General features: G+C 55.0%; 53 protein-coding genes and 1 pseudogene (1 of these 54 only partly in view). 18 read left to right on the top strand and 36 right to left on the bottom strand.

The genetic code is table 11. The features are described 5' to 3' along the window. The 3 genes in view from WFK85_RS17590 to WFK85_RS17580 are tightly spaced (at most 20 nt apart) and all read right to left on the bottom strand, a layout consistent with a single transcriptional unit that may run on beyond the window. A protein-coding gene (locus WFK85_RS17590) for an RNA polymerase sigma factor (protein ID WP_336709433.1) crosses the window boundary here: on the bottom strand, positions 1–37 show its 5' end (the start). It extends 476 nt beyond the left edge of the window; 37 of the gene's 513 nt are visible here — the first part of the coding sequence; it begins with the start codon at positions 35–37; the stop codon falls past the left edge of the window. Positions 38–57: 20 nt separating this feature from the next. Then, a complete protein-coding gene (locus WFK85_RS17585; RefSeq protein WP_336709431.1) occupies positions 58–600 on the bottom strand; it encodes a cytochrome b in 543 nt (180 codons plus the stop codon). Further along, a complete protein-coding gene (locus WFK85_RS17580) occupies positions 597–1,685 on the bottom strand; it encodes a catalase family peroxidase (RefSeq protein ID WP_442892331.1) in 1,089 nt (362 codons plus the stop codon). Before WFK85_RS17580 ends, WFK85_RS17585 begins: the two co-directional genes overlap by 4 nt. Positions 1,686–2,262: 577 nt before the next feature. Between WFK85_RS17580 and WFK85_RS17575 the strand changes: the two genes are divergently transcribed. Continuing rightward, on the top strand, positions 2,263–3,828 hold the full coding sequence (locus WFK85_RS17575) for a methyl-accepting chemotaxis protein (RefSeq protein ID WP_166995616.1): 1,566 nt from the start codon (positions 2,263–2,265) through the stop codon (positions 3,826–3,828). A 37-nt stretch (positions 3,829–3,865) separates the two neighbouring features. On the opposite strand, the gene WFK85_RS17570 is transcribed toward WFK85_RS17575, so the two are convergent. Further along, positions 3,866–4,582 (bottom strand): Type III secretion system effector HopBA1, encoded by a 717-nt coding sequence (locus WFK85_RS17570; protein WP_336709430.1) that lies wholly within the window; start codon positions 4,580–4,582, stop codon positions 3,866–3,868. Between the two features lie 131 nt (positions 4,583–4,713). After that, positions 4,714–5,130 (bottom strand): hypothetical protein, encoded by a 417-nt coding sequence (locus WFK85_RS17565; protein ID WP_336709429.1) that lies wholly within the window; start codon positions 5,128–5,130, stop codon positions 4,714–4,716. 282 nt (positions 5,131–5,412) lie between these two features. Between WFK85_RS17565 and mutS the strand changes: the two genes are divergently transcribed. Next, the gene (mutS, locus tag WFK85_RS17560; RefSeq protein WP_336709428.1) at positions 5,413–7,974 is read left to right on the top strand and encodes a DNA mismatch repair protein MutS; all 2,562 of its coding nucleotides are present in this window, start codon (positions 5,413–5,415) and stop codon (positions 7,972–7,974) included. A gap of 68 nt (positions 7,975–8,042) precedes the next feature. Here mutS and rpoS read toward each other — a convergent pair whose 3' ends face one another. The 12 genes from rpoS to cysD all read right to left on the bottom strand — a co-directional run bounded on the left by rpoS (position 8,043) and on the right by cysD (position 17,811). After that, positions 8,043–9,035, bottom strand: a complete 993-nt coding sequence (gene rpoS, locus WFK85_RS17555) for an RNA polymerase sigma factor RpoS (RefSeq protein WP_008458325.1) — start codon at positions 9,033–9,035, stop codon at positions 8,043–8,045. A 56-nt stretch (positions 9,036–9,091) separates the two neighbouring features. Further along, the gene (gene nlpD, locus WFK85_RS17550; protein WP_336709426.1) at positions 9,092–10,225 is read right to left on the bottom strand and encodes a murein hydrolase activator NlpD; all 1,134 of its coding nucleotides are present in this window, start codon (positions 10,223–10,225) and stop codon (positions 9,092–9,094) included. 130 nt (positions 10,226–10,355) lie between these two features. Then, entirely contained in the window at positions 10,356–10,982 is a 627-nt protein-coding gene (locus WFK85_RS17545; protein ID WP_008458329.1) for a protein-L-isoaspartate(D-aspartate) O-methyltransferase, read from the bottom strand. Next, positions 10,976–11,737: a 5'/3'-nucleotidase SurE gene (gene surE / locus WFK85_RS17540; protein WP_039287134.1), complete on the bottom strand. Its 762-nt coding sequence runs from the start codon at positions 11,735–11,737 to the stop codon at positions 10,976–10,978. Before surE ends, WFK85_RS17545 begins: the two co-directional genes overlap by 7 nt. Then, the gene (gene truD, locus WFK85_RS17535; protein WP_008458331.1) at positions 11,718–12,764 is read right to left on the bottom strand and encodes a tRNA pseudouridine(13) synthase TruD; all 1,047 of its coding nucleotides are present in this window, start codon (positions 12,762–12,764) and stop codon (positions 11,718–11,720) included. Before truD ends, surE begins: the two co-directional genes overlap by 20 nt. Then, the gene (ispF, locus tag WFK85_RS17530) at positions 12,764–13,243 is read right to left on the bottom strand and encodes a 2-C-methyl-D-erythritol 2,4-cyclodiphosphate synthase (RefSeq protein ID WP_008458332.1); all 480 of its coding nucleotides are present in this window, start codon (positions 13,241–13,243) and stop codon (positions 12,764–12,766) included. Before ispF ends, truD begins: the two co-directional genes overlap by 1 nt. Next, the gene (gene ispD, locus WFK85_RS17525) at positions 13,243–13,953 is read right to left on the bottom strand and encodes a 2-C-methyl-D-erythritol 4-phosphate cytidylyltransferase (RefSeq protein WP_336709423.1); all 711 of its coding nucleotides are present in this window, start codon (positions 13,951–13,953) and stop codon (positions 13,243–13,245) included. Before ispD ends, ispF begins: the two co-directional genes overlap by 1 nt. Before the next feature lie 19 nt (positions 13,954–13,972). After that, on the bottom strand, positions 13,973–14,299 hold the full coding sequence (gene ftsB, locus WFK85_RS17520) for a cell division protein FtsB (RefSeq protein ID WP_008458337.1): 327 nt from the start codon (positions 14,297–14,299) through the stop codon (positions 13,973–13,975). A 185-nt stretch (positions 14,300–14,484) separates the two neighbouring features. After that, entirely contained in the window at positions 14,485–14,808 is a 324-nt protein-coding gene (locus WFK85_RS17515) for a DUF3561 family protein (RefSeq protein ID WP_008458338.1), read from the bottom strand. Positions 14,809–14,858: 50 nt separating this feature from the next. Beyond that, a complete protein-coding gene (cysC, locus tag WFK85_RS17510) occupies positions 14,859–15,464 on the bottom strand; it encodes an adenylyl-sulfate kinase (protein ID WP_336709421.1) in 606 nt (201 codons plus the stop codon). After that, on the bottom strand, positions 15,464–16,891 hold the full coding sequence (gene cysN / locus WFK85_RS17505) for a sulfate adenylyltransferase subunit CysN (RefSeq protein WP_166995608.1): 1,428 nt from the start codon (positions 16,889–16,891) through the stop codon (positions 15,464–15,466). The genes cysC and cysN overlap by 1 nt, the downstream gene beginning before the upstream one ends. An 11-nt stretch (positions 16,892–16,902) precedes the next feature. Then, on the bottom strand, positions 16,903–17,811 hold the full coding sequence (cysD, locus tag WFK85_RS17500) for a sulfate adenylyltransferase subunit CysD (protein ID WP_008458345.1): 909 nt from the start codon (positions 17,809–17,811) through the stop codon (positions 16,903–16,905). A gap of 278 nt (positions 17,812–18,089) precedes the next feature. Between cysD and WFK85_RS17495 the strand changes: the two genes are divergently transcribed. After that, the gene (locus tag WFK85_RS17495; protein WP_008458347.1) at positions 18,090–19,130 is read left to right on the top strand and encodes an aminopeptidase; all 1,041 of its coding nucleotides are present in this window, start codon (positions 18,090–18,092) and stop codon (positions 19,128–19,130) included. Between the two features lie 31 nt (positions 19,131–19,161). Here the strand turns inward: WFK85_RS17495 and cysH are convergent, their stop codons facing one another. From cysH to cysJ, 3 genes are all read right to left on the bottom strand, one after another. Then, positions 19,162–19,893, bottom strand: a complete 732-nt coding sequence (gene cysH, locus WFK85_RS17490) for a phosphoadenosine phosphosulfate reductase (RefSeq protein ID WP_166995604.1) — start codon at positions 19,891–19,893, stop codon at positions 19,162–19,164. 134 nt (positions 19,894–20,027) lie between these two features. Continuing rightward, positions 20,028–21,740 (bottom strand): assimilatory sulfite reductase (NADPH) hemoprotein subunit, encoded by a 1,713-nt coding sequence (cysI, locus tag WFK85_RS17485; RefSeq protein WP_008458350.1) that lies wholly within the window; start codon positions 21,738–21,740, stop codon positions 20,028–20,030. Beyond that, the gene (gene cysJ, locus WFK85_RS17480) at positions 21,740–23,545 is read right to left on the bottom strand and encodes an NADPH-dependent assimilatory sulfite reductase flavoprotein subunit (protein WP_336709417.1); all 1,806 of its coding nucleotides are present in this window, start codon (positions 23,543–23,545) and stop codon (positions 21,740–21,742) included. The genes cysI and cysJ overlap by 1 nt, the downstream gene beginning before the upstream one ends. 303 nt (positions 23,546–23,848) lie before the next feature. Here cysJ and queD point away from each other — a divergent pair, with 303 nt between their 5' ends. From queD to WFK85_RS17460, 4 genes are all read left to right on the top strand, one after another. Then, positions 23,849–24,214 (top strand): 6-carboxytetrahydropterin synthase QueD, encoded by a 366-nt coding sequence (gene queD, locus WFK85_RS17475; RefSeq protein ID WP_162473299.1) that lies wholly within the window; start codon positions 23,849–23,851, stop codon positions 24,212–24,214. Positions 24,215–24,325: 111 nt separating this feature from the next. Then, positions 24,326–25,600 carry an FAD-dependent oxidoreductase gene (locus WFK85_RS17470; RefSeq protein WP_336709414.1) on the top strand — a complete coding sequence of 425 codons (1,275 nt, stop codon included), beginning with the start codon at positions 24,326–24,328 and terminating at the stop codon, positions 25,598–25,600. After that, positions 25,597–25,869 carry a 4Fe-4S dicluster domain-containing protein gene (locus WFK85_RS17465; protein WP_166868277.1) on the top strand — a complete coding sequence of 91 codons (273 nt, stop codon included), beginning with the start codon at positions 25,597–25,599 and terminating at the stop codon, positions 25,867–25,869. The genes WFK85_RS17470 and WFK85_RS17465 overlap by 4 nt, the downstream gene beginning before the upstream one ends. A 13-nt stretch (positions 25,870–25,882) precedes the next feature. After that, positions 25,883–26,458: a glycerol-3-phosphate responsive antiterminator gene (locus WFK85_RS17460; RefSeq protein WP_008458359.1), complete on the top strand. Its 576-nt coding sequence runs from the start codon at positions 25,883–25,885 to the stop codon at positions 26,456–26,458. Here WFK85_RS17460 and WFK85_RS17455 read toward each other — a convergent pair. The 5 genes from WFK85_RS17455 to WFK85_RS17435 form a co-directional block, all read right to left on the bottom strand. Next, positions 26,442–27,308, bottom strand: a complete 867-nt coding sequence (locus tag WFK85_RS17455) for an electron transfer flavoprotein subunit alpha/FixB family protein (protein ID WP_336709412.1) — start codon at positions 27,306–27,308, stop codon at positions 26,442–26,444. The two genes, WFK85_RS17460 and WFK85_RS17455, sit on opposite strands and share 17 nt — an antisense overlap. Next, positions 27,305–28,084 (bottom strand): electron transfer flavoprotein subunit beta/FixA family protein, encoded by a 780-nt coding sequence (locus tag WFK85_RS17450; protein ID WP_336709410.1) that lies wholly within the window; start codon positions 28,082–28,084, stop codon positions 27,305–27,307. The genes WFK85_RS17455 and WFK85_RS17450 overlap by 4 nt, the downstream gene beginning before the upstream one ends. Then, positions 28,062–29,417, bottom strand: a complete 1,356-nt coding sequence (locus WFK85_RS17445) for an MFS transporter (protein ID WP_205246576.1) — start codon at positions 29,415–29,417, stop codon at positions 28,062–28,064. Before WFK85_RS17445 ends, WFK85_RS17450 begins: the two co-directional genes overlap by 23 nt. Before the next feature lie 70 nt (positions 29,418–29,487). Next, positions 29,488–30,942 carry an FAD-binding oxidoreductase gene (locus tag WFK85_RS17440; protein WP_336709408.1) on the bottom strand — a complete coding sequence of 485 codons (1,455 nt, stop codon included), beginning with the start codon at positions 30,940–30,942 and terminating at the stop codon, positions 29,488–29,490. Between the two features lie 70 nt (positions 30,943–31,012). Next, a complete protein-coding gene (locus WFK85_RS17435; protein ID WP_008458368.1) occupies positions 31,013–31,798 on the bottom strand; it encodes an SDR family oxidoreductase in 786 nt (261 codons plus the stop codon). A 348-nt stretch (positions 31,799–32,146) separates the two neighbouring features. On the opposite strand from WFK85_RS17435, the gene WFK85_RS17430 reads away from it, so the two are divergent. After that, entirely contained in the window at positions 32,147–33,445 is a 1,299-nt protein-coding gene (locus tag WFK85_RS17430) for an MFS transporter (protein WP_166995592.1), read from the top strand. A gap of 26 nt (positions 33,446–33,471) precedes the next feature. Beyond that, on the top strand, positions 33,472–34,950 hold the full coding sequence (locus WFK85_RS17425) for an FGGY-family carbohydrate kinase (protein WP_336709405.1): 1,479 nt from the start codon (positions 33,472–33,474) through the stop codon (positions 34,948–34,950). 45 nt (positions 34,951–34,995) lie between these two features. Here WFK85_RS17425 and queE read toward each other — a convergent pair whose 3' ends face one another. After that, entirely contained in the window at positions 34,996–35,667 is a 672-nt protein-coding gene (gene queE / locus WFK85_RS17420; protein ID WP_336709404.1) for a 7-carboxy-7-deazaguanine synthase QueE, read from the bottom strand. 262 nt (positions 35,668–35,929) lie between these two features. Here queE and WFK85_RS17415 point away from each other — a divergent pair, with 262 nt between their 5' ends. From WFK85_RS17415 to WFK85_RS17405, 3 genes are read left to right on the top strand one after another with little or no spacing between them, the layout of a single operon-like run. Next, on the top strand, positions 35,930–36,643 hold the full coding sequence (locus WFK85_RS17415) for a nucleoside recognition domain-containing protein (RefSeq protein WP_008458376.1): 714 nt from the start codon (positions 35,930–35,932) through the stop codon (positions 36,641–36,643). Further along, a complete protein-coding gene (locus tag WFK85_RS17410) occupies positions 36,636–37,103 on the top strand; it encodes a YjiG family protein (protein ID WP_008458378.1) in 468 nt (155 codons plus the stop codon). Before WFK85_RS17415 ends, WFK85_RS17410 begins: the two co-directional genes overlap by 8 nt. 3 nt (positions 37,104–37,106) lie before the next feature. Further along, on the top strand, positions 37,107–38,219 hold the full coding sequence (locus WFK85_RS17405; protein ID WP_336709402.1) for a M20 family metallopeptidase: 1,113 nt from the start codon (positions 37,107–37,109) through the stop codon (positions 38,217–38,219). A gap of 139 nt (positions 38,220–38,358) precedes the next feature. Here WFK85_RS17405 and eno read toward each other — a convergent pair whose 3' ends face one another. From eno to rlmD, 5 genes are all read right to left on the bottom strand, one after another. Next, positions 38,359–39,663 (bottom strand): phosphopyruvate hydratase, encoded by a 1,305-nt coding sequence (gene eno, locus WFK85_RS17400; protein WP_008458382.1) that lies wholly within the window; start codon positions 39,661–39,663, stop codon positions 38,359–38,361. An 87-nt stretch (positions 39,664–39,750) separates the two neighbouring features. Next, entirely contained in the window at positions 39,751–41,388 is a 1,638-nt protein-coding gene (pyrG, locus tag WFK85_RS17395) for a glutamine hydrolyzing CTP synthase (RefSeq protein ID WP_008458383.1), read from the bottom strand. A 225-nt stretch (positions 41,389–41,613) separates the two neighbouring features. Further along, on the bottom strand, positions 41,614–42,405 hold the full coding sequence (gene mazG / locus WFK85_RS17390) for a nucleoside triphosphate pyrophosphohydrolase (protein WP_008458385.1): 792 nt from the start codon (positions 42,403–42,405) through the stop codon (positions 41,614–41,616). A gap of 100 nt (positions 42,406–42,505) precedes the next feature. Then, positions 42,506–44,737, bottom strand: coding sequence for a GTP diphosphokinase (gene relA / locus WFK85_RS17385; protein WP_008458386.1), 2,232 nt, complete (start codon positions 44,735–44,737; stop codon positions 42,506–42,508). 51 nt (positions 44,738–44,788) lie between these two features. After that, a complete protein-coding gene (rlmD, locus tag WFK85_RS17380) occupies positions 44,789–46,102 on the bottom strand; it encodes a 23S rRNA (uracil(1939)-C(5))-methyltransferase RlmD (RefSeq protein ID WP_336709439.1) in 1,314 nt (437 codons plus the stop codon). A gap of 61 nt (positions 46,103–46,163) precedes the next feature. On the opposite strand from rlmD, the gene barA reads away from it, so the two are divergent. Further along, on the top strand, positions 46,164–48,920 hold the full coding sequence (gene barA / locus WFK85_RS17375; RefSeq protein WP_336709399.1) for a two-component sensor histidine kinase BarA: 2,757 nt from the start codon (positions 46,164–46,166) through the stop codon (positions 48,918–48,920). A 56-nt stretch (positions 48,921–48,976) separates the two neighbouring features. Here barA and WFK85_RS17370 read toward each other — a convergent pair whose 3' ends face one another. Beyond that, positions 48,977–49,549 (bottom strand): TetR/AcrR family transcriptional regulator, encoded by a 573-nt coding sequence (locus WFK85_RS17370; RefSeq protein ID WP_008458392.1) that lies wholly within the window; start codon positions 49,547–49,549, stop codon positions 48,977–48,979. A gap of 182 nt (positions 49,550–49,731) precedes the next feature. Here WFK85_RS17370 and WFK85_RS17365 point away from each other — a divergent pair, with 182 nt between their 5' ends. After that, the gene (locus WFK85_RS17365) at positions 49,732–50,859 is read left to right on the top strand and encodes an MBL fold metallo-hydrolase (protein ID WP_336709397.1); all 1,128 of its coding nucleotides are present in this window, start codon (positions 49,732–49,734) and stop codon (positions 50,857–50,859) included. A 42-nt stretch (positions 50,860–50,901) separates the two neighbouring features. Further along, the gene (locus WFK85_RS17360) at positions 50,902–51,243 is read left to right on the top strand and encodes a helix-turn-helix domain-containing protein (RefSeq protein WP_008458396.1); all 342 of its coding nucleotides are present in this window, start codon (positions 50,902–50,904) and stop codon (positions 51,241–51,243) included. Positions 51,244–51,289: 46 nt separating this feature from the next. Here WFK85_RS17360 and WFK85_RS17355 read toward each other — a convergent pair whose 3' ends face one another. The 4 genes from WFK85_RS17355 to syd all read right to left on the bottom strand — a co-directional run bounded on the left by WFK85_RS17355 (position 51,290) and on the right by syd (position 54,062). After that, positions 51,290–51,739: a flavodoxin gene (locus WFK85_RS17355; protein ID WP_039297682.1), complete on the bottom strand. Its 450-nt coding sequence runs from the start codon at positions 51,737–51,739 to the stop codon at positions 51,290–51,292. 17 nt (positions 51,740–51,756) lie between these two features. Continuing rightward, on the bottom strand, positions 51,757–52,536 hold the full coding sequence (gene truC, locus WFK85_RS17350) for a tRNA pseudouridine(65) synthase TruC (protein WP_336709395.1): 780 nt from the start codon (positions 52,534–52,536) through the stop codon (positions 51,757–51,759). Further along, entirely contained in the window at positions 52,536–52,865 is a 330-nt protein-coding gene (locus tag WFK85_RS17345; protein WP_008458400.1) for a YqcC family protein, read from the bottom strand. Before WFK85_RS17345 ends, truC begins: the two co-directional genes overlap by 1 nt. Before the next feature lie 651 nt (positions 52,866–53,516). Next, positions 53,517–54,062, bottom strand: coding sequence for a SecY-interacting protein (gene syd / locus WFK85_RS17340; RefSeq protein WP_166995572.1), 546 nt, complete (start codon positions 54,060–54,062; stop codon positions 53,517–53,519). A gap of 64 nt (positions 54,063–54,126) precedes the next feature. On the opposite strand from syd, the gene queF reads away from it, so the two are divergent. The 3 genes and pseudogenes from queF to WFK85_RS17325 all read left to right on the top strand — a co-directional run. Continuing rightward, positions 54,127–54,969 (top strand): NADPH-dependent 7-cyano-7-deazaguanine reductase QueF, encoded by an 843-nt coding sequence (queF, locus tag WFK85_RS17335; RefSeq protein WP_336709394.1) that lies wholly within the window; start codon positions 54,127–54,129, stop codon positions 54,967–54,969. 115 nt (positions 54,970–55,084) lie between these two features. Beyond that, positions 55,085–56,449 (top strand): nucleotide 5'-monophosphate nucleosidase PpnN, encoded by a 1,365-nt coding sequence (gene ppnN / locus WFK85_RS17330; RefSeq protein WP_008458407.1) that lies wholly within the window; start codon positions 55,085–55,087, stop codon positions 56,447–56,449. Positions 56,450–56,969: 520 nt separating this feature from the next. After that, positions 56,970–57,267, top strand: a pseudogene (locus tag WFK85_RS17325) (hypothetical protein); the annotation flags it as partial.

The following is a 57,267-nucleotide window of genomic DNA, read 5'->3' as shown; positions in this document are numbered from 1 at the left end:
GCATTTCCCGTACTTCCTGTTCGCTCAGTTTTGACATGATTTACTCCACTGGCGATGTTAGCCCCGGCCTTTGTAGCCCGTCATACTGCTGAACACGCCATCACGCAACAGCAGCGCATGAAATAATGCGGCGGTCAGATGCAGAATTACGATGACGAACAGCAGCAGAGCAAGCCAGGTATGCAGCGGCCGAAGCACGGCATAAAGCTCAATATTTTTCGCCACCAGCGCCGGTAGCGTGATGCCAGTCCCCAGCGTCACAGGATAGCCCGCGGCAGAGAGCATGGCCCAGCCTACCAGCGGCTGGGTTACCATCAGAAGATAGAGCAGCCAGTGGGATAAATGTGCCAGCGCTACCTGAAAACCCGGCAGATTCGCCGGGAGCGACGGCGTTTTATAACGAAGGCGGAGATAAACCCTCAGGATAACCAGCAGCAGAATGGCGACGCCAAGCGGTTTATGCAATGAGTATAAAAAAGCGTGTAATGCCGACACCGTGGACACCATCCCCACGCCGATAAACAGCATTGCCACGATCATCAGCGCCATCGCCCAGTGAACGACGCGCAGCAGAGGGTGAAAATACGTCACTTTGCTCATAACCGGCCCCCTTTATTTACCTGAGCTTCTTCATGCGTGCGGCGATTGAAGGATGATGAATAAGCCGCAGAGCGCGCGCTAAGCAGCGGATCGTCTGAACCAGAAATACCTTCCGGCAAGATCAGAGGATCGTAGTTGATGTCCCGGCAGTTGCCGTCAGCTTGATCTTGTGCGGCAGTGAGCACCAGCGTGCCTGCGTTAAGTTTTTGGTGGCTATCGGGCCAGGCTTTTGTCGCATCGTTAATCACATCGCCCTTTTCAGCCACGCTGATAATCAAATCCCATTTCAGCGGCCCCTGCTGCAGGCGCTGCTTGATGTCCTGCTGCAGGAACAAAGGATTCGCTTTGTCCTCCGCCGTCACCGGCACGCCGGGGGTTTGCGACTGCATACTCCAGCGCACGCCATGAACGTCCCCAGTTTTATTGGTAAATAAGAAGGCGTTCAGGCTGTTGTAGCTGTCGCTAGCCCAGCTCGACGTCGGCACATAGCCCTTCACCCAGGCAAAAAACGGCTTTGCCTCCGGGTGAGTGCTGATAAATGCTTTCATTTTGGCTGGATCGGGTTTGCCCGTTTTAGGATCGGGAATACCCGCCATTTGCTGATCGTAGAAGCCCTGCGGCGTTGCGACGCTAAAGAACGGCAGCGCGTTCATCCCGGTACGCCACTCCTGGCCATCACGGGTGATAAACTGCAGCGCCATACTGCGCACTGGCACCGCACCATCGGGCGCGTTGGGGTTACCGCCAGCAATTGCCAGGCGGCCAATGACCGGCGTATTGCCCGGCAGGAACACCGTTGCTTTCGACAGCGCGCTGGCGCTACCGTTGGAGTCAAAATATCCCACTACACAGACCCCTTTGGCATGATTGCGGCGGTAGCCGGGGTGCTCTCCTCCCGTTTTTTCCAGCGCATTAACCAGCTTGTCGGGGGATAAACGCCCCGGCGTCAGGGCCCCCCACGCCCAGGCAAACAGCAGGCAGAGGGCTAACGGAATGGCGATTATCACGGTGCCACGCAGTAAAAATTGCTGCGGGTAGCGTAAATTTTTAAACATCGCGCAGAAAGACGGACGAGGTTCTCGCATAGGATCGGCTCACAATAATGAAACGGTATTGGGTTTTGGAGCACATAGGACGAACGAAATGAGCATTTATTCCCAGGTAATTAAAAATTTTTATCGTCCGTATTCCACTATCAAAAGCAGGGGAATGATTGTTATTACTTTTTATATATTTCGGGAATGTGAACATTAAAAACACCGGTTCGGCCTTTTTCATCAATAGGTAAAAAAGTTAAATATTAAAAAAACAATAAACTTTTGTTAGCAGACGTAACGAACGTACCGAGTGAATGATTACAAGTCATCGACGCCAAGTTTAAAACATAGAAATAAAGTGAAACCACAAACTAAAAACAACATCATTTAACTTAGGGAGAGAAAAAATAAAAGCCATTGTTAGTTATGGAATAAAGTATTTCATCGCTACCAACACTGCGCGCATCGTTAAAAATCCGCCCTATTGACAACTTTTTGCCTGCAGATTAATTTCCTTTCCACCCTGTAAGCCAGCAAGACAACTTACCCTCCTGTATCCACTGCAGGAAAATACTCCGACAACACCATTAACATCACGCTCAATATTAATTAAAAGAGAGTTATTATGTTTAAAAACCTTTCCGTAGGTTCGCGAATAAGCGGCAGCTTTATCATTATTTTATTAACGCTGATTATGCTGACGCTGGTGGCGATTATGCAGGTAAATAAAATAAACAACGCGTTGATCGCCATCAACGATGTCAATAACGTTAAACAGCGCTACGCCGTTAATTTCAGGGGCAGCGTACATGACCGTTCAATTGCCATCCGCGACGTGACGTTGGTGCCGGCAGGCGAACTGCAGGGCGTTGTGGAACACATCCGCAAGCTGGAGCAGGATTACCAGGCCTCCGTTCAGCCGATGGAAGGCATCTTTGCCCAGGGCAGTGACGTAACGCCCGAAGAGCGTACTCAGTACGAAAAGATAAAAGAGGCCGAGCAGCAAACGCTCCCGCTGGTGAATGAAATTATCGCTCTTCAGCAAAAAGGCGATGTGGAGGGCGCGCGCCAGGTCATCCTCAATCAGGCTCGTCCTGCTTTTGTTAACTGGTTGGCCACCATTAACGGTTTTATCGACATGGAGACTCAGCTTAACGACGCTTTGGCTAATACGGCGCGCGGTATTGCGCGAACATTTCACCTTCTGATGCTTACCCTGGCGCTGGTTGCCGTGGCGATTGGACTGCTGATCACCTGGTCAACCACACGCAAAATCACGCTTTCCCTCGGCGGTGAACCGGTTGATTTACTGCGTATGACCAACGCTATCGCCGCCGGAGATCTGACGCAAACGCCCGAGCTGCGTAAAAAAGACTCCAGCAGTATTCTGGCCTCGCTCAGCCATATGCAGAATTCGCTGCGCCAGCTGGTGCTGGAAGTTCGCCAGAACGCAGAGGGTGTGGCGAGCGCCAGCGCGGAAATTGCCAAAGGAAGTAGCTCGCTTTCTGCAAGGACGGAGAACCAGGCTGCGGCGCTACAGCAAACATCAGCGGCGATGGATCAGGTGGCGAGCACGGTGCGGAACAATGCGGAAAGCGCGCAGTACGCCAGCAAACTTGCCAGCTCTGCCGCAAGCGAAGTCACCCAGGGAAGTGAAATGGTGCAGGGGATCGTCAGTACTATGGAGGAGATCACTCAGGAATCCGTACGTATTGCGGACATTACCTCCGTGATCGAGGGGATCGCTTTCCAGACCAACATTCTGGCACTGAACGCCGCCGTTGAAGCCGCCAGAGCGGGTGAACAAGGCCGGGGTTTTGCCGTTGTCGCCACTGAAGTTCGAGCCCTTGCTCAACGCTCTTCCAGCGCCGCGAAAGAAATAAAAGGCCTGATTACCGGCTCAGTGCAGCGGGTAAACAGCGGGGCGCAGGAGATCGATCAGGCGGCGGAAACCATGAGCAAGATTTTAACCACCGTCAGCCAGGTGAACAGCATTGTGAACGAAATTGCGCATAACTCAGCAGAACAGGCGACCGGCGTGAATGAGGTTGCCCAGGCCGTTGCGCAGATGGATAAAAACCTGCAGCAAAACGTCGCGCTGGTTGAGGTGACGTCCTCCACGGCAACCTCTCTCGATAGGCAATCTCGCGTTCTGCGTGAAACCGTCAGCGTTTTCCAGGTTGCCTCCTGAGCCTACAAAGTACGGGGAATCGCCATTCCCCGTTTTTTTATTTCGGGAAATTAATCACCAGGTGGCTATTGTCGTCTTTCTCGTTCAGCGAACAGCCTGGGGCTTTACCACTCGAGTCGAAAGAAACCACAGGGCCGGGACGCATATCTTTAGGACCTTGTTCACGGCTATGGTGAAAATGACCGCCGCCGCCCCAAACCAGCGTTTTACGTGCGCCAATGGCACGCTCTTCTTTTTCTGCCGCAGCGTTCCAGGCAATATTGAGCGCCAGCCGTTTGTTCATGTATTTGATGGCTTCCATCGGCGTTTTCGGCGCAGCGCCGGGAATATGGCGGTCAATGCCGGCGACGGAAATACCCGCTTTGCGCGCTTCATAAAGTGCCCCGGCAACCTTATCTACCCAGGCCTCGCCGTGTTTTGACCAGGCGTTCATGATGAAGTTTTTTGTCGCCTCTTTGCCATGAGCCAGCGCTTCGTGAAACAAGGCGTTATCGCTGTATTTCACAAACTCTACCGCCAGCAGATCCACACCAGCCTTTTTCAACTCGGGAATGGCATGGCCGACAAATTCAGGGATCGCAAGCTGACCATGCACGTCGCCCAGGTAAGCAAGCTTGTTATCCCGGAACAGGTTAGCCAGGGCCTGAACGGGATCGTTTACCGGCGGCTTAATTTTAATATCAGGGTGGATCCTTCCGCTGGTGTTAAGAGCGGCGGGCTGAACGCGATTTGACTGACCGACTGCAGAAAACATGGTTATCTCCGATGTTGGGATGTTTTCTGATAAGTGGGTCACTGAAAATTGAGTTCCTGAAAACAGGGTCAAAAAGATGTGTCTAAACGCAACATCCGGCAACTCAAATACGTTGCCGGATCGGGCGGGATCTATCTTTTATAGTAATTATTAAGGCTTTTAATGTAGTTCATGCAGCCCATCACGCTGGGATCGGTGCTGTTGTATTTATAGTCTTTGATAATGCCTTTGCTGTCGGTAGAGATCTGAATTTTGCAGCTGTAGTTCACCGGCACAAACGTGGTTTGTGTTGTCGTGGCCTCAAACGGTTTACCGTTGACCGTACCGGTGGTCGTTTGCGGCGAAATATAAGGCTCGGCTCCCGTACTGTTCGTTATCCACGTATAAACTTTCGTGTCGTCAAACGTTTGCTGATTATCGGGGTAGCCTAATATTTTAAATGCGACGGTTTTATCCTGGCCCACGAGGCCACGCAAACCCTCATCAAGCTGTTGAAAAGAAAAGCACCCCGTCACTGCCAGCACGCCCGCCAGTACCCACTTTCTCATAGACACCCTGGAATTTAACCGTTTAAACAGAATGAAGGCGAAAACGTTCGCCAAACTGCGGTATTACAGCCAGCCGCCGCTAGAACATATCAGAACAGCAACGCGTTGCGAGGCTTTCAGCAATGTCGTTTAACCGCTGTTTTCCTGCCTTTGATACTCCGTTATCATGGGCCATCTGCGGGGCGATTCCCGCGTGCAGTTTACGCCGTATTAGTGAGCAATAATGAGAACCAGAAACATCACTAACCACTTAAAATTCAACGAAATGGATATCATCACTCCATGAGTACTAGCGAAACCTTCGACGCCCATACCCCGATGATGCAGCAGTATCTGCGTCTTAAATCCGAGCACCGTGACATCCTGCTGTTTTACCGTATGGGTGACTTCTACGAGCTGTTCTATGACGATGCCAAACGCGCTTCTCAACTGCTGGATATCTCCCTGACCAAGCGTGGGGCTTCTGCGGGCGAACCTATTCCAATGGCGGGCGTGCCTCATCACGCGGTGGAAAATTACCTGGCTAAACTGGTGAACCTTGGTGAGTCCGTGGCCATCTGCGAACAAGTTGGCGATCCGGCAACCACCAAAGGGCCGGTTGAGCGTAAAGTCGTTCGCATCGTCACGCCGGGCACCATCAGCGACGAAGCGCTGCTGCAGGAGCGCCAGGATAACCTGCTGGCGGCAATCTGGCAGGACAGCAAAGGTTTTGGCTATGCGACGCTCGACATCAGTTCCGGGCGCTTCCGTCTGACCGAACCGGAAGACCGTGAAACCATGGCCGCCGAACTTCAGCGCACCAATCCGGCGGAGCTGCTGTATGCGGAAGACTTCGCTGAGATGAGCCTGATTGATGGCCGCCGTGGCCTGCGCCGCCGCCCGCTTTGGGAGTTCGAGATTGAAACCGCGCGCCAACAGCTAAATCTGCAGTTTGGCACTCGGGACCTGACCGGCTTTGGCGTCGAGAACGCCCACCATGGGCTTTGCGCCGCCGGCTGTCTGCTGCAATACGTCAAAGATACCCAGCGCACTTCCCTGCCGCATATCCGTTCCGTGACCATGGACCGGCAGCAGGACAGCATCATTATGGATGCAGCCACCCGCCGTAACCTTGAGATCACCCAGAATCTGTCCGGCGGCGTGGAGAACACGCTGGCCTCGGTGCTGGACTGCACCGTGACGCCGATGGGCAGCCGTATGCTCAAACGCTGGCTGCATATGCCGGTGCGTAACGTCGATGTGCTCACCCGGCGGCAGCAAACTATTGCGGCCCTGCAGGAGCGCACCGCAGATATTCAGCCGACGCTGCGTCAGGTCGGCGACCTGGAACGTATCCTTGCCCGTCTGGCGCTGCGCACCGCTCGCCCACGCGATCTGGCTCGTATGCGTTATGCCTTCCAGCAACTGCCCGCCTTGCGCGAGACCCTGTCTGACGTAAGCACCGACTACGTGCAAACCCTGCGCGAGCAGATGGGTGAATTTGTAGCGCTACGCGAATTACTTGAGCAGGCGGTTATCGAATCGCCACCGGTGCTGGTGCGCGACGGCGGCGTTATCGCTCCCGGCTATAACGAAGAGCTGGACGAATGGCGAGCCCTGGCCGATGGCGCAACTGACTACCTGGATCGCCTGGAAATTCGCGAACGCGAACGCCTGGGCCTTGATACGCTGAAAGTGGGATTTAACGCCGTGCACGGCTACTACATCCAGGTCAGCCGCGGCCAAAGCCATCTGGTGCCGATCAACTATGTTCGCCGCCAGACGCTGAAAAACGCCGAGCGCTACATTATTCCTGAGCTGAAAGAGTACGAAGACAAGGTCCTGACTTCCAAAGGCAAAGCGCTGGCGCTGGAGAAACAGCTTTACGATCAGCTATTTGATTTGCTGCTGCCGCACCTGGAAGCGCTGCAAAGAAGCGCTACCGCGCTGGCGGAGCTGGACGTGCTGGTGAACCTGGCCGAGCGCGCTTATACCCTGAACTACACCTGCCCGACGCTGACGGACAAGCCCGGCATTAAGCTGGTCGGTGGCCGCCATCCGGTAGTGGAACAAGTGCTCAGCGAACCGTTTATCGCTAACCCGCTAAACCTTTCCCCTCAGCGTAGAATGCTGATCATTACCGGCCCGAACATGGGCGGTAAAAGTACCTATATGCGCCAGACCGCGTTAATTGCTTTGCTGGCCTATATCGGCAGTTTTGTGCCAGCTCAGCAGGCAGAAATTGGCCCGGTTGATCGCATCTTTACCCGCGTAGGCGCTGCCGATGACCTGGCTTCCGGTCGCTCAACCTTCATGGTGGAGATGACAGAGACCGCCAACATTCTGCACAACGCGACCGAACACAGCCTGGTCCTGATGGATGAGATTGGCCGCGGCACATCGACCTATGATGGCCTGTCGCTGGCCTGGGCCTGCGCCGAAAGCCTGGCCAACCGTATTAAGTCGCTGACGCTGTTCGCTACCCACTATTTCGAGCTGACCACGCTGCCGGAGAAAATGGAAGGCGTGGCTAACGTCCATCTGGATGCCGTGGAGCATGGGGATACCATCGCCTTTATGCACAGCGTGCAGGACGGCGCGGCGAGCAAGAGTTACGGCCTGGCCGTAGCCGCGCTGGCGGGTGTGCCAAAAGACGTGATCAAACGTGCGCGTCAGAAGCTGCGCGAGCTGGAAAGCATTTCCGGCAATGCGGCCGCAAGCCAGGTGGATGGGACGCAAATGTCGCTGCTGGCCACGGCGGAAGAGACATCCCCTGCCGTCGAGGCGCTGGAGAACCTGGATCCAGATTCTCTTTCTCCGCGTCAGGCGCTGGAGTGGATCTATCGGCTGAAGAGTTTGGTGTAGACGTTACCAAACGGCACGCATAAAAAAAGCGGTGATTTGCATCACCGCTTTTTTATTTGAAGAGTCGATTATTCGCGGAACAGCGCTTCGAGGTTCAGCCCCTGAGCCTGCAGGATTTCACGCAGACGGCGAAGGCCTTCAACCTGAATCTGACGAACGCGTTCACGAGTCAGGCCGATTTCACGACCCACATCTTCCAGCGTCGCAGCTTCATAACCCAGCAGACCAAAACGACGGGCCAGCACTTCACGCTGCTTAGCGTTCAGTTCGAACAGCCACTTCACGATGCTTTGTTTCATGTCATCGTCTTGCGTGGTGTCTTCCGGGCCGTTGTCTTTCTCGTCCGCAAGGATATCCAGCAGCGCTTTCTCAGAGTCACCACCTAATGGGGTGTCTACCGAGGTAATGCGCTCGTTGAGACGCAGCATACGGCTAACGTCATCAACCGGTTTATCCAGCTGCTCGGCAATCTCTTCGGCACTCGGCTCATGGTCGAGCTTGTGGGAGAGTTCACGAGCAGTACGCAGGTAAACGTTCAGCTCTTTCACAATGTGAATCGGCAGGCGAATCGTACGGGTTTGGTTCATGATTGCCCGTTCGATGGTCTGACGAATCCACCATGTGGCGTACGTTGAGAAACGGAACCCACGTTCCGGATCGAATTTCTCAACCGCACGAATCAGCCCCAGATTACCCTCTTCAATCAGATCCAGCAGCGCCAGACCACGATTACTGTAGCGACGGGCAATTTTTACCACCAGACGCAGGTTACTTTCGATCATGCGTCGGCGGGAGGCTACATCACCGCGCAACGCGCGGCGAGCAAAGTAAACTTCTTCTTCGGCTGTTAATAATGGAGAGTAACCGATCTCTCCAAGATAAAGCTGAGTCGCATCTAGTACACGCTGTGTTGCACCCTGTGACAGCAGCTCTTCTTCTGCAAGGTCGTTATCACTGGGTTCCTCTTCTACAAGGGCTTTTTCGTCAAAAGCCTCAACTCCGTTCTCATCATATTCCGCGTCTTCGTTTAACTCGTTAACTTTCAGCGTATTCTGACTCATAAGGTGGCTCCTACCCGTGATCCCTGGGCAATACACTCAATGAATGTTTTGCCGGTTTATCGCTGCGGCAAATAACGCAGCGGGTTTACGGATTTCCCCTTGTAACGAATTTCAAAATGCAATCGTGTAGAACTGGTTCCGGTGCTACCCATGGTAGCTATTTTTTGCCCCGCCTTAACTTCTTCTTGTTCCCGGACCAGCATTGTATCGTTATGGGCGTAGGCACTCAGATAATCATCGTTGTGTTTGATGATGATTAGATTACCGTAACCGCGCAGCGCGTTACCGGCATATACCACGCGCCCTGCGGCGGTCGCGATAATGGCCTGTCCTTTACTGCCAGCGATATCGATCCCTTTGTTGCCCCCTTCGGTTGCCGCAAAGTTTTCGATGATCTTACCGTCGGTCGGCCAGCGCCAAGTTGAAATTGGCGAGCTGTTAGACGTACTGCTGACGGTAGGTTCGGTAGAGCTAACCACAGGTGCCGTCACCGGTGCTGTGACAACAGTCTCAGCTGGCTTATTGCCCGGTAACATTTTAGTAGCACTCTGTTCACCTGAATCCTCAGAATACGTAATTGTCGGTTTAGAAGCAACTACCCTGGTTGAGTTTTGTTCAACCGGCGTCACGACGCCCTGCGCACGGGCATCGGCGGCGGTCACCGCGTTCCCACCGGTGATTGGCGTGCCGGAGGCGTTGCCGACCTGGAGGGTTTGCCCTACTTCCAGACCGTATGGCGCCGGTACGTTGTTGCGCTGCGCCAGGTCACGGAAGTCGTTCCCGGTAATCCACGCAATGTAGAACAGAGTATCGCCGCGTTTAACGGTGTAGGTGCTGCCGCCCGCGTAGCTTCCTTTAGGGATGTTGCCGTACTGACGGTTGTAGACAATGCGGCCATTTTCAGTCTGTACAGGCTCTGACGCTACGGGCTGGGCCTGAGGCTGGCGAACCGGTTGAATTTGTGGCTGCTGCACGGGTTGAATCTGAGGTTGCTGGATCGGAGCGGACATTGTCGGTGGCTTCGTCACCAGCAGGCTGCCGGTTGAAGAGCCTGAAGAACTGCCATTGCCGCCAACGGAACTGATCGGCGCCTGGGTATTATTGTTGCTTGTACAGCCTGCCAGCCAAAGGCTGGTTAGCGTCAACATCGCCGCCCGGCGTAAAGTAAAAGTTGGGCTTCCCGCGCTCATTTATCCCCCAAAATGATAACAACCAGATATGCATAAAACACTGTAGAAAAGCGGCGTAATCCACGCCAGCTTTTGCTGAATTCGGCTACGTTACGCCGAATTGGCAGCAAAAAAACCGGATATTTCCGGGTTATGCTAATTCGCCGCGTACTAAGGGCACAAAGCGAACAGCTTCTACCGTGTCGATTAAAAATTCATCCCCGTGGCGCCGCACGCGCTTCAAAAACTGCCGGTCGTCCCCCACGGGTAAAACAAGAATGCCGCCGTCATCCAGCTGCGACAGCAGCGCAGTGGGAATTTCCGGCGGTGCCGCTGTCACAATGATAGCGTCGAACGGCGCTTTTGCCTGCCAGCCCTGCCAGCCATCGCCGTGACGGGTCGAAATATTGTGTAAATCCAGCTGCTTCAGGCGACGCCTGGCGTGCCATTGCAGCCCTTTGATACGCTCAACGGAGCAAACATGCCCTACCAGATGCGCCAGAATCGCAGTCTGGTAGCCAGACCCGGTGCCAATTTCCAGCACTTTTGACTGCGGCGTCAGCTCCAGCAGCTCCGTCATCCTCGCTACCATATACGGCTGAGAGATTGTCTGACCAGACCCAATAGGTAACGCGGTATTTTCCCAGGCTTTGTGTTCAAACGCTTCGTCGACAAACTTCTCACGCGGCACCTGTGCAATAGCCTCAAGAACCTGTTCATTCTTGATGCCCTGGGCACGTAATTGATCGAGAAGAGCCTGTACGCGTTTGCTTACCATTGCGCCTCAACTCCGGCTTTTTCAAGCCAGTGGCCAACGACTTCATGGGCGCTATGTGCGGTTAAATCGACATGCAGCGGCGTCACAGACACATAGCCTTCGTCGACGGCGGCAAAGTCGGTGTCCGGTGCAACATCCAGTTTTTCCCCCGGTGGACCAATCCAGTACACCGTGTTGCCACGCGGATCTTCCTGGCGAATCACCTGGTCTGCCGGATGACGGCTGCCGCAGCGCGTGACGCGAATGCCTTTGATTTGGTCCAGCGGTAAATCTGGAACGTTGATATTCAGAATGCGCCCGGTGCGCAGTGGCTCCCGAGCCAGCGCCCGGAGAATAGAGCAGGTGACCGCCGCAGCGGTCTCATAATGCTGATGGCCATCCAGCGAGACGGCCAGCGCCGGGAGCCCCAAATGACGCCCTTCCGTCGCCGCCGCAACGGTACCGGAATAGATAACGTCGTCGCCGAGATTTGGCCCGGCGTTGATGCCCGACACCACAATATCCGGGCGCGGATGCATCAAAGCATTGACGCCGAGATAGACACAGTCCGTCGGCGTTCCCATTTGAACGGAGATATCCCCGTTGGCGAGGGTAAAGGTTCTAAGCGATGACTCCAGCGTCAGCGAGTTTGATGCGCCGCTGCGGTTTCTGTCCGGCGCCACCACCTGCACCTCGGCAAATTCACGCAACGCCTTCGCCAGCACCTGAATACCAGGCGCATGGACTCCGTCATCGTTACTCAGCAATATTCGCATAATCACCCGCTGTGTTCATGAGTTCCCTGACAACGCTGGTGGCAAAACTTCCCGCCGGTAACCAGAAGTTCAGCTCGACGGTGACATCATCCCACCAGTTCCAGCTCAGCTCTTTCGGCTGAACCAGCATCGCACGGCGCGCCGCTTCCACTCGCTCACGCTTCAGCAGCCCCAGCAGAATCTCTTCATCCGCCACGGATTGCTGCTCAAAAGCCAGCGCTGCATTTTGCGTTCCCCACTCGCCATCGCCCGGCAGCGAAGCGGTGATCAGCAGTTCGCCGTCATTCACTCGCTGTTGCAGGCCAGGAAGTTCTTCCGGAGTCGCCACAAACCAGCTGCCGCGCCCTGCCAATTGTAGCGCATCGCCATCAACAACTTGATTAAAGTCTGTTTTTTTCAGGCGCTGGCTAACAATCTGATTAAACAACGCGCTGCGGGCTGCCGACAACCAAAAACTGCGTTTATTTCTGTCGCGCAACGGCGCATTGCTTTCAGCCCAGCGTTTCGCCTGATGCAGGTTATTGCCGCCGATGCCAAAACGCTGGCTGCCGAAATAGTTAGGCACACCCTGCTCCGCTACGGCCTGCAGGCGCTGCTCCATCTCGTGGCGATCGCTTACCTCGCGCAGCACGAGGGTAAAGCGGTTTCCCTTCAGAGCGCCTAAGCGCAGCTTGCGGCGGTGGCGAGCAAACTCCAGCACCTGACAGCCTTCGAGCGTAAAAGCGCTCATGTCCGGCATCTCTTTGCCCGGCAGGCGAACGCAGAACCACTGTTCGGTCACCGCATGTTTGTCTTTTTGCCCGGCAAAGCTGACTTCGCGCGCATGAACTTTAAGGAATTTCGCCAGAGCATCGGCCACGAAACGTGTATTGCAGCCGCTTTTCAGAATGCGCAGCAGCAGATGTTCACCGTCACCGTCCGGGCCAAAGCCCAAATCTTCGATCACCACGAAATCTTCTGGGCTGGCCTTGATGACGCCGCTGCCCTGCGGCTTGCCGTGCAGCCACGTCAGGTTTTGCATGTCCATTACTTGCCGGCCTTGTGCAGCAGCGCCACGGCTTCGCAGGCAATACCTTCGCCGCGGCCGGTAAAGCCGAGTTTCTCGGTGGTGGTTGCTTTGACGTTGACGTCATCCATATGGCAGCCGAGGTCTTCGGCAATAAACACGCGCATCTGCGGGATGTGCGGGGCCATTTTCGGCGCCTGGGCGATAATCGTCACATCTACGTTCCCGAGGGTGAAACCTTTGGCCTGAATCCGGCGCCAGGCTTCACGCAGCAGCTCACGGCTGTCCGCCCCTTTAAAAGCAGGATCGGTGTCCGGGAACAGCTTGCCAATATCCCCCAGTGCGGCGGCACCCAGCAGCGCATCGGTCAGGGCATGCAGAGCAACGTCGCCGTCGGAATGAGCCAGCAGCCCTTTCTCGAACGGGACACGAACGCCGCCAATAATAATCGGGCCTTCGCCGCCAAAAGCATGAACATCAAAACCATGTCCAATACGCATTATACATTCTCCGTTTGGGTTAACCGCGTAAGATAGAAAGCCGCCAGGGCGAGATCTTCAGGGCGAGTCACCTTGATATTATCCGCCCGGGCGCTAATCAGTTCTGGATGAAAGCCGCAATATTCGAGGGCCGACGCTTCATCGGTAATAGTGGCACCTTCATCCAGCGCGCGCAGCAGGCAGCTGCGCAAAAGTTCGAGAGGGAAAAGCTGCGGCGTCAGGGCATGCCAAAGATCTTCACGATCAACCGTATGGGCAATCAGCCCTTTGCCTGGTTCGCCCCGCTTCATGGTGTCGCGAACCGGGGCCGCCAGAATACCGCCGACTTTGCTGCCGGTGGTAATCGCCAGCAGGTTATTCAGGTCGTCCCGGTGCAGGCAGGGGCGTGCGGCATCGTGCACCAGCACCCATTCAGCATTACCTGCGGCCTGCAGGCCAGCCAGCACGGAATCTGCACGTTGCTTGCCGCCAGTCACCACGGTGACGCGAGGATGGGTTGCCAGCGGTAAAGAGGAAAAATAGGTGTCGTTGGGGCTGAGAGCCACGATCACCTGGCCCACGCGCGGATGCGCCATCAGGCTAGCCACCGCGTGTTCGAGAATCGTTTTGTCGCCGATGTGTAGGTACTGCTTAGGACATTCCGTTTGCATACGGCTGCCGATACCGGCGGCCGGTACCACGGCAATTACGTCCGGGGAGGAGTCTGCCATGCCTTTCACTTATGCTGAGTTATCGATTATTTTGCCCGGCGTTGGAGGTATTACCGTTGGCTGCGCGTTTGGAGGCATCCGGCACCAGGCGGTAGAAAGTCTCTCCCGGCTTGGTCATGCTGAGTTCGTTGCGAGCGCGCTCTTCAATCGCTTCCTGGCCGCCGTTGAGGTCGTCAATTTCGGCAAAAAGCTGATCGTTGCGAGATTTTAGTTTGGCATTGGTTGCCTGCTGCGCAGCGACATCTTCGCTGACGCGCGTGTAATCGTGTACGCCGTTTTTTCCGAACCACAGCGAATACTGAAGCCAGACCAGCAAGGCCAGCAACAGCAGCGTTAGTTTACCCATCCTGCCCCCTGAAAAACGGCACAATCATCCCACAACTTTTTCGTCGACTCCACTGCGGCAAGCCACCCTGCGCGCCAAATCGCGCCAGAATTTACCACATAACGCGAATTCATGCGCGATTGGAGCAAGTTTAGCTTAACGTTGCCCATAAATAGTCTGTTACGGTTTGACGCAGTTCGGCACGGCTAACCCATAAGCCACATGAAGAGCACGCCGAACATCAGCGCCACGGAGAGCAGCGTAGCCACACAGCTGAACAGCAGCTTGCCACGCAAGATGGAGTGCAGGGCAATCCCCACCACCACCGCGACCGGCATCAGCGCCAGGAAGAATGGCCAGGTGTAGAGGAAGAAAAAGAGCGTGTTGGGGCCATAGACCAAAAAGGGAATACCTAGCGCCAGCAGCCACGACAAAAAGCCGATAAACGCCCCGGGCAGTGACCAGGTTGTTTCCTCGACCGTCGGGCTGGGTTCAGCCTGAGAGATAACGATATTCGTGCTGTTGCGCATAACTGATTTCATAACCCTGATGGCCGGAAGCGTTGTGCTTCCGGGCGTCTTCAGCAATTGATGATATCGTCGCGACGCAGCAGGTCTAATATTTGGGCCACTAAATTTGTTACTAATTGTTCGCCGTCTAAGTGAATTTCGGCCCGCAACGGCGCCTCATACGCCGAATCAATCCCGGTAAAATTCTTCAGTTCCCCAGCCCTGGCCTTCTTATAAAGCCCTTTAGGATCGCGCGTTTCGCAAATGGCTAACGGCGTGTCCACAAACACTTCGTAGAAACGCCGTTCCCCGGCCCGCTCGCGCACCATTTGCCTTTCAGCCCGGTGAGGCGAGATAAACGCGCTAAGCACGACCAGGCCCGCATCCACCATCAGGCCAGCCACTTCGCCAACCCGCCGGATGTTCTCCTTGCGGTCCTCATCGCTAAAGCCCAGGTCGCTGCACAAGCCGTGGCGAACGTTGTCGCCATCAAGCAAGTACGTGCTTACACCAAGTTTATGCAGCTCTTGCTCAAGGGCACCGGCTACGGTCGATTTCCCGGAGCCGGACAAGCCGGTAAACCACAGCACCGCGCCGCGGTGCTTGTGCAAGGCTTCACGCTGCTCACGCGTCACCGGATGAGCATGCCAGACCACGTTTTCATCATGGTCGGCCATTATTTGCCTCCCAGCAGATCGCGCGCGCCCCAGTGTGGGAAGTGGCGACGCACCAGGGCGTTAAGCTCAAGCTCAAACGCGCTGTAGGCCGAAGGTTCCTGATAAACCTCTGTCTGCGGCTCGCGCACCATGCCAGCGCCGACGGTCACGTTGCTCAGTCGGTCAATGAAAATCAGCCCGCCGGTCACCGGGTTGGACTGATATTTATCGAGCACCAGCGGCTCATCGAAGGTGAGATCCACCAGCCCAATTCCGTTCAGCGGCAAACTTTCTACCACGCGCTGAGTCAGCGAGTTAATTTCAACCTGGTACTGAATATTGTCGACGCGCGCACGGGTTTTCTTCCCGGCGATTTTGATATCAAAGCTCTGGCCCGGTACCAGCGGCTGTTCCGCCATCCAGACGACATCCACTTTCGCGCTCTGCACCGCGGCCAGCGATTCAGTCGCTTCCACCAGCAGATCGCCCCGGCTGATGTCGATTTCGTCTTTCAGCACCAGGGTAATCGCTTCCCCCGCGCCGGCTTGTTGCAAATCTCCATCAAAAGTCACGATTCGGGCGATGCTGGATTCGACGCCAGACGGCAGCACTTTGACGCGCTGGCCTACGCTAACGGTGCCGGAAGCGAGCGTCCCCGCATAGCCGCGGAAGTCGAGATTAGGGCGGTTCACGTACTGCACCGGAAAGCGCATTGGCTGCTGCTCCACGCCGCGAATAATCTCTACCGTTTCCAGCACTTCGAGCAGCGTCGGGCCGCTGTACCACGGCATTTGAGCGCTGGCGCTGGCGACGTTATCCCCTTCCAGCGCGGAAAGCGGCACAAAACGGATATCCAGGTCCGCCGGCAGCTGTTGAGCAAAGGTCAGGTAATCCTGCTTGATCTGCTCGAAGCTCTGCTCGCTGAACGCCACCAGATCCATCTTGTTGATCGCCACCACCAGATGCTTGATCCCTAGCAGCGTGGAGATAAAGCTGTGCCGACGGGTTTGATCCAGCACACCTTTGCGGGCGTCGATCAGCAGGATCGCCAGGTCACAGGTTGAGGCCCCGGTCGCCATATTGCGGGTGTACTGTTCGTGCCCCGGCGTGTCGGCAATAATGAATTTGCGTTTCTCGGTGGAGAAATAGCGATAGGCCACGTCGATGGTAATGCCCTGCTCGCGCTCGGCCTGCAGGCCATCCACCAGCAACGCTAAGTCGAGCTTCTCGCCCTGCGTGCCGTGACGTTTGCTGTCGGTATGCAACGACGAGAGCTGATCTTCATAAATCTGGCGTGTGTCGTGCAGCAGGCGGCCAATCAGGGTGCTTTTGCCGTCATCGACGCTGCCGCAGGTCAAAAAGCGCAGCAGGCTTTTGTGCTGCTGGGCGTGCAGGTAGGCTTCGACGCCGCCTTCATCAGCGATTTGTTGTGCAATAGTGGTGTTCATCTGGCGGCTCCTTAGAAATAACCCTGGCGTTTTTTCAGCTCCATCGAGCCGGCCTGGTCGCGGTCAATCATGCGTCCCTGGCGTTCACTGGTAGTGGAAACCAGCATCTCTTCGATGATCTCCGGCAGCGTCTGCGCGGTTGACTCCACCGCGCCGGTCAGCGGCCAGCAGCCCAGGGTACGGAAGCGCACCATACGTTGTTCAATCACTTCACCCGGCTGCAAATCGATACGATCGTCGTCAATCATCATCAGCATACCGTCGCGCTCCAGCACGGGACGCGGTGCCGCCAGATACAGCGGAACGATGTCGATATTTTCCAGGTAGATGTACTGCCAGATATCCAGTTCGGTCCAGTTAGAGAGTGGGAACACGCGAATACTTTCGCCTTTATTTATCTGGCCGTTGTAGTTATGCCACAGCTCAGGCCGCTGGTTTTTTGGGTCCCATCGGTGGAAGCGATCGCGGAAAGAGTAAATACGCTCTTTCGCACGGGATTTCTCTTCATCGCGGCGCGCGCCGCCAAAGGCAGCATCAAAACCGTATTTATTCAGCGCCTGCTTAAGCCCTTCGGTTTTCATGATATCGGTATGCTTGGCGCTGCCGTGAACGAACGGGTTAATACCCATCGCTACACCTTCAGGATTGCGGTGTACGATAAGATCGCAGCCGTAGGCTTTCGCCGTGCGGTCACGGAATTCGTACATTTCGCGGAATTTCCAGCCGGTATCAACGTGCAGCAGCGGGAACGGCAGCGTACCTGGGTAGAAAGCTTTACGGGCCAAATGCAGCATGACCGAAGAGTCTTTCCCAATGGAATACATCATCACCGGATTAGAAAATTCGGCAGCGACCTCACGGATAATATGGATGCTTTCAGCTTCCAGTTGCCGCAAGTGAGTGAGTCGTTTTTGGTCCATAACCTTCCCTTAAGCAGATGCGCCGCGGCCGTTCATCGCAGCCGCTTGAGATTTAATCTAAGGGGACTATAAGTCTTGGGCTTATTTGTTATGAAATTACGAATTGGAATGACTAGTTCCCGAAAAGAATAACGCCACGGCAAAGCTAACGACAAAATGTGCTTAACCAGTCGTTTTTTCGCGGGTTTAAGAGCAAATGAAATTGTTTAACCTGGCTCACAGTTTCATACTAACGGCGCTTAAAATTTCCGACTAATAAAGATGAATAAGGACGTACTATGTTTTCCGCATTGCGCCGCTCGGTGATTTGCCTGGCGCTGGGCGCGTGCTTTAGCTTTCCCGCAGTGGCGAAGGTCACGCAGCAAGGCGACCTTGCCGACCAGCAAACCCGCCATATCGCGACTTATTTTCCGGGCCGAATGACCGGCAGCCCTGCCGAAATGCTGGCCGCAGACTATATTCAGCAGCAGTTTAAAAGCTGGGGATACCAGAGCGATATTCGCCAGTTTAATACCCGCTATATCTACACCACGAAAGCGGGACATCAGACCTGGCATAACGTCACTACCAGCAGCGTGATTGCCGCCCGTGAAGGTAAACTACCGCAGCAAATTATTATCATGGCGCATCTGGACACCTATACGCCGCTCAATGATAAAGACGTGGACAATAATCTCGGCGGCCTCACGCTGCAGGGCGTGGACGATAATGCTTCCGGCCTTGGCGTCATGCTGGAGCTGGCCGAGCGCCTGAAAGATATTCCTACCCGCTACGGCATCCGCTTTATTGCCACCAGTGGAGAAGAAATTGGCTCCCTGGGTGCGAAAAATATTCTGGAGCGCATGAGCAAAGCGGAGCAGGCCAACACGCTGCTGGTGATCAACCTGGACAGCCTGATCGTTGGCGATAAGCTCTACTTCAATAGCGGGGCATCAACGCCTGCGGCCGTGCGTAAACTGACCCGCGATCGCGCGCTGACGCTGGCTCATCGCGCCGGGATTCAGGCCACCAGCAATCCGGGACTGAATACGAAATACCCGAAAGGCACCGGCTGCTGTGGCGATGCTGAACCATTCGACAAGGCCGGGATCCCGGTGCTGTCCGTGGAAGCCACCAACTGGACGCTTGGGGCGAAAGACGGTTATCAGCAGCGCAGTAAAAACAAGGCATTTCCAGACGGTACCAGCTGGCATAACGCCACGCTCGACAACCTCGAGTATCTGGATAAAGCGCTGCCGGGCAGAATTAAGCGCCGCAGCCATGACACGGTGCGTATTCTGCTCCCGCTGGTGAAAGAGTTGGCGAAGGCCGGGAAGTGATTTTCCCCTCGCCGCAATGGCGAGGGGGTATTTATTCGTGCAAACCGCATTCGCGTTTCAGGCCAAAGAAGCGCGTCTCTTCTTCTGCCATGCCAGGTTCCCATTTACGGGTGGTGTGGGTATCGCCGACGGACAAATAGCCCTGATCCCAGAGCGGATGGTACTTCAGCCCGTGCTCGGTCAGGTACTGGTAAACCGTGCGGTTATCCCAGTCGATGATCGGCAGAATTTTAAAGACTTCACGCTGTACGGCCAGCACCGGCAAATTGGCGCGGCTGCCGGACTGTTCACGACGCAGGCCAGCAAACCAGGTTTGCGCCTCCAGCGTTTTCAGCGCGCGGTTCATCGGCTCAACTTTGTTGATGTCGTTGTAGCGCTCAATACCCTCCACGCCCTGCTCCCACAGTTTGCCGTAACGCGCTTCCTGCCAGGCCGGGCTTTCGGTCGCGCGGAACACCTGCAAATTCAGCTTCAGCTTGTCGGTAAGCTCGTCGATAAACTGGTAGGTTTCCGGGAACAGATAGCCGGTATCGGTCAGGATCACCGGGATATCGGGGCGCTGCTGCGTGACCAGATGCAGACACACGGCGGCCTGAATGCCGAAGCTGGACGAGAGCACAAATTCCCCTGGCAGATTTTCCAGCGCCCAGGTCACGCGCTGCTGCGCGCTAAGTTTTTCCAACTGAGCGTTGACTTCGGCGAGCGCCATGACGCGTTCGACTTTAGGAAGGGCGTTCAGTTCGTTTAAATCAAGTACGGACATACGTGCCTCACTTAGTAATCAATGACCCTTACCCCGGCCCTCTCCCTGGAAGGGAGAGGGGGAAGCGAAGCCAGGCAATCGTTATGCTAATACCCTCTCCCCTTTGGGGAGAGGGTTAGGGTGAGGGGAAAAAACTAGTCCCACAAATCCCTGGCCGGATCGAGCACCGGGCGAATAATCCCAGCGCGTACGGTAAAATCACCAAAGCCTTCGTCGGTCTCACGTTCTTTCGCCCAGCGGCCCACCAGCTCATCAATCGAGCTGAGGATCTCCGGCTCGGTGATGTTTTCGCGGTACATGCGCGGAATACGCGTCCCGATACGGTTGCCGCCAATGTGCAGGTTGTAGCGCCCTGGCGCTTTCCCCACGAGGCCAATTTCGGCCAGCATCGCGCGGCCACAGCCGTTCGGGCAGCCGGTAACACGCATCACAATGTGCTCATCCGGCACTTTGTGTTTATCCATCACCTGCTCAACTTTGGTGACAAACTCCGGCAGGAAGCGTTCGGCTTCCGCCATCGCCAGCGGGCAGGTCGGGAACGCCACGCAGGCCATTGAGTTCTCACGCTGCGGCGTAACCGCATTCATCAAGCCAGACTCGGTTGCCAGCTTCTCAATTTTAGCCTTTTCGCTTTCCGGCACACCGGCGACGATCAGGTTCTGGTTTGCCGTCAGGCGGAAATCACCTTTGTGGATCCTGGCTATCTCCAGCAGACCGGTTTTCAGCGGTCGCCCAGGATAATCCAGGATGCGGCCATTTTCGATAAACAGCGTCAGGTGCCATTTGTCGTCAATGCCCTTCACCCAGCCAATACGATCGCCGCGGCCGGTAAATTCGTATGCGCGGGTTGGCTCAAACTTGATGCCAGCGCGGCGCTCAACCTCCGCCTTAAACACGTCAACGCCAACGCGCTCAAGGGTATATTTGGTTTTAGCATTTTTACGGTCGGTACGGTTTCCCCAGTCGCGCTGGGTTGTCACCACCGCTTCCGCTACCGCCAGAGTATGCTCCAGCGGAATGTAGCCGAATTCGCTTGCCGTGCGGGCATAGGTATTTTTATTCCCGTGCTCGATGGACAAGCCACCGCCGACCAGCAGGTTGAAGCCAACCAGCTTGCCGTTTTCCGCAATCGCAATGAAGTTCATGTCGTTGGCGTGCAGATCCACGTCGTTCTGCGGCGGGATCACTACCGTAGTTTTAAACTTACGCGGCAGATAGGTCGGCCCCAGAATCGGTTCTTCGTCGGTGGTGGCGACTTTTTCTTTGTCCCACCAAATCTCGGCGTAGGCGCGGGTGCGCGGCAGCAGGTGCTCAGAGAGCTTTTTCGCCCATTCGTAGGCTTCCTGATGCAGCTCAGACTCCACCGGGTTAGAGGTACACAGCACGTTACGGTTCACGTCGTTGGCCGTCGCCAGCGCGTCCAGGCCCACCTCGTGCAGCATTTCATGCGCGGGCTTGACGTTCTTCTTCAGAATGCCGTGGAACTGGAACGTCTGGCGGTTGGTCAGACGAATGCTGCCGTAGATAGTCTTATCTTCGGCAAACTTATCAATAGCCTGCCACTGCTGGGTGGTGATAATCCCCCCCGGCAGGCGACAGCGGAGCATCATCGCGTGACGCGGCTCCAGCTTCTGCTCAGCGCGTTCGGCTCGAATATCACGGTCATCCTGCTGATACATGCCGTGGAAGCGGATCAGCAGGAAGTTGTCGCCGTTGAAACCGCCGGTCAGGCCATCCTGCAGATCTTCTTTAATGGTGCCGCGCAGAAAATCGCTGTCGCGCTTCAGGCGTTCGGCGTCGACCAGTTTGCCTTCGACCACCAGAGGGCCAGGGTGTTTTTCGCTCATTAGTAGACATCTCGCTGATAACGGCGCTCAACGCGCAGCTCACTTAAAAATTCATCTGCCGCTTCGGTGTCCATGCCACCGTGGACGGCAACCACTTCCAGTAACGCCTGCTCAACGTCCTTCGCCATACGGTTGGCGTCGCCGCAGACGTAAATGTGGGCACCTTCCTGAATCCAGCGCCACAGTTCCGCGCCTTTCTCGCGCAGTTTGTCTTGTACGTATATTTTATGCTGCTGGTCGCGGGACCAGGCTAAATCGATGTTCGTCAGCAGGCCGTCTTTGACGTAGCGCTGCCATTCCACCTGATAAAGGAAATCTTCGGTAAAGTGCGGGTTGCCAAAGAACAGCCAGTTCTTGCCGCCAGCGCCGTCGCTGTCGCGCTGCTGAATAAAGGCGCGGAACGGGGCGATGCCGGTGCCTGGGCCAATCATAATGACCGGGGTTTCAGGGTTGGCCGGTAAGCGGAAGTTATCGTTATGTTCAATGAACACGCGCACTTCGCCATCTTCCTCAAGGCGGTCTGCCAGGAAACCTGAAGCGCCACCGCTGCGGGCACGGCCTTCGATGTCATAGCGCACCGCGCCCACGGTAATGTGGACTTCGGTTTCAGCTTCCGCCTGCGAAGAGGCAATAGAATAAAGGCGCGGCGTGAGCGGACGCAGCAGGCCAGTCAGCTGTTCAGCCGTCAGTTCTGCCGGGGCGTAGCGCGCCATGTCCACAATCGGCGTGGTCTGTGCGTAATGCTGTAATTTGGCTTTATCGCCCACCAGCTCCAGCAGCGCCGTGTTGCGGGTCAGCTGGGCGTAGTTTTCAACGATATTGCCGGTGTTGACCGTCAGCTCGAAGTGCCACTGCAGCGCTTCGCTTAACGGCAGCGTTTTGCCATCGACGGTGACGCTTTCATCGCCTTTCAGCCATAGCAGATCCGTCAGCTCTTTCACCAGCGCCGGATCGTTCTGATACCAGACGCCAAGCGCATCGCCCGGCTGATAGCGCAGGCCGGAGTCGCCAAGATCGATTTCGATATGGCGCACGTCTTTATCGGAGTCACGGCCGGTAATTTTCTGGTTCACCGCAAGCGTGGCGGTCAACGGTGATTCTTTGCTGTAAGGGCTGGTGAAGATTTCGTTGCTCACGCCCGTGGCCGTCGCGGCAGCCTGAGCCGGTGTTTCGGCCGGGACGCGGGATTTCAGCAGTTCAACGATTTGGCTGCGCCATGCCTGGGCCGCAGGCTGGTACTCTACGTCTGTATCAACGCGATCCAACAGGCGCTCGCCGCCTAATTCAGCCAGTTTACTGTCGAAGTCTTTGCCTGACTGGCAGAAGAATTCATACGAGCTGTCACCGAGGCCAAAGACGGCAAACGCGGTGCCGTTCAACTTCGGTGCTTTTTTCGAGAACAGGAATTTGTGCAGGGCCACGGCCTCTTCAGGCGGCTCGCCTTCCCCTTGCGTGGAACTGACGACAATCAGCAGTTTTTCCTGGGCAATTTGTTTGAATTTGTAGTCGCCCGCGTTCACCAGATTGACGTTCAGCTTCGCCGCCAGCAGGTCGTCCCGCAGCTGCTCACTCACGCGGCGTGCGTTGCCGGTCTGCGACGCGGAAATTAGCGTAACCACTGGGACTTCTGCCGCAAGGGCCGGAGCCGCCGCGACAGCACCAGGCTGCTGGTTAATCATTCCCCAGAAATAACCGGATAACCAGGCCAGCTGAGTGGTTGAAAAATCAGTGGTCGCCGCCTGAAGGCGTGCCAGCTGGTCCGGCGTTAACGGCAGCAAAGCGCTCGGTGGAACCTGAGAAGTCATACGTATTTAGCTTCCAGTAGCAAAGGGCAAAAAAAGGGCTTACAGACTGTAATGAGTCAAGGTTAACCAGCAGGTTATCAACAATTAAAGAAGGGATGGAAATAATAAATAACTAAAACGACTAATCGTTTTTTCAGGTAAATCATAGTGTTAAAAGTGATTACCTAACTAACTGATGAATATGAGATTTCAGCGCATTCACCGCTATTTACACCATGCTGCTGGGCAATGCGCCGTTTAGTTAATGCGAAAAATAGTCCATTCCGCTATCATGCGGCGGTTTTTTGAATTCCAGAGAGTCGAATGATGTCCACCACCCTGTTTAAAGATTTTACCTTCGAAGCCGCCCACCGCCTGCCGCACGTCCCGGAAGGTCACAAATGCGGTCGCCTGCATGGCCACTCCTTTATGGTGCGCCTGGAAATCACCGGCGAGGTAGATCCTTATACCGGTTGGATCATGGACTTCTCCGAGCTGAAAGCCGCGTTTAAGCCAACCTACGATCGCCTCGATCACTATTATCTGAACGATATCCCAGGGCTTGAAAACCCCACCAGCGAAGTGCTGGCGAAATGGATTTGGGATCAGATGAAACCTGTTGTGCCACTGCTAAGCGCGGTGATGATCAAAGAAACCTGCACCGCAGGCTGCGTCTACCGCGGCGAATAAGCTAAAAAAAGTCCGGAAATCACTCCGGACTTTTCCTCTCTGCGTCCCCCATCAAGCTAATTTTCATCCCACTTTGGTAAGCTGCGACGTCGCAACTAAAAGGTGCACGGGATGGCCACTACAGATTTCGATATTATCGTCGTTGGCGCGGGGATCGCAGGCTCCTGCTGCGCGGTAGAGTGCGCGCGCGCCGGGCTAAATGTTCTGCTTGTTGAGCAGGCAGCTCAGCCGGGAGGCAAAAACCTGTCGGGCGGCAGGCTTTACACCGCCGCGTTTGATGCCCTCTTTCCTGATTTTTCTCGCGCCGCCCCACTCGAACGCTGTATCACCCATGAAAAACTCTCCGCGCTGACGGCAGAAACGTCCACGACGTTGAGTTTCCAGCACCCTTCGGCAGCGTCATACAGCGTGCTGCGTGCCCGGCTGGATCCGTGGCTGTTCCAGCAGGCTGAACAATCGGGCGCGCAGTGCCTGACGGCGACTCAGGTCGATAGCCTGCATGTTGAAAGCGGCGCGGTGAGCGGCGTGGTGATCGAAGGCGAAGTGCTGAGCGCCAAAGCCGTGGTTATCGCCGAAGGGGCCAATACCCTGCTGGCGGAACAGCACAAGCTGTTGCACAAGTTACCCGAGCACAGCGTTGCCGTGGGCGTGAAAGAAGTGCTGGCGCTGCCGAAAGAAGATCTCGAGAACCGCTTCTCGCTTGAAGGTAACGCCGGTGCCGCCTGGCTCTTCACCGGCGGCATCTGCGGTGAACAGCCTGCGGGCGGGTTCCTCTATACCAATCTCGATACGCTTTCTGTCGGCATTGTCTGCCCGCTCTCTTCAATTCGGGCTGCCTCTGCTTCGCTTCCCGATCTGCTGGAAAACTTCAAGCAGCACCCGACGCTGCGCCCGCTTCTGCGACGTGCCCAGCTGGTGGAATACGGCGCACATCTGATTCCTGAATGTAGCCTGAACGGGCTTCCCGAGCGCCTGGCCGGCCCCGGCTATTTGCTTGTGGGCGACAGCGCCCGTTTCTGTATCAATACCGGTTTCACCGTGCGCGGCATGGATTTGGCGGCGCTTTCGGCAAAAGCGGCGGCGCAAACGCTGATTCAAGCGCTACAAGAAAATATCAGTGTCGATCTTCATCAGGCGTACCGCCACCAGTTGGCGTGCACTTCGCTGTGGGCGGTGCTGGAGCGCTATCGCAAAATGCCTGATTTTTTACAAACGCCGGGGCTGTTTCAGGACTATCCGCACCTGCTGGCTGAGCTGCAGCGTGATATCTTTGATCCCCAGTATTCACCGCCACCACGACTCAGCAGCCTGCTGTGGAAACATGCCCGCAAAACGGGTATTTCCAGACTGGTTAAAGACATTTTTCGCGGAGGGCGCAGCCTGTGAACCTGCATGAGAAACTGGCCAGAAACGCCTGGCAACCTGCGGAGAAACCACACATTGTCCCCGCAGATAATCCCGATATCGAACAGCTTACTCTGCTGGTACGAGCCTGCCCCGCCGGGCTATACCGACAGAAAGAAGACGGCAGCCTGCACATTGATACCACCGGCTGCCTGGAGTGCGGCACCTGCCGCCTGCTGTGCGACGAACAAACCCTCAGCCGCTGGCGCTACCCGCCCGCAGGCTGCGGCATCCAATTACGCTTTGGTTAATGGAGTCCAAGCTGTGTCCCTGATGTCCCTACTCAAGCAACACCCGCTGATTGCAGCGGTAAAAGATAACCAGAGCCTGCAGCTGGCGCTGGAATCCGACTGCCAGGTAATTTCCGTACTGTACGGCAATATCTGCACCATTACCGGCATCGTGCAGCAAATTAAGAAGGCGAATAAATACGCGCTGGTGCACGTCGATTTACTGGAAGGGACATCGAATAAAGAGATTGTGATTAACTTTCTGAAACTGGTGACCCAGGCCGACGGCGTGATCAGCACCAAAGCGCCAATGGTGAAAGCGGCCAGGGCGCAGGGGTTCTTTGCCATTCACCGGCTGTTTATCGTCGATTCCATCTCTTACCACAACATCGATAAACAGGTGGCCCAGTCGAACCCGGACTGCATCGAGATCCTGCCGGGATGTATGCCGAAAGTGATGAAATGGGTCACAGAAAAAATCGACCTGCCGGTGATTGCCGGTGGCCTGGTGTGCGACGCAGAGGACGCCAACAACGCACTCAGCGCCGGGGCGTTGGCTATCTCCACCACCAATACCGGCGTCTGGCAGTTGGCTAAATATCTTCCCTGACACAGGTTTGCAGCTCGGTTAGTACCGGCAGCAGGTCATCGACGATCCCCACATCGGCGTGGCGGAAAATCGCCGCCTGCGGATCGTTGTTGATGGCAACAATGAACCGGCTGTGAGCAATACCGCTGATAAAGGCCGGTGCGCCGGAGACACCTGCCGCAATACAAACGTCTGCGGCAACCTGGGTACCGGACATCCCCAGCAGTTTGTCCATGCTGCACCAGGCGTGCATCACCGCTTCGCGGCTGGCGCCGGTTTCCATGCCCAGCCCGCTGGCAATCTCCTCTACCTGCGCCATGGCTCGAGGGCTGCCAACTCCCCGCCCCACCGCCAGCACAAGCCTGGCATCGGCCAGGCCGGATTCGGCTTCATCGGCAATTGCCCCGGATTCAAGCAGCCAGGCGGGCTTCTGTGCTGCCACGGGAATCGGTACATATTCGATCTCCGGTTGCCAGGGTTTGGCTCCCGGCGCGGCGGCTACGCTCAGGCACCAGGGCTTATTGTGCAGTTGAAGCTCAGCCACCAGCGCGCCGCCATAGGCGTTTTTGCGCACCACCTGCCGGGCAAAATCCGCGTCGTTAATCGCGCTCCACGCCTCCCCTTGCAGCCGGTGAGCCAGCCGGGTGGCAAGCTCCGCGCCCTGCCAGCCAGAAGGGAATAACAGCATGTCTACTGGGGCAGGCACGAAATGGGTATACAACCCCTCCAGCAGCGGCTCGCTGAATTCACTCTCCGGCAGCAGCCAGGCTTCGACATGTTCTGGTGCCATTTCACTGCACGCAATGAAATGCCCTATCTCACTGAGCGCCGACGCTGGCCTCGCTTCAGGCAGAACCAGGGCAATTTTCATGATTTCATCCTTTTACGTAGCCAGTCGCGGTAAAGGCTGCGGACCTTTTCGCGCACATCGCTGCCCTGAATAATTAAGCCGCCGCGCTGCCGCTGAGGGTGATCCAGCCCGACCAGAGGAGAGAATGCCTCCTCATGACCAGGGACTTTCACAGGCAAGACCTCAACGTCCGAAGCTTTCACCGCCAGCTTTTGTCGCAGGCCAGGCGTTCTCAGGCAGTAATCTCCACGGCTTTCAATCATCAGCACCGCAGGCAGCCGCACGGTCAGGCTGCGTTTTCCTGCGCCGTGCCGCTGTTTCAGGCAAAGCTGCTGCCGTTCAGCATCGAGCGTGAAATCATAGACCTGAGTGAAACACGGCCAGCCCAGCTGTTCGGCGAGGTAAAACCCCATCTGGCCGCTGTTACCTTCGGCGCTGCGTGAGCCCATGACCACCAGAGATTGAGAATGTTGCTGCTGCCATGCGGCCAGCAAGGCAGCCACTGAGGCGGGAGAAAAAGTCAGCTCGTCATCCGGCTGCAGCCGAACGGCTCGCAGGAACCCCAGCGCTTTGAACTGGCGAAGAAAGCTGTCCGCACGCTCGTGACCAATGCTTAAGGCGGTAAGGTTTAAGCCTTCAGCCTGACGCAGCAGTATCTCCGCGGCAGCAGCCTCATCTTCTCCCAGACAAGGGCGCGTTATCGAGGTGTCCAGGCTGCCCTGTCCGGCGGTCAGCCAGTCTTTTTCCGCCAGCATGGCGAGGTCTGGCTCGGCCTTAAAGGCTAACAGAATGTTCATGATTCACCCCCGGCGGCTGCTCTTTATTCCCGGACGCGGCCACAAGGCTCATGTTTCGCGTTTCCGGCGCCCAGAAGACGGAAACCAACAGGCCCAGCATCAGAACCGCGCTCAGCAACAGCATAGTGTTTTGCACCCCGAAGGAGACCAGCGCCACCGGCAGCAGTCCGGTGCTAATTGCCGAACCCAGGCGGCTCATCGACGTCGCAAACCCTACGCCCAGCGAGCGAATATCCGTCGGGAAGCTTTCCGCCGGCAGCACACCGACCAGGTTGCTGACCGCCGAAATGGTCAGCGTAAAAACAAAGAACAGCAGCAGGATGAGGGTGCCGTGTTGTTCCGGCACCAGCGCCAGTGCGGTAAGGCTGAAGAACAGCACCAGAAAACCGCCGATCAGGAAGCCGCGTCTTGAGCAGCGGTGGGTCAGCACCAGGCCCGCGATCGCGCCCACCACCAGCACCACATTCAGCAACAGGCTGGCGGTCAGGCCATCCTGCATACCCAGCAGCCCGGTAATGGACGGCAGCCAGGTATAAATCGCAAACCACGGGATCACCAGGCAAACAAAGAACAGGCTATTAAACGCGGTACGCCGCCAGTATTGCCCGGAAAACAACGTGCGGAGATGGCGGGAAGTTGGCACCGCAATCTCATCGCTAATAACAACATGTTCGCCGAAGCAGCGGCGCACAATCTGATGCGCTTCGGACACCCGCCCCTGGCGAAGCAACCAACGAGGAGATTCCGGGGTGCCCCAGCGCAAGACAGTGATTAACAACGCAGGTAACGCGGCCGACGCCAGCAGCCAGCGCCAGGCTTCCGGCCCGCTCTCCACTAGCTGATGCCCAATGAGGCTCGCCAGCACATAACCCAGCGTCCAGACCACGCTAAAAGCGCCGAGCAACACGCCACGATGTTTGCGCGGGGCAAATTCGGCCAACATGGTGTGGCCCACGGAGTAGTCGCCGCCCAGCCCGATGCCAATCAGCACCCGCAGAAGAATCAGCTGCTCTACGTTACTAACGAAAAATTGTAAAAAGGAGGCCAGTGTGATGAGCACGAAGCTGAAGTTAAAGATTTTCTGACGACCAATATGATCGGAGATCCAGCCCAGCACCAGGCTGCCCAGAAACAGCCCAAACAGCGCCGAGCCGCCCACTAATCCTTCCTGAAGCGGCGTCAGGCTCATTTGCGGCGCAATCATCACCAGCGCAAAGCCAATTACGCCGAGCACGTAGCCGTCCGTCAAGTGAGCGCCGAAGGTCAGCCCGGCAATGCGTAAATGAAAGCGATTAAGCGGCAGGTCATCCATACGAACCGGTTCGGCGTGCATACTGATTCCTTTGTCGATCCGTAAATGAAGAGGTCGGCTCCTGAGAGCCGACCCGTGCGGTTATGTGCGATTATTTTTCAATCGGCCAAATCGTGCCGGTGTTCATGATGCCGTTCGGATCGTACTGATCTTTCAGGCCCTGCATGATTGGCCAGGCGGTACCGTGCTCCAGCCTGGACCAGTGCACGCGGTGCTTGCCGATCCCATGGTGGTGCACCATCGAGCCGCCGAGGCGAATCGTCTCTTCCACGATGATTTTGTTCAGCGGGTTGTGGTACTTGTCGATCTCCTCTTCCGGCTTACAGCCCACCACGTTGTAGTCGTACACGAAGTACATGTTGGTGCCGTTGATATAGCTGTGGGAAGAGTGGCCGCCCAGCATAGTGATATCACCCGCATGTGGGAACTCGTTGCGAATGCGCTCGATCACATTGTGGTAAATCTCATTAATGCAGCTCCAGCTGCCGGAAACTTCCGTGGTAAAGCCCATGTTGCCGGTTTTCAGGATCTGCACGCGCTCGGCAGCCACTTTATCCGGCCCCCAGTTCAGGTTGTTGAACCAGGTTTCGATGAGCTTGCTGTCCACCTTCTTGCATTCCGGGTAGCGGGCAACTATTTCTTCGATGCCCGCGCCGGTCGCTTCGGCCAGGCGCTTAGAGCCTTCGGCCATAAAGATCAGCACGCATTTGCCGTCGGCAAAATGGGTGAAGTGCTGGGTGCCATCTTCGGCGTCATACAGGCGGGCAATCGACGGACGGTAGCCTTCCACCATCACTTCACGCAGGATGTTGAACCCGGTCTTCATGTTGTCGAGGATGTAGCCGTAGAACAGGTTGTTTTCCGGCATGTACTTGAAGATTTTTACCGTTACTTCGGTGATGTAGCAGAGCGCCCCTTCGTTGCCGATGATCACGTGGCGAATGTCCGGGCCAGCGGCACGGCGCGGCACGTTTTTAATGCGAGTGATGCTGCCGTCCGGGAACACGGCTTCCAGACCAACCACCATGTCCTCAATCGCCCCGTACAGGGTTGAGAACTGGCCGATGCTGCGGGTTGCCACAAGGCCGCCCATTTGTGCCAGCGGTTTGGACTGCGGCGAGTGGCCGGTGGTGTAGCCTTTTTCACGCAGGGCATCTTCCAGCACTTCCAGCGGCACGCCGCACTGGGCGGTGGCCTGCATGTTTTCAATGTCGATATCGACAATCTTGTTCAGCCCGGAGCCATCCAGCACCACGGAGTTTTTCACCACCGCTTCCAGGCCGCCTTCCGTTGCGGAAGCGCCGGTTCGCGGGATACAGGTGATGTGGTTGCTGTTCAGAAACGCCAGTACGCTGGAGACTTGCTCAGTGTTCTGCAGTTTCACTACCGCGGCCGGCAGCGGCTGAGTGTACACGCCATGAATATCCGCATATTTTCTGAACCGGTCGATACTGTTTTTCTGTAATACTTTTTCATCGGTAATAACCTGCTGCGGACCAACGATTTCTTTTAATTGATCCACAATTGCTTCGCGAGATAAAGACATGACAACTCCTTCCTGACAAATAAGGGAATACGGATATAAATAATAGAAAGCAGGAACCACCCTGCGAAAACTACCTGACTAAATAACCACCATCAACGACTAACAAATGGCCATTAACATAATCTGAAGCACGGCTGGATAAATAAACCATTGCCCCCATAAGATCCTGCGTTTCACCCCAGCGGTTGGCTGGAATATGATCCAGTACGCGCTTGTTGGTTTCCGGATTTTTACGCGTTTCGGTAGTAATATCGGTGGCATAATAACCAGGCGCAATACCGTTCACCTGAATATTATATTGGCCTAATTCATCGCAATACGCTTTCGTTAAACCGGCCAGCGCGTGTTTTGTGGCGGAATAAGCCGGAGACCATTGGCCGCCAAGATAAGAAAATAGCGAACAGATATTAATAATTTTTCCGTGCTTTTGCGGAATCATCACTTTGGCCGCCTCGTGACTTAATTCGAACGCCGCGGTCAGGTTGATGTTGATCATCGGGTCCCAGTCGGCGCGGCCGAAATCCAGCACCTTGTTGAGCTTACAGATCCCGGCGTTGTTGACCAAAATATCCACCGAACCAAAGGTTTCCAGGCACTGGGCGATGACCTGAGCCGGGGCACCTTTCTCCGTGATATCCACGGTCATAAACGCCACTTTTACGCCTTGTTGTTCAATTAGTTGACGCGTTTCGCCTTTCTCTTCCACCACCGTTGGAATAAACACATTCGCGCCAGCCTTAGCCAGCGCCATGGCGAAGGCCTGCCCCAGCCCGCTGTTACCGCCGGTGACAATCGCCGTCTTCCCCTTGAGCGAGAAGAAGTCCAGTGAGAATTCGTTGAGTGCGCTGAGCGACATGATGAACTCCTTAAATTTTTTAAACGCAAAAAAAATGAGAAAAGCAAGCTCCCCCCGAAAGGGAAGTTACTTTTCTCATCGTCTCTAGTAACTGGCTAAAATAAGTATCACAGCGGTGAGGGCATGTTGTGTGATCAACATCACAACTCATTAACAAGAGGGTTCTATCGCTAAATTATTCGCCGTGAAAACCAATATCGTGATATTTCTCACACTAAAAAAACACGCTGCATGTTAATAATCTCCGCAATTACTAGAGCCCATGAGAAAAGTAATCAGCCCTTAAAAGGGGATTGGTTACTTTTCTCTTTTTTTGTCTTTAACAATCCTGATTACTGAGAGCACACCATGCGTGATTCAAATTTTCGTCGCTGGCTAACGCTGGCAATAATAAGTATCAGTGGTGGTGTAAGTTTTGACCTTGCTTATTTAAGGTATATTTACCAAATCCCCATGGCAAAATTCATGGGATTTAGCAATACCGAAATAGGCTTAATTATGAGTACTTTCGGAATAACCGCAATTATCCTTTATGCGCCGAGTGGAATTATTGCTGATAAATTCTCTCACCGCGTAATGATGACGCTGGCGATGATTGCCACCGGCCTGTTGGGGATTGTGATGGCTTTCTATCCGCCGCTGTGGGTAATGATCGTCATTCAGGTCGCCTTCGCCGTGACCACCATTCTGATGCTGTGGTCGGTCTCCATTAAGGCGGCTTCCCTACTGGGGGATCATAGCGAGCAGGGAAAAATCATGGGCTGGATGGAAGGCCTGCGCGGCGTCGGCGTGATGGCGCTGGCGGTATTCACCATGTGGGTGTTTTCGCGCTTTGCGCCGGAAGATGCCAACAGCCTTAAAGCCGTTATTCTTATCTACAGCGGCGTTTATATTGCGCTTGGCGTGCTGTGTTGGTTCTTTGTCAGCGACGGCTTTACCGGCCGCACAGAAGGTGCTCAGGCAGCCAAAAAACCGGCCTTCCAGCTCAAAGATATTCTGTCCGTTTTACGGATAAGTACCACCTGGTACTGCAGTATGGTGATCTTCGGGGTTTACACCATTTATGCCATCCTGAGCTATTCCACCAACTATCTGACCGAGATGTACGGCATGTCGCTGGTGGCCGCCAGCTACATGGGCATCGTGATCAATAAAATCTTCCGCGCCTTTTGCGGCCCGCTGGGCGGCATTATTACGACCTACAGCAGAATTAAATCGCCCACTCGCGTGGTGCAGTTGCTCTCTATTGTTGGCGCAGTCGCACTGGTAGCGCTGCTGGCGACCAACGCCAATCCTCAGTCCGTTGCGATGGGCATTGGGCTTATTTTGCTGCTGGGGTTCACCTGTTACGCCTCACGCGGGTTGTACTGGGCCTGCCCCGGCGAAGCGAGAACGCCGCCCTATATTATGGGAACCACCGTGGGTATCTGTTCGGTCATCGGCTTCTTGCCGGACGTATTCGTATACCCGCTTGTCGGCCACTGGCAGGACACCCTGCCCGCAGAAGAAGCCTACCGCAACATGTGGCTGATGGGATTAGCCGCACTGTGCATGGTCATCGTGTTTGCCTTTTTGCTGATTCGCAAAATTCGCGCCGCCGACATCGCACAGGAAAAATTGGCATCGCTGGCCGCAACGGGCGAGTGATGAGGGAAAATTGAAGGAGAAAGGCAATGTCGAAGCAATACATCATTGGGATTGATGGTGGGAGCCAGAGTACAAAAGTCGTGATGTACGATCTGGCAGGTAATATCGTCTGCGAAGGCAAGGGGCTGCTGCAGCCGATGTACACGCCGGACGCGGATACCGCCGAACACCCTGACGACGATCTGTGGGACTCGCTGTGCCGCGCCGGGCAGGATTTAATGAGCCACTTCACAGGAGACATAAGTGCGATAGTTGGGATTGGCCTCGGCTCCATACGCTGCTGTCGCGCCTTATTAAAGGCCGACGGCACCCCAGCTGCGCCGCTGATCAGCTGGCAGGATGCCCGCGTCACCCGCCCCTACGAGCACACAAATCCTGATGTGGCCTGGGTGACTTCATTCTCGGGTTACCTGTCCCATCGCTTAACCGGCGAGTTCAAAGACAATATCGCCAACTATTTTGGCCAGTGGCCGGTGGACTACAAAACGTGGTCATGGAGCGACGACGGCGAAGTGCTGAAGAAATTTAATATTCCGCGCACCATGCTGTTTGATGTTCAAATGCCGGGCACGGTCATTGGCCATCTCACAGAAAATGCAGCGAAGGCTACGGGCTTCCCGGCCGGATTACCGGTCGTTTGTACCACCAGCGATAAGCCGGTTGAAGCGCTTGGGGCCGGGCTGCTGGATGATGAAACGGCGGTGATTTCTCTCGGCACCTATATCGCGCTGATGATGAACGGCAAAGCGCTGCCAAAAGCCCCTGTGGCCTACTGGCCCATTATGTCGTCTGTGCCTGAAACGCTGTTGTATGAGGGCTACGGCATCCGCAAAGGGATGTGGACGGTAAGCTGGCTGCGGGACATGCTGGGCGAGTCATTGATTCAGGATGCCAAAGCGCAGAATCTTTCCCCGGAAGGGTTATTGAACAAGAAAGCCGCGCTGGTGCCGCCGGGCTGTAACGGCTTAATGACCGTGCTGGACTGGCTGACCAACCCCTGGGAACCGTTTAAGCGTGGGATCATGATAGGTTTTGATTCCAGCATGGACTACGCGTGGATTTACCGCTCGATCCTCGAAAGCATCGCCCTGACGCTGAAAAACAACTACGACAATATGTGCCATGAGATGGACCACTTTGCCAAACATGTGATCATCACTGGCGGCGGCTCCAACAGCGACCTGTTTATGCAGATCTTTGCCGACGTGTTTAACCTGCCGGTCAGGCGTAACGCGATCAACGGCTGCGCAAGTCTGGGTGCGGCAATCAACACCGCCGTCGGGCTGGGGCTGTATACCAGCTATGAAACCGCCGTCGAAAAAATGGTGCGGGTCAAAGACGTGTTTATGCCCGTTGAAAGCAACGCTAAACGCTATGAGGCGCTAAACAAAGGCATTTTCAGGGAGTTAACGCAGCACACTGACGTTATTCTGAAAAAATCGTATCAGGTGATGCACGGCGAGTTAGATAACACGGACTCGATTCAAAGCTGGTCCAACGCTTAACTAGCGGTTTACGCCGGGTGTGATGGCTACACCCGGCTTTGCTCATCAGGCAATATTCAAATACTTGTGCGTCTGCATCGACAGGCGCCAGTTGCGCGCGATGCAGGTTTCGATGCACAGACGCGTCGCGTCCTCTTTTTGGCTTATAGGCTGCAACGCGATGATGCGGCTTTTCTCATCCGTCAACGTAGCCAGCAGTTCGTCCAGCGCTTCGACGTCACGCATACGCCCAACCGGGTGCTTAATTTCATCCGCGCGTTCCAGCGCCTGGGAGAGAATGTCGTACCCGCCGCGCATGTTCACCTTCGGGGAAACCGTCACCCAGGTATTTGCCGTGCAGCGCACTTCATGCGTGCCGCTGGTTTCTATCTGGCAGCTAAACCCGTTTTTCTCGAGCAAATCTGTCAGCGGCGTGAGGTCGTGAATGCACGGCTCACCGCCGGTGATCACCACATGCCTCGCGGTATAGCCCTGGCGGCCAATCACGGTAACTAGATCTTCGGCGCTTGCCGCGCCCCATTTATCGCTTTCTTTAGTTTTGGCCAGGATACTGAACAGCGACACTTCACGATCCGCGAGCTTATCCCAGGTATGTTTGGTATCGCACCAGGCGCAGCCTACCGGGCAACCCTGCAGGCGAATAAAAATGGCGGGCACGCCGGTAAAATAGCCTTCCCCTTGCAGGGTCTGGAACATCTCGTTAATCGGGTACTGCATAATCATCTCAGTCATAGTCACAAAAAGTAATTATCGCAGAACTGGCGATGGAGATCATGCGAAAGCGGCTGCACCACGGCGATACCTGATGCCCATGTCGCGCAAACATTCTCTATTCTCACGGTTACTGTGTGCCAGTTCTCAACTTTCTTATGGTGATTAAACGTTCGTTCCTCATGTTGATCGTCGTCATAACAGCACTTATTGCTAACTTCTAGCATCCCTCTGGCTTTCCCCCTGAAATTACATAAGGAAATGATAAATGGATGATTCTTCTGTTCCCGGACAACAAAGAGTTGGGCCCGCCGCCTGGTTTAGCCTGCTGTTTGCGATGGTCTTTTTTTCTGGCCTGTTAGGCGGAAAAAACTGGTACGGGGTGTTTGACTTCACCACGCTAAACGGCGCCTTTGGCAAAGTGGTCAGCGGCGTTAACCCGGCCGGAGAATCGCTGGATGTTGCCAAAAGCGCCTTCCGCGGCAACGGCGGGTATGGCGCAATGGACGGTTTTCTCTTCGCTTTCGGCCTGATTCCCGCCGTGATGTTTGCGCTGGGCATGATTAACGTGCTGGAACACTACGGCGCGCTGCGGGCCGCAAGAAAACTGCTGACCCCTCTCCTTCGTCCCCTGATGGGCGTGCCCGGTGCCACGGGCCTTGCGCTAATCGGCAGCCTGCAGAGTACCGACGTTGGCGCGTCACTCACCCGCGTGCTTGCCGATGAAGGCCAGATTACCGAAAAAGAAAAAACCGTGTTCACTATGTTCCAGTTTTCCGCTGGCGCCATGATCACCAACTTTTTCTCTTCCGGGGCCGTGCTCTTCACGCTGATCGCCGTTGACGGCAGCCAGGCCGTGCCAAGCTCTATCGGCATGTGCGTCGCCGTGATGTTCATGATGAAAATCGTAGGGGCAAACATGATGCGCCTGATCCTGAACGTCACAGAACGGAAAACAAAAACGGAGGCGCAACATGGCTGATGCAGCAAAACCGATGATCACCGATGTCTTTGTTGCCGGCGCGCGCAAAGGCTGGACCATCGCCACAACCAGTACGCTACCTAACGTGTTGATGGCATTCATTATTATCTATGCGCTTGAGCTGACGGGCGCGCTGCAGGGCATGGCGTGGCTGTTTGGCCCGGTAATGAAACTCTTTGGACTGCCCGGTGAAGCCGCTGCAGTGCTCATCGGCGGCTGGATGTCGATGGGCGGCGGCGTAGGCGTCGCTATCAGCCTGTTTGAAAGAGGCATTCTCAGCGGCGAACACCTGGCGATTCTCGCACCGGCCATCTATTTGATGGGCTCTCAGGTGCAGTACGCCGGGCGTATCCTCGGCGTGGTCGGTATTCCGGCGAAACGCATTCCTCTGATGATAGCCCTTTCCGTACTCAACGCATTTTGCGCCATGCTGATCATGCGCGTGCTTATTCTGGAGTAACCCATGGATCTGAAACAGTATCTTCAAGAGTTAAAAAGCGTCGTGAATATCGACTGCGGCACCGCCACCGTTGCGGGCGTGGAAGAAGTCAGCCGTATCTTTCAGCAATGGTATCTGTCAGAAAACTGGCACTGCGACAGCGTCGACCTGGGGAACAAAGTGGGGCCGGGCTTGTTCGCCACGAATAAGCCTGACGCCACACAGTACGACGTTTTGCTGGTGGGGCATATGGATACCGTCTTCCCGCCGGGAACCGTCTCAGAGCGCCCTTTCAGCATTGAAGGCGACCGCGCCTATGGGCCAGGCGTGTCAGACATGAAAAGCGGGTTGTTATCTATTCTTTGGGCTCTACGCGGCCTGGACAAAGCCGATCTTGATCGGTTAGCTATCGCCGTGGCCATGAACCCGGACGAAGAAACGGGTTCAGCCCATTCACACGAATGGATGGGCGGCATAGCAAAACGCAGCCGCTGCGTGCTGGTGTGCGAGGCGGCAAGAGCCGACGGCTCTCTGGTGAAAGCCAGAAAAGGCATGGCCCGTTACCGCCTGACTTTTAAAGGCGTAGCCGCCCATGCGGGCAACGATCCGGAAAAAGGCCGTTCTGCGGTGAAAGCGCTCGCCCACGCGGTGCTGGCAATCAGCGATCTGGCCGATACGACGAAGGGTACCACGTTGAACACCGGCGTGATTTCCGGCGGCGTTGGGGCGAATATCGTGGCGGATCGCGCGGAGATGATTGTCGATCTCCGCTTCAATGATAACGACGAATATCTGCGGGTTAACGAGGCCGTTCAGTCGTTCCGCCACCGCCAGTTCGAGCCTGATGTGTTAACCATCGTCGAACAGCAGGCACAAACGCCCGCGATGTCACCTTCCGCTGAAACGGAAAAGCTGATGAAGCTGGTGGAAAAAGCCGGTCAGGCTATCGACGTGGAAGTTCGCTGGCAGGCGGTGGGAGGCGGCTCAGACGCCAACCACACGGCGGCCCTGGGCGTACCTTCCCTGGACGGGTTTGGCCCTGTCGGCGCGGGTTTCCATTCCCCTTCCGAATATCTGGAGCTCAACAGTATCGAACCACGGGTTCGACTGCTGCGCGAAGTGATCCGCTCGCTGTAAAAGCAGAATTTTATCCGCATGAGGTTTGTCATCAGCCTGAAGGCCGGTAAGATCCCGGCCTTGTTCATTTCGTAAAAACCAAAGACGAAAAAAAACCCGCCGAAGCGGGTTTTTCAAAGTCTAAAGCAGCAGTAAGAACTTACTGGCCTTTAACTTCTTTCAGACCATTGAACGGTGCTGGGGTGCCCTGTGCAGCCAGAGCTTCTTCGATACGAATCAGCTGGTTGTACTTAGCAACACGGTCAGAACGGCTCATAGAACCGGTTTTGATCTGGCCAGCAGCGGTGCCCACAGCCAGGTCAGCGATGGTCGCATCTTCGGTTTCGCCAGAACGGTGAGAGATAACCGCAGTGTAGCCAGCGTCTTTCGCCATTTTGATCGCAGCCAGAGTTTCGGTCAGGGAACCGATCTGGTTGAATTTGATCAGGATGGAGTTAACGATGCCTTTTTCGATACCTTCTTTCAGGATCTTGGTGTTGGTTACGAACAGATCGTCACCAACCAGCTGGATTTTGTCGCCCAGCACTTTGGTCTGGTATGCGAAACCAGCCCAGTCAGATTCGTCCAGACCGTCTTCGATAGAAACGATTGGGTAATCTTTGGTCAGGTTTTCCAGGAAGTGAGTGAACTCTTCAGAGGTGAACGCTTTGTTGCCTTCGCCAGCCAGAACGTATTTGCCGTCTTTGTAGAACTCAGACGCTGCACAGTCCATTGCCAGGGTAACATCTTTGCCCAGCTCGTAGCCTGCTGCTTTAACCGCTTCAGCGATAACAGCCAGCGCTTCTGCGTTGGAACCCAGGTTAGGCGCGTAGCCACCTTCGTCACCCACAGCAGTGTTCATGCCTTTGGACTTCAGCACTTTTGCCAGGTTGTGGAACACTTCAGAACCGATACGTACCGCTTCTTTCAGAGTTTTCGCGCCAACAGGCTGAATCATGAATTCCTGGATATCAACGTTGTTGTCAGCGTGCTCGCCGCCGTTGATGATGTTCATCATTGGCAGAGGCATAGAGAATTTGCCTGGGGTGCCGTTCAGTTCAGCGATGTGAGCGTAAAGCGGCAGGCCTTTAGAGGCAGCAGCAGCTTTAGCAGCAGCCAGGGAAACAGCCAGAATGGCGTTTGCGCCAAACTTGGATTTGTTCTCGGTGCCATCCAGATCGATCATGATCTTATCGATGTTAGCCTGGTCTTTAGCATCTTTGCCAAGCACAGCTTCAGCGATCGGGCCGTTAACCGCAGCAACAGCTTTCAGTACGCCTTTACCCATGAAACGAGATTTGTCGCCATCGCGCAGTTCCAGAGCTTCACGGGAACCGGTAGAAGCACCTGATGGTGCAGCTGCCAGACCAACGAAACCGCCTTCCAGGTGAACTTCGGCTTCAACAGTCGGGTTACCGCGGGAGTCGATGATTTCACGACCGATCACTTTCACAATTTTGGACATAGTAGGTTTTCCTCAAGTCACAACGTTAAACTAAAACTCCAGACAAACAACGCGCGAAAATGTCGCGCGTTGCCGTTCTAACTCTGCTTACTTCGCCTGGCGTTTCTGGTACTCACCGGCGGCTTTCACGAAGCCTGCAAACAGTGGGTGCCCGTCACGCGGAGTCGAAGTGAATTCCGGGTGGAACTGGCAGGCAACAAACCATGGATGATTTGGCACCTCGATGATTTCCACCAGTTGGTCATCACCGGAACGACCTGCAACACGTAAACCAGCTGCTTCAATCGGTTTCAGCAGCATGTTGTTGACTTCGTAGCGATGGCGATGGCGTTCAACAATAGTTGGCTCACCGTACATCTGGCGAACCAGGCTACCGTCGGTCAGCTGGCACTGCTGGCCGCCGAGGCGCATGGTGCCGCCCAGATCGCTCTTCTCGCTGCGCACTTCAACATTGCCTTCTTCATCGCGCCACTCGGTGATCAACGCCACCACAGGGTACTTACAGTCTGGCACAAATTCAGTGGAGTTGGCGTTATCCATGCCCGCCACGTTACGGGCGAACTCGATAAGCGCAACCTGCATACCCAGGCAAATGCCGAGGTACGGGATGTTGTTTTCACGGGCATAGCGCGCGGTGGCAATCTTGCCTTCAACGCCGCGGTAGCCGAAGCCGCCAGGGATCAGAATCGCATCCAGACCTTTCAGCAGCTCAACGCCACGGGTTTCAACATCCTGTGAATCAATCAGCTTGATGTTCACGGTCAGACGGTTTTTCAGCCCGCCGTGTTTCAGCGCTTCAATCACCGACTTATAGGCATCCGGCAGTTCAATGTACTTGCCGACCATACCGATAGTGATTTCGCCCGTTGGGTTGGCTTCTTCATAGATAACCTGTTCCCATTCTGCCAGATTGGCTTCCGGCGCGTTCAAGCTGAATCGTTTACAAATATAATCGTCCAGCCCCTGGGATTTCAACAGGCCTGGAATTTTATAGATAGAATCGACGTCTTTCAGAGAGATTACCGCTTTCTCTGGAACGTTACAGAACAATGCAATCTTCGCACGTTCGTTGGCCGGTACAACGCGGTCAGAACGGCAGATCAGCACGTCTGGCTGGATACCAATGGAAAGCAGTTCTTTTACGGAGTGCTGAGTCGGCTTGGTTTTCACTTCACCGGCTGCGGCCATGTAAGGCACCAGCGTCAGATGCATGTAGAGCGTGTGCTCACGGCCCACTTCTACCGCCATCTGGCGAATCGCTTCAAGGAACGGCAGGGATTCGATGTCACCGACGGTGCCGCCGATTTCAACCAGCACCACGTCGTGGCCTTCGCCGCCTTCCAGAATACGTTCTTTAATGGCGTTGGTGATGTGCGGGATAACCTGCACGGTCGCGCCAAGATAGTCACCACGGCGTTCTTTACGCAGAACGTCAGAGTAGATACGACCGGTGGTGAAGTTGTTGCGGCGGCTCATCTTGTTACGGATGAAACGCTCGTAGTGACCCAGATCCAGGTCGGTTTCAGCGCCGTCTTCGGTAACGAACACTTCCCCATGTTGAATAGGGCTCATGGTACCCGGATCGACGTTGATGTACGGATCGAGTTTCATGATGGATACGTTGAGGCCACGGGCTTCAAGAATAGCTGCGAGGGAGGCTGCGGCAATGCCTTTACCCAGAGAGGAAACGACCCCGCCGGTCACAAAAATATAGTTCGTTGTCATGCTGAACCTGAGAAGTTAGGTTTAAAGACGATGGAATAACCAGGACGGGAAAGTAGTATACCCGAACAGCATGGGCGCCACAAACATTCATTCTGTTCCCCGGAAATCAATCCGGCCCCACAGTCAGGCTAAGAAAATAGCCCTTCCGTGAGAAATGTTTTTGACGCAAATCAATCGCTTGTTAAATAAAAAGCGCTAAAAAGTGCAGCTGATAGCAAAAACGCTTTAGATTTCAGTTTCCTGGCGTTTCACTTCTTGCCACGCTTTTTCCATAATTTCCAGCCCGGCCTGCTCCATGGTTAACCCCTGAGCGGCGACAATCGCCTCCACTTTTCGGAAACGAGCCTCGAATTTTCGGTTAGCTTTTTGTAACGCCACCTCAGCTTTGGTGCCCAAATGGCGAGCCAGATTGACGGTGGCGAACAATAAATCACCCACTTCTTCTTCCAGCTTTGCCTCGTCCACCACGGCCTGCTGGGCTTCAAACATGACTTCGTCGATCTCTTCGTGCACTTTATCCAGCACCGGGCCAAGCGTCTTCCAGTCAAAGCCGACGTTTGAGCAGCGTTTCTGGATTTTTTGCGCTCGCATCAACGCGGGCAGCGCCTCTGGGATGTCGTCCAGCGCCGAGTGTTGTGCCTTCTGCGCGCGCTCTTCAATTTTGATTTGCTCCCACTTCGCCAGCACTTCACCGCTGGTCGCGGCGTCGCCGTCAGCAAAGATATGCGGGTGGCGGCGTTCAAGCTTGTCGCCAATCTCCTGGCAGATATCTTCAAAATTAAAACGCCCTTCTTCCTGCCCCATCTGGGCGTAAAACACCACCTGGAACAGCAGGTCACCCAGCTCGCCGCGCAGGTCGTCAAAATCTTCACGATTAATGGCGTCAAGCACTTCATAGGTTTCTTCGAGCGTGTAAGGGGCGATGGTGGCAAAGGTTTGCTCGCGATCCCACGGGCAGCCGTTTTCAGGGTCACGCAGACGCTGCATGATCCCGAGCAGGCGGTCGATTTGAGTCATTGTAATTCCTTGTTTTTTTTACCCTCACTAGCCTCCTCTCCCTAAAAGGGAAAGAGGGCTGGATCGAGTAGAATTGTTCTTAGGGGCGAGGGGCAATCAATTAGCCGTGCAGCCTGCGGGCATCGATAATGTCCGGCACCTGGTTGAGTTTGCCCAGCACGCGGCCAAGCACCTGCAGGTTATAGATCTCGATAGTCATATCGATGGTGGCAAGCTGCTGTTTCGTGTCACTGCGGCTGGCCACGCCAAGCACGTTGACTTTTTCGTTCGCCAGAATCGTGGTGATGTCGCGAAGCAGGCCGCTGCGGTCGTTCGCCGTGACGCGCACCACCAGCGAATAACCGCTGGAGTAGCTTTCCCCCCAAACAGCATCGACGATACGTTCCGGCGCGTGGGATTGCAGCTCGGCCAACTGGTCACAGTCGGCACGGTGAATCGAGATCCCGCGCCCCTGGGTAATAAAGCCGACGATTTCATCCCCCGGAATCGGCTGGCAGCAGCGGGCGATATGGTGCATCAGATTTCCGACGCCCTCAACGACCACACGACCATTGTCTTTACTGCGCGACTGCGGCGGCGAATAGCTTTTTTGCGTCAGTTGACGTAGCGCGGCGGCATCCTGCTCCTCGGCGCTTGGCTTATTAAACTGCGCCTGCAGGTAGTTGCTCATCTGGTTGAGGCGGATGTCGCCCCCGCCGATAGCCGCCAGCAGCTCTTCAATTTCGTTGAAGTTGTAGCGCGGCAGCAGCGTTTTCTCTGCTTCCTTCAGGCTGATGCCCAGATGCTCAATCTCATCGTCCAGGATCTGGCGTCCGGCAAGAATGTTCTTGTCCCGGTCCTGCTTGCGGAACCAGTTGTGGATCTTCGCGCGCCCGCGGCTGGTAGTGATGTACCCGAGGTTAGGGTTCAGCCAGTCGCGGCTCGGGTTCGGCTGCTTCTGGGTGATGACCTCGATCTGGTCACCCATTTGCAGCTGATAGGTAAACGGCACGATGCGCCCGCCAATTTTTGCCCCGATGCAGCGGTGCCCGACATCACTGTGAATATGGTAGGCAAAGTCCAGCGGCGTCGAGCCAGCAGGCAGGTCAACCACGTCCCCTTTCGGCGTAAACACATACACGCGGTCGTCAAAGACCTGGCTGCGGACTTCGTCAAGCATTTCGCCCGAGTCGGACATCTCTTCCTGCCAGGCGATAAGCTTACGCAGCCACGCAATGCGGTCTTCATGGCCGGAACTGCCGCTGCGCGCATTGCCTTCTTTGTACTTCCAGTGCGCGGCCACGCCCAGCTCAGACTCTTCATGCATCTGCTTGGTGCGGATCTGAATCTCTATGGTTTTGCCGTTCGGACCAAGCACCACGGTATGAATAGACTGGTAGCCGTTCGGTTTAGGGTTTGCGACATAGTCGTCAAACTCATCCGGCAAATGGCGGAAGTGAGTATGCACTATCCCCAGCGCCGCGTAGCAATCCTGCAGGCGCTCGGCGACGATACGCACCGCACGCACGTCAAACAGCTCGTCAAACGCGAGGTGCTTTTTCTGCATTTTGCGCCAGATGCTGTAGATGTGTTTTGGTCGGCCATAAACTTCAGCCTTTACGCCCTCTTCTTTCATCGAAGAACGTAATGTGCCGACAAAATCGTCGATGTACTGCTCGCGATCGATCCGGCGTTCGTGCAGCAGCTTCGCGATACGCTTATATTCTTCCGGGTGCAGGTAGCGGAAACAGTAATCTTCCAGCTCCCATTTGAGCTGGCCAATACCGAGGCGGTTCGCCAGCGGGGCGTAAATGTTGGTACATTCTTTGGCCGCCAGTACGCGCTCATCTTCCGGCGCATCTTTCACTTCACGCAGATGGGCTATACGTTCCGCAAGCTTGATGACCACGCAGCGGAAATCATCCACCATCGCCAGCAGCATGCGGCGAACGTTATCCACCTGGTCGGAAGAAACAGAGTCGTTATGGGTCGCTTTCAGGTGGCGGATCGCGTCCATGTCGCGCACGCCGTGAATCAACGTCACCACCTGCTTGCCGACGCTTTCCAGCATCACTTCTTCGCTGACTACGCCAGCATCCGCCAGCGGGAACAGCAGCGCGGCACGCAGCGTATCGTTGTCCATGCTCAGCATCGAGAGGATTTCGACCATTTCCACGCCGCGCCACAGCAATAATTCAGCGTCAGGATGACCTTTGGTCTGGCGTTCACAATACGCCCAGGTTTCGGCTAAGCGTTCACACGATTGCTGGTTGGAAATCCCGAGGCTTGCAATCCATTTTTCGGGCGCAAATTCGCCAGCTTTGTTGAGATGTGCACTTCTTACCGCAACCATTATCCTCTCCTGTCGGGCTAACGCTCAGGCCAATAAGCCTGATTAACCCTTTCAATTACGCTCAAAGAGCGCCATAGACTCCAGATGCCCGGTGTGGGGGAACATATCGAGCATGGCCAGTCGTTTAATGTGGTACCCGGCGGCCAGCAACGTTTCGCTGTCGCGCGCAAGCGTGGTGGGGTTGCAGGAAACGTACACCACGCGGCTCGGCTCCAGTTTGATGACGTGCTGCATAACACCCGCCGCACCGGCACGCGCCGGGTCGAGCAATATTTTAGTAAATCCTTGTTGCGCCCAGGGCTGACGCGTCACGTCATCTTCCAGGTTTTCATGGAAGAATGTCACGTTTTTCAGCGCATTACGCTGAGCATTATATTCACCTTTCGCCACCAGCGCAGCAACGCCCTCGACCCCCACGACCGCGGCGGCTCGTTTTGCCAACGGCAGGGTGAAATTCCCCATTCCGCAGAACAAATCTAGCACCCGATCCTCAGGCTGCACCTCCAACCACTCGATCGCCCGCGCCACCATTTGCTGATTCACCGCGTCGTTAACCTGGATGAAATCTCGTGGACTAAAGGTTAAGCGTAGCCCGTCTGAATGATACCAGGGCTCTTCCTCGGCCAGGGATTCCAGACTGTCGCTGTCCGGGGCGAGGAATAACGCCACCTGATGGGAATGCGAAAACTGTTCCAGTTTTTCCCTATCGTCTTTGCTGAGCGGGGCCAAATGGCGCAGCACCATCAGCGGCCCACCGTCGGCCAGAACCAGTTCCACGTGCCCTAACCGGTTCACGATACTTAATTCAGACAAGCACTGGCGTAAAGGATTCAGTAATGCTTCAAGCCGGGGCGCCAGGACGGGGCAATGATGAATATCCACCAGCGCTTTATCGCTCGCCTTACGAAAACCCATCTGTAAGGTTTGCGTGCGGGGCAGATAATTCAACCCCAGCCGCGCGCGACGCCGGTATCCCCATGCCCCGGCAGAAATAATTTCATCCACCTGACGAGGCTGTTCGCGCTCGCCCATCATCCGCCCAAGCGCCTTAGATTTTGCCTCCTGCTGCAGCGCCACGCTCGCGTGCTGCTGCTGGCAGCCGCCGCAAACCCCAAAATGCGGACAGCGCGGCTTCACCCTTTCCGGGCTGTCGTTTAAACGGCGCTTTACCTCAGCCTGAGCGTAGCTACGCTTATCTTCGGTAATGCGAACCTCAACCTGTTCGCCGGGCAGTGCCCCACGAATAAAGAGCGCTTTGCCTTTGTGGCGCGCGACGCCCTGACCAAATGGATCGAGGTCGGTGACGGTCACGGTAAGTAATTCACGATTCGTATCGCGTCGCTTTGCAGAGTAGAATTGCGCCATGATGTAAGTAGATGTGTTCTCAAATGTCACTGTTGCTTTTATTGTCCCATATCGGAACCCCATGACCAACTACAGCCTGCGCGCACGCATGATGATCCTGATTCTGGCCCCGACGCTGTTGGTCGGTTTACTGCTCAGCATCTTTTTCGTTGTCCATCGTTACAATGACTTACAGCGTCAGCTGGAAGATGCCGGCGCCAGTATTATTGAGCCCCTGGCGGTCTCCAGCGAATACGGCATGAACTTCCACAGCCGGGAGTCGATTCGCCAGTTAGTCAGCGTGCTGCACCGCCGCCATTCGGATATCGTGCGGGGCATTTCAATTTACGATGACAGTAACAAGCTGTTCGTCACCTCTAATTTTCAGCATAACGCCGCTCGCCTGAAGCTGCCCGACGGGGAAAAGCCCCCGAAAGATCTCACCGTCACCCGCGCGGGCGACATTATGATCCTGCGAATGCCGATTATTTCCGAAAGATGCTCACCGGATGAGTCCGCTGAAACCAACGTCAAACAAAGCAACAGCACCCTCGGCTACGTCGCCATGGAGCTGGATCTCAAATCCGTTCGCCTGCAGCAATACCGCGAAATCTTTATCTCCACTTTGATGATGCTGTTCTGTATCGGCATTGCGATGCTGTTTGCCTATCGCCTGATGCGCGACGTGACCGGGCCGATCCGCAATATGGTAAATACCGTGGACCGCATTCGCCGCGGGCAGCTCGACAGCCGCGTGGAAGGGTTTATGCTGGGCGAGCTGGATATGCTGAAAAACGGCATTAACTCGATGGCAATGTCGCTGACGGCGTATCACGAAGAGATGCAGCACAACGTCGACCAGGCCACATCCGATCTGCGTGAAACCCTTGAGCAGATGGAAATTCAGAACGTGGAGCTCGATCTTGCCAAAAAGCGGGCTCAGGAAGCCGCCCGTATAAAATCTGAGTTTCTGGCAAATATGTCCCACGAGCTGCGAACGCCGCTCAACGGCGTTATTGGCTTCACTCGTCTGGCCTTAAAAACTGACCTCACGCCAACCCAGCGCGATCACCTCTACACGATTGAACGCTCGGCCAATAACTTGCTCACCATCATTAATGACGTGCTGGACTTCTCCAAGCTCGAAGCGGGCAAGCTTCTGCTGGAATCCATTCCCTTCCCGCTGCGCAACACGCTGGATGAGGTGGTAACTCTGCTGGCACATTCCGCCCACGACAAAGGCCTTGAGCTGACGCTAAACATCAAAAATGACGTGCCGGATAATGTGATTGGCGACCCTCTGCGCCTGCAGCAGGTGGTCACCAATCTGGTGGGTAACGCGATTAAATTCACCGAAACCGGCAACATCGACCTGCTGGTGGAAAAAAGGGCGGAAGGTAACAACAAAGTTCAGATTGAAATGCAGATCCACGACACCGGCATCGGCATTCCTGAACAGGAACAATCGCGTCTCTTCCAGGCCTTCCGCCAGGCGGATGCCAGTATTTCCCGCCGCCACGGCGGCACCGGGCTGGGGCTGGTGATCACCCAGAAGCTGGTGAATGAAATGGGCGGTGATATCTCCTTCCACAGTAAACCGAATCGGGGCTCAACGTTCTGGTTCCACATCAGCCTGGATCTGAACCCGAACGCCGTGAACGACAGGCAAGTGCTGGACAAACTGGCAGGTAAACGCCTCGGCTACGTCGAGCCAAACGCAACCGCCGCGCAGAGCACCCTGAATTTGCTGCAAAATACGCCGCTGGACGTCGTGCACAGCCCGTCGCTCACCGGACTGCCCGATGAGCACTACGATATTCTGCTGTGTGGCATTCCCGTCACCTTTACAGAAACGCTCACGCTGGCAAACCCTAAGCTCGCCAAAGCGGTCACCATGGCAGATTGCCTGATTCTGGCCTTGCCCTGCCATACCCAGGTCGGTGCAGAAGAGCTTAAGCGCCAGGGCGTGGCGGGCTGCCTGTTAAAACCGATCACCTCTACGCGCCTGTTCCCGATGCTGCTTGAAAGCTGCCCGAAAGCTAATCTGGCTCTGCCGTTCGTTGAACATAGCGATAAGCTGCCGATGGCTGTCATGGCGGTGGACGATAACCCGGCCAACCTGAAGCTGATTGGCGCGTTACTGGAAGACAGGGTTCAGCAAGTTGTGCTGTGTGAAAGCGGCACCCAGGCGCTGGAGCGCGCCCGACAAATGAACATCGACATTATTCTGATGGACATTCAGATGCCGGAAATGGACGGCATCCGCGCCTGCGAGCTGATTCGCCAGTTGCCACATCACCAGCAAACCCCGGTGATTGCTGTTACTGCCCACGCGCTGGCGGGGCAAAAAGAGAAACTCATGAGCGCCGGCATGAACGACTATCTCGCCAAGCCGATTGAAGAAGAAAAGCTGCATCGCCTGCTGATGCGCTACCATCCGGGCAATATCGGCCAGCTTCCCGTTCAGCAGGAAGACCCCGTCCCGCCGGCGATTAATATCAATAAGACGCTGGACTGGAACCTGGCGCTGCGGCAGGCCGCCAACAAAGCCGATCTCGCCCGGGAGATGCTTGACATGCTGCTGGCTTTTTTACCGGAAGTGAGAAATGTTCTCGAAGAACAGCTGGTGGGAGACAAGCCCGAAGGATTAATTGATATCGTGCATAAACTGCACGGAAGCTGCAGCTACAGCGGTGTCCCTCGGATGAAAAAACTCTGCCAGACGCTCGAGCACGAGCTGCGTCACGGCGTAGCACCAGAGGAGATGGAGCCTGAAATTCTGGAGCTACTGGACGAAATGGATAATGTCGCGCGGGAAGCGAAGAAATATCAGATTTGAGCTTAAATCGGATGCGAAGAGGGATCCCGCACGCCCTCTTTGCTTTTACAAAAATGTTAGCCTTTAGTCATGCCGCGCCACATCACGTCAAAGCCGGCAGATTTGTATTCATCCCTGCGTGAAGGATCGCGTCCGGCAAATTCCATCGTGGTTTCGGCCAGGCCAAAGAAAATAGCGTCGGCAAATGCCGACTCAATGCCGGTCAGCGCCTCGTTGGTGATACATTCCTTCGACAGGTCACGCAGATCCGGGTAAGCAAGGTAAACCATTTCCAGCGTTTCGGACGTGATCTTGCCGGAAACCGCCAGCTGGCGCATCGCTTTACGCGCATTCATATTCACCAGCCCCCAGTCGATGTAATTCCCCCACACCGTCCTGGTGCGCTCTTTGCTTGAGGCATGTCGATCGTAGGTCTTCATCAGCTCGTTGCCAAGATCTTGCTTATGATGAAGATAAACGGCGTTCAGTAACTCGTCTTTAGTCGGGAAATAACGGAACAATGTCCCTTCGGCAACGCCCGCCTTTCTGGCAATTAAAGAGGTCGCCGCCCCTAATCCCAGTTCCGCTATCGCATCGGTTGCCGCATCGAGTAATGCTAATCGTTTATCTTCACTTTTTGGACGAGCCACGGTTCCTCACAAGCCAGTTATCTGAGTGGATAGGATTTCAACCATCGGGATCGCCGCGATCGCTGAATGTCATGTTCTTTATCATACCGTAAATTTTGTTGACGGTTGACCTTGTCTGCCTATAATGAGTGTTTACTCACTCAATAGCAATATAACCCACACAATTTCTACGAGAATTCTTTATGGCTGCCGCGCAATCTGGCAAGCGTTCGTTAACCCTAAAATTCATGGTCGTGATTATGTTATTAGGCCTTACTGCCACTAGTGCTGCGCTGTTCCCGATGACTGAATTTGGCAAACTGCCACAGGGCAGCCGCCTTGAACGCATCCAGCAATCCCCCCAGTACCGCGACGGCAAGTTCCACAATCAGCAGGACACGCCAATGATGACCGGCAAACGCGGTCGCATTGCGGCGCTGTGGGATTTCTTTTTCGCCCGGCCAGATACGGTAAAACCCGATCGTCCCCTGCCGCTGATCAAAACCGATCTGGCGAAGCTTGATAAACAGCAGAATCTGGTGGTGTGGCTGGGCCATTCCTCCTGGTTTATTCAGCTCGGCGGCAAACGCATTCTTATCGATCCGGTGTTCAGCCACTATGCCGCCCCGTTCGCCTTTCTGAACAAAGCGTTTGCGGGCGATTATCCGTGGCGAGCGGAAGATATGCCGGACATAGACACTTTGATCATCTCTCACGATCACTGGGATCACCTGGACTACCCCACGCTGCGGGCGCTTAAGCCAAAGATTAAGCAGGTAGTCACCCCGCTTGGCGTTGGCGCACATTTTGAAGCCTGGGGCTTCGATCCCGCGCTTATCCACGAACTGGACTGGCAGGAAAAAGTCGCCATTGACGATGAATTAACGATTCACGCTCTGCCGGCACGCCACTTCTCTGGCCGCGGGTTAACCGGCAACAAAACGCTGTGGGCAAGCTTTATGTTCGTTACGCCGCAGCGAAGAGTTTATTACAGCGGCGATTCCGGCTACGGCCCGCATTTCAAACAGATCGGTGAGCAATTTAGCGATATCGATCTCGCGATCATGGAAAACGGCCAGTATGACGAAGGCTGGAAATACATCCACATGATGCCGGAAGAAGCCGCTCAGGCGACGGAAGACCTGGGGGCGAAAACCATGGTGCCAGGGCACGCAGGCCGGTTTGCATTGGCGAACCACAGCTGGGACGAACCTTTCCGCCGCATTGCCACCGCCAGCAAAGGCCGCAGCTATCAGCTGCTCACGCCGGAAATGGGGCAAATACTGGAAGTCAGTCAACCGCGTCAGGCCTTCGATGCCTGGTGGGAATAGCGTTATCAATTATCGAACGAGCAAGATGTAGAAGGAGGTGATATGTCCATGCCTAAAGATTTTATGGAATCTCTGCTTGAGTGGGTCGATGGCAACATGCAGCGCCCGCTGCGTATTGAAGAAGTCGCCAGGCAGTCCGGCTACTCGAAGTGGTACCTGCAGCGGATGTTCTCAGACTGGGCGGGGAAAAGCCTCGGCGCCTACATTCGTGAACGTAAATTGCAGTTAGCGGCAGAAGATCTGAAAAATACCGAGGACAAAATCCTCGATATCTCAGTGCGCTACGGTTTTGATTCGCAGCAATCTTTTACCCGCACGTTCGGGAAACGGTTCAATACCTCTCCCGGCGCCTACCGTCGCGAGCACGAACCCCCGCTTAATTAAGACCTTTTCTGGGTGGGTATGCGCCGCTTACCCACCCTGTTTTCACTTACTTCAGTAAAGTCGCCCACTGCTCAACCCACGGGCCGGAAACCACTTCAGGCTCCGGATGGTCGTTGGCGTCAATCGTTAAAACCTCAGCAATGCGGGTTGCGCCCTGCTCCTGCAATAAAGCGTCAAACTGCTTGCCGCCGCCGCAGAAGTGGTCGTAGTTGCTGTCACCCAGCGCAATCAAGCCGTAATGCAGTTCAGGCTGGTAACCCAGCTGATCTTTGATGGCCTGAAAAAGCGGAACAATGCTGTCCGGCAGATCGCCCTGCCCCGTCGTGGACGTGACCACCAGCGCATAATGGTTGCGGTAATATTGCCACTCGGTCAGGTCGGGATCTTCAAACACCTTTGCCTGATGGCCGTGTTTTTTCAGAATAGTTTCGGCTTCTTCCGCCACTAACAGCGCATTGCCGTACATCGTGCCTACAAAAATACCCACTTCGGCCATCGGTAACTCCTTAAGAATTAGGGACAAGGCTTATCCTGGCAGCTCGCCGGATCACACTCACTATTTTCAACATCCGGCAACAGACCGCGCCAGCCAAATTGTGTCAGCATTTGCATCCAGGTCTCATCCAGCCCCGCTTTTAGCGTCAGCGGTTCCCCGGTAACAGGATGCTTTAAAGAGAGCTGGCTGGCATGCAGCATCAGGCGCTGGCAACCGAAATGCTCCGCCGCCCCGCGATTCTGACGCAAATCGCCGTGTTTGGAATCGCCAATAATGGGATGCCGAAGATGCGCCAGATGCCGCCGAAGCTGGTGTTTACGGCCAGTCTTTGGCTCAAGCTCCACCAGGCTGTAGCGCGCGCTTGGATAACGCCCCACCGCCACCGGCATTTCGACCGTTGCCAGCCCGCGATAATGCGTCACTGCGGGCTGTGGCCCTTTGTCCTGGTCGCTATATTTATCGGCGATTTTATCCAGCTCTTCAACCAGCGGATAATCCAGCACGGATTCGTCCTGCAGCCAGCCGCGCACCACGGCATGGTAGAGTTTCTGCATTTGATGCTGCTCAAATTGCTGTGACAGCAGACGACCTACTTCGCTGGACAGCCCCATCAGCAGCACGCCAGAGGTTGGTCTGTCGAGGCGATGAACGGTAAAAACGTGCTGGCCAATCTGGTCGCGGACGGTTTGCATCACCACGACTTTTTCGTGTCTGTCCAGCCAGCTGCGGTGAACCAGCCAGCCGGACGGTTTGTTCACGGCAACCAGCCATTCATCCTGGTAAATAATCTCCAGCATCAACCCTGTTCCGCGTCAAACAGTGCATCCAGCTCAAGCAGCACGGCAAGGAGAGGTTCACGCACGGCATGCGTCGCATCCAGCGCCATCTCATAATAAGGGGCGATAGCAAAGGCGTCAGGCAGAGGATGCTGGCTGTCCAGCAGCGCGTGCATACGAGGGATCAGGACCCATTGTAACCATTCGTGGGGCTGCAGCGTATCCATGCAGAAAGGCTGCGTGCTCTCGAATGCTGTGGGATCGGGAGGCAGGCCCTGCCAGAGGGAATGATCGCGCAGGATCTGCTCAATGGTGAGTAAATGATGGCGAACCAGCGTCTGGCGCTCCATGAAAACCTCATTCGTCAGTGGAAAAGAGCGGTACAGAATAACACTTCTTCGCTGCCCGTGAAAAAGGCATAAAAAAAGGGAGCACTGTTTACACAGTGCTCCCGGTTCGTTTCGCAGCTAATCCAGCTACTTTTTATGCTCCCTGCTCATCCATGACAACTTTGTCCTCTGGTCTCCTGACCAGCAATCCATCGCCAGGGCTTCCTGCTGCCATCATCCTGATGGGTGTCCAACATCATCCTGACGCGAAATCCTTAAGTCTTCCTGACCCACCGCACTCCTGTTACGGCTCTCATTCTCCGTCCTGGAGGTGTCCTTTAACTCTGCCTGAGTTATCCATGCTTCATCTGTGAAGCCTTCCTTGTTCGCCATCCCGGCGGGTTCCTTTTGTAAGAAGCGACATCATCCTAATGTCTCCTTCATTACGTCGACATCCTGTCGATGGGTATAGAATCCCCTATTTGCCCGCATGTGACAAGGCATGCAGCGGTGCTGCGGGCAAAAACTTTCATTCGGAACTTTCCTAAAACAAAAATAACTCATTGTTTTATAAGGATATCGACAAATGAGAGTCGCTTTCATCTGCCGTCAAATGTAGCGATCTCTCACATGGCTTGTAAGAGATCTCTCACAAGGCCTTGGGCAAAAAAGCTAGATCACCTGTGGCGTTAAGGCATTCAGAAAGTCAGGAAGAGAGGCGGAAAGCACGGTCCGCTGCGGGGTGCCGATTCTTTCAAGCACCACTTCACCTGTCAAGTTGCAGAGTGAGACAACTTCCATTTCATCGTCAGTCGTCGCTAAAAATAGCGTCGGAGATAACTTCAAACGCTTCTGCGTCACCAGATGACCAATCAAATTTTCCTGCACGCGAACAAAGTCGTCCTCGCTCCACGCCTGCAGCAGCGTCAGCGCAGTATTCCCATGTACGGCGGGCATATCGCCGGCAAATTGCGTGGTGTAAAACGCTTCAACGGCAGGTTGGAGGGAAATATCCAATGCTCGCTCTACGGCGCTTAAATCCGCTTCGGGTATAAACGGCTGGGGCTGCCAGCGCACGTCTCCCCCGGTGGTCGTTACAATGCACGGCGAAGGAATGCCGTACAGTGCTTCACTGGCAGGCCAGCCTCCCGTTTCCTCCTGCCACTGGTCGCAAAAACGGCGGGTAAACTCTTTAAGGGCAAAGGCGACTTCGTTCATTAATTTCTCACTCGCGTAGGCTGGGGTACAATAAAAGCCAATTGTACCTTTATCTCGGTGAAACATGTCCTACGAAAATCACCAGGCTCTAAGTGGCCTGACGCTGGGTAAGCCCACGGCTTATCAGGATCAATACCAGCCTTCGCTACTGCAGGCCGTACCGCGCAGCCTGAATCGCGACCCGCTTGGCCTCCACGCCGACAGCCTGCCATTCAGCGGCGGCGACATCTGGACGCTCTACGAACTCTCATGGCTGAACAGTAATGGCCTGCCTCAGGTCGCCGTGGGCCATGTGCAGTTAGACGCCAATAGCGTCAACCTTGTGGAGTCCAAAAGCTTTAAGCTCTACCTGAACAGCTTTAACCAGACCCGCTTCGCCGACTGGGAAACCGTCCAGGCAACGCTGAAGCGTGATTTAAGCGCCTGCGCCGAAGGCGACGTCAGCGTGGTACTGTTCCGCCTGCATGAGCTGGAAGGCCAGGAAATCGCAGCGTTCAGCGGAGAATGCATCGATGAGCAGGACATCACCATCGACAGCTACGACTTCAATGCAGATTATCTGCAACAGGCCGCGGGGGATGAGATCGTGGAAGAGACGCTGGTTAGTCACCTGCTGAAGTCCAACTGCCTGATCACCCACCAGCCAGACTGGGGCTCCGTACAGATTCGCTATCGTGGTCCAAAAATCGATCGCGAAAAGCTGCTGCGCTATCTGGTCTCCTTCCGCCATCACAACGAGTTTCATGAGCAGTGCGTAGAGCGCATCTTTAATGACCTGCAGCGCTTCTGCCAGCCGCACTCGCTCAGCGTCTACGCACGCTACACGCGTCGGGGCGGGTTGGACATTAACCCGTGGCGGACGAATACCGATTTCCATCCTGCTTTTGGCCGCCTGACCCGCCAATAAGTGCGAAATAGCTCCCAGCGCCAAAAGTGAATGTGGTTTACGGGTTGTTAAAGTGAACAAGCCAGGGCTATTGTAATCTGTGAGAACGGCACTTTTCGTTCCGTAAGGAGTTCACTTGATTACACATATTAGCCCGCTTGGCTCAATGGATATGTTGTCGCAGCTGGAAGTCGATATGCTTAAACGCACCGCCAGCAGCGACCTTTATCAACTGTTTCGTAACTGCTCACTGGCGGTCCTTAATTCCGGCAGTCAAACCGACAGCAGCAAAGAGCTGCTTTCTCGCTACCAGAACTTTGACATCAATGTGTTACGCCGTGAACGTGGCGTAAAACTCGAACTGATTAACCCCCCGGAAGACGCCTTTGTTGACGGCCGAATCATCCGCGCGCTGCAGGCTAACCTGTTTGCCGTCCTGCGCGATATTCTGTTTGTTAACGGCCAGATTACCAACGCAGGCCGTTTTCAGCATTTGAACAAAGAAAACTCTATTCATATCACCAACGTGGTGTTTTCTATTTTACGAAATGCCCGCGCGCTGCACGTGGGTGAAGCCCCGAACCTGGTGGTTTGCTGGGGCGGGCACTCCATTAACGAAAACGAATACCTGTATGCCCGCCGTGTGGGCACTCAGCTCGGCCTACGCGAGCTGAATATCTGCACCGGCTGCGGGCCGGGGGCGATGGAAGCACCGATGAAAGGTGCTGCCGTCGGCCACGCCCAGCAGCGCTATAAAGAAGGGCGTTTTATCGGCCTGACGGAACCTTCGATTATCGCCGCCGAGCCGCCTAACCCGCTGGTCAACGAGCTGATCATCATGCCGGATATTGAAAAACGCCTTGAGGCGTTCGTGCGTATTGCCCACGGCATTATTATCTTCCCTGGCGGGGTCGGTACCGCAGAAGAGCTGCTCTACCTGCTTGGCATTCTGATGAATCCGCACAACCACGATCAGGTACTGCCGCTGATCCTCACCGGGCCGAAAGAGAGCGCGGATTACTTCCGTGTGCTGGATGAATTCATCGTTAGCACCCTGGGCGAGAAAGCACGACAGCATTATAAAATCATCATCGACGACGCAACTGAAGTCGCCCGCTTGATGAAAAAAGCGATGCCACAGGTGAAAGAGAACCGCCGTGAAACCGGTGATGCCTACGGCTTCAACTGGTCCATTCGCATCTCGCCGGATCTGCAGATGCCGTTTGAACCGACCCACGAAAACATGGCTAACCTGCAGCTCTACCCTGATCAGCCTGCGGAAAAGCTGGCCGCCTCGCTGCGGCGCGCCTTCTCAGGCATCGTTGCCGGCAACGTGAAGGAGCCAGGTATTCATGCCATCGAAAAATACGGCCCGTACAAACTGCACGGGGACCCGGACATGATGAAACGCATGGATGTTCTGCTGCAGGGCTTTGTCGCCCAGCACCGCATGAAGCTGCCCGGCAGCGCCTACATTCCCTGCTACGAAATAGTGCGTTAACCTTCCAGGGCGGCCAGCGGTCGCCCTTCTTTTTCCTCTTCCACGTTCATTATTTACAATGAAGATAACCATTTAAAACCGCGTCTAAAATGCTTCTGCAATATATTTGTTAAGCTCTCCCCCTGATTTATATCGTGCTTTTAAATAAATAACGCTCTGGTTTTACATATTACTCTATATAATCTCATTCACATTAATGGCAATGGCCTAATAGATCTCCCATTTCAATAATATAAAATCATCACCTGCCGCCCCCCAAGAAATATCAAGTCTCATAGAGTTGTTGTCTTTCGTACTAAACCAATCATTTACAATGCTTACAACTATTTATCAAATATGCATTATCATGATAAAAACAAGCTCGCAGCACCTCGCCGCACGTCTCTTTATTCAGAAGCATTAAAACAAACGATCGCACTATAATCGCATAATATTTAAAACATCATTGCAGCATGCGCAGTTTAATTAAGAGAGAAAAAACATTAATTAAGAGAAAAAAACACTGAGCAGCCTGTAAGCCATGCTCAAATACGCTCCCAATCAAAACTTTGCAGTGGTGGCTTTTATGCCTGCTCGTGGCCTAACTCATAACTTGCTCTTAGCTGTTTTCATCGTTCTGCCCATGCACGCTTTTGCTGGCCCGGTGATCAATGTGGGTCCGTTAAATGAGTATATCTATTCCGGTAAAAACACCCTCGCCAAACGCATTTATAACTCCGGGGATGCCACGGCATTTGTACGCGTTGAGGTTAGTGAAATAGTTTATAACGAGCACAGCCCGGCAAAGGAAATTCCGCTTGATAATGCGGCCATTGTTA

The organism is Cedecea sp. VD22 (assembly GCF_037150195.1).
In the GTDB taxonomy this organism is placed as follows: domain Bacteria; phylum Pseudomonadota; class Gammaproteobacteria; order Enterobacterales; family Enterobacteriaceae; genus Cedecea.
The sequence above is the reverse complement of the archived record's forward strand: the minus strand, read 5'-3'. Positions and strand labels throughout refer to the sequence as shown.

Bases quoted from the DNA above. Each gene is read 5' to 3' on its own strand.
- WFK85_RS17585 (WP_336709431.1), bottom strand. From the start codon at position 600: ATGAGCAAAGTGACGTATTTTCACCCTCTGCTGCGCGTCGTTCACTGG.
- WFK85_RS17580 (WP_442892331.1), bottom strand. From the start codon at position 1,685: ATGCGAGAACCTCGTCCGTCTTTCTGCGCGATGTTTAAAAATTTACGC.
- WFK85_RS17575 (WP_166995616.1), top strand. From the start codon at position 2,263: ATGTTTAAAAACCTTTCCGTAGGTTCGCGAATAAGCGGCAGCTTTATC.
- WFK85_RS17570 (WP_336709430.1), bottom strand. From the start codon at position 4,582: ATGTTTTCTGCAGTCGGTCAGTCAAATCGCGTTCAGCCCGCCGCTCTT.
- WFK85_RS17565 (WP_336709429.1), bottom strand. From the start codon at position 5,130: ATGAGAAAGTGGGTACTGGCGGGCGTGCTGGCAGTGACGGGGTGCTTT.
- mutS (WP_336709428.1), top strand. From the start codon at position 5,413: ATGAGTACTAGCGAAACCTTCGACGCCCATACCCCGATGATGCAGCAG.
- rpoS (WP_008458325.1), bottom strand. From the start codon at position 9,035: ATGAGTCAGAATACGCTGAAAGTTAACGAGTTAAACGAAGACGCGGAA.
- nlpD (WP_336709426.1), bottom strand. From the start codon at position 10,225: ATGAGCGCGGGAAGCCCAACTTTTACTTTACGCCGGGCGGCGATGTTG.
- WFK85_RS17545 (WP_008458329.1), bottom strand. From the start codon at position 10,982: ATGGTAAGCAAACGCGTACAGGCTCTTCTCGATCAATTACGTGCCCAG.
- surE (WP_039287134.1), bottom strand. From the start codon at position 11,737: ATGCGAATATTGCTGAGTAACGATGACGGAGTCCATGCGCCTGGTATT.
- truD (WP_008458331.1), bottom strand. From the start codon at position 12,764: ATGGACATGCAAAACCTGACGTGGCTGCACGGCAAGCCGCAGGGCAGC.
- ispF (WP_008458332.1), bottom strand. From the start codon at position 13,243: ATGCGTATTGGACATGGTTTTGATGTTCATGCTTTTGGCGGCGAAGGC.
- ispD (WP_336709423.1), bottom strand. From the start codon at position 13,953: ATGGCAGACTCCTCCCCGGACGTAATTGCCGTGGTACCGGCCGCCGGT.
- ftsB (WP_008458337.1), bottom strand. From the start codon at position 14,299: ATGGGTAAACTAACGCTGCTGTTGCTGGCCTTGCTGGTCTGGCTTCAG.
- WFK85_RS17515 (WP_008458338.1), bottom strand. From the start codon at position 14,808: ATGCGCAACAGCACGAATATCGTTATCTCTCAGGCTGAACCCAGCCCG.
- cysC (WP_336709421.1), bottom strand. From the start codon at position 15,464: ATGGCCGACCATGATGAAAACGTGGTCTGGCATGCTCATCCGGTGACG.
- cysN (WP_166995608.1), bottom strand. From the start codon at position 16,891: ATGAACACCACTATTGCACAACAAATCGCTGATGAAGGCGGCGTCGAA.
- cysD (WP_008458345.1), bottom strand. From the start codon at position 17,811: ATGGACCAAAAACGACTCACTCACTTGCGGCAACTGGAAGCTGAAAGC.
- WFK85_RS17495 (WP_008458347.1), top strand. From the start codon at position 18,090: ATGTTTTCCGCATTGCGCCGCTCGGTGATTTGCCTGGCGCTGGGCGCG.
- cysH (WP_166995604.1), bottom strand. From the start codon at position 19,893: ATGTCCGTACTTGATTTAAACGAACTGAACGCCCTTCCTAAAGTCGAA.
- cysI (WP_008458350.1), bottom strand. From the start codon at position 21,740: ATGAGCGAAAAACACCCTGGCCCTCTGGTGGTCGAAGGCAAACTGGTC.
- cysJ (WP_336709417.1), bottom strand. From the start codon at position 23,545: ATGACTTCTCAGGTTCCACCGAGCGCTTTGCTGCCGTTAACGCCGGAC.
- queD (WP_162473299.1), top strand. From the start codon at position 23,849: ATGATGTCCACCACCCTGTTTAAAGATTTTACCTTCGAAGCCGCCCAC.
- WFK85_RS17470 (WP_336709414.1), top strand. From the start codon at position 24,326: ATGGCCACTACAGATTTCGATATTATCGTCGTTGGCGCGGGGATCGCA.
- WFK85_RS17455 (WP_336709412.1), bottom strand. From the start codon at position 27,308: ATGAAAATTGCCCTGGTTCTGCCTGAAGCGAGGCCAGCGTCGGCGCTC.
- WFK85_RS17450 (WP_336709410.1), bottom strand. From the start codon at position 28,084: ATGAACATTCTGTTAGCCTTTAAGGCCGAGCCAGACCTCGCCATGCTG.
- WFK85_RS17445 (WP_205246576.1), bottom strand. From the start codon at position 29,417: ATGCACGCCGAACCGGTTCGTATGGATGACCTGCCGCTTAATCGCTTT.
- WFK85_RS17440 (WP_336709408.1), bottom strand. From the start codon at position 30,942: ATGTCTTTATCTCGCGAAGCAATTGTGGATCAATTAAAAGAAATCGTT.
- WFK85_RS17435 (WP_008458368.1), bottom strand. From the start codon at position 31,798: ATGTCGCTCAGCGCACTCAACGAATTCTCACTGGACTTCTTCTCGCTC.
- WFK85_RS17430 (WP_166995592.1), top strand. From the start codon at position 32,147: ATGCGTGATTCAAATTTTCGTCGCTGGCTAACGCTGGCAATAATAAGT.
- WFK85_RS17425 (WP_336709405.1), top strand. From the start codon at position 33,472: ATGTCGAAGCAATACATCATTGGGATTGATGGTGGGAGCCAGAGTACA.
- queE (WP_336709404.1), bottom strand. From the start codon at position 35,667: ATGCAGTACCCGATTAACGAGATGTTCCAGACCCTGCAAGGGGAAGGC.
- WFK85_RS17415 (WP_008458376.1), top strand. From the start codon at position 35,930: ATGGATGATTCTTCTGTTCCCGGACAACAAAGAGTTGGGCCCGCCGCC.
- WFK85_RS17410 (WP_008458378.1), top strand. From the start codon at position 36,636: ATGGCTGATGCAGCAAAACCGATGATCACCGATGTCTTTGTTGCCGGC.
- WFK85_RS17405 (WP_336709402.1), top strand. From the start codon at position 37,107: ATGGATCTGAAACAGTATCTTCAAGAGTTAAAAAGCGTCGTGAATATC.
- eno (WP_008458382.1), bottom strand. From the start codon at position 39,663: ATGTCCAAAATTGTGAAAGTGATCGGTCGTGAAATCATCGACTCCCGC.
- pyrG (WP_008458383.1), bottom strand. From the start codon at position 41,388: ATGACAACGAACTATATTTTTGTGACCGGCGGGGTCGTTTCCTCTCTG.
- mazG (WP_008458385.1), bottom strand. From the start codon at position 42,405: ATGACTCAAATCGACCGCCTGCTCGGGATCATGCAGCGTCTGCGTGAC.
- relA (WP_008458386.1), bottom strand. From the start codon at position 44,737: ATGGTTGCGGTAAGAAGTGCACATCTCAACAAAGCTGGCGAATTTGCG.
- rlmD (WP_336709439.1), bottom strand. From the start codon at position 46,102: ATGGCGCAATTCTACTCTGCAAAGCGACGCGATACGAATCGTGAATTA.
- barA (WP_336709399.1), top strand. From the start codon at position 46,164: ATGACCAACTACAGCCTGCGCGCACGCATGATGATCCTGATTCTGGCC.
- WFK85_RS17365 (WP_336709397.1), top strand. From the start codon at position 49,732: ATGGCTGCCGCGCAATCTGGCAAGCGTTCGTTAACCCTAAAATTCATG.
- WFK85_RS17360 (WP_008458396.1), top strand. From the start codon at position 50,902: ATGTCCATGCCTAAAGATTTTATGGAATCTCTGCTTGAGTGGGTCGAT.
- WFK85_RS17355 (WP_039297682.1), bottom strand. From the start codon at position 51,739: ATGGCCGAAGTGGGTATTTTTGTAGGCACGATGTACGGCAATGCGCTG.
- truC (WP_336709395.1), bottom strand. From the start codon at position 52,536: ATGCTGGAGATTATTTACCAGGATGAATGGCTGGTTGCCGTGAACAAA.
- WFK85_RS17345 (WP_008458400.1), bottom strand. From the start codon at position 52,865: ATGGAGCGCCAGACGCTGGTTCGCCATCATTTACTCACCATTGAGCAG.
- syd (WP_166995572.1), bottom strand. From the start codon at position 54,062: ATGAACGAAGTCGCCTTTGCCCTTAAAGAGTTTACCCGCCGTTTTTGC.
- queF (WP_336709394.1), top strand. From the start codon at position 54,127: ATGTCCTACGAAAATCACCAGGCTCTAAGTGGCCTGACGCTGGGTAAG.